General features: G+C 31.4%; 45 protein-coding genes (1 of these 45 running past the window's edge). 19 read left to right on the top strand and 26 right to left on the bottom strand.

Features of this window, described 5'->3' with window-relative positions; translation table 11 throughout:
• Nucleotides 1-280: 280 nt before the first annotated feature.
• The 12 genes from EV195_RS07095 to EV195_RS07040 form a co-directional block, all read right to left on the bottom strand.
• Nucleotides 281-844: a DUF4251 domain-containing protein gene (locus EV195_RS07095; RefSeq protein ID WP_132794237.1), complete on the bottom strand. Its 564-nt coding sequence runs from the start codon at nt 842-844 to the stop codon at nt 281-283.
• Nucleotides 845-982: 138 nt separating this feature from the next.
• Nucleotides 983-1,765, bottom strand: coding sequence for a hypothetical protein (locus EV195_RS07090; protein ID WP_132794236.1), 783 nt, complete (start codon nt 1,763-1,765; stop codon nt 983-985).
• 243 nt (nt 1,766-2,008) lie between these two features.
• Nucleotides 2,009-3,439 (bottom strand): alpha-amylase family glycosyl hydrolase, encoded by a 1,431-nt coding sequence (locus EV195_RS07085; RefSeq protein WP_132794235.1) that lies wholly within the window; start codon nt 3,437-3,439, stop codon nt 2,009-2,011.
• 5 nt (nt 3,440-3,444) lie between these two features.
• On the bottom strand, nt 3,445-5,565 hold the full coding sequence (locus EV195_RS07080) for a glycoside hydrolase family 97 protein (RefSeq protein ID WP_132794234.1): 2,121 nt from the start codon (nt 5,563-5,565) through the stop codon (nt 3,445-3,447).
• Between the two features lie 2 nt (nt 5,566-5,567).
• Nucleotides 5,568-7,226: an alpha-amylase family glycosyl hydrolase gene (locus tag EV195_RS07075; RefSeq protein ID WP_132794233.1), complete on the bottom strand. Its 1,659-nt coding sequence runs from the start codon at nt 7,224-7,226 to the stop codon at nt 5,568-5,570.
• Nucleotide 7,227: 1 nt separating this feature from the next.
• Nucleotides 7,228-9,663 (bottom strand): glycoside hydrolase family 31 protein, encoded by a 2,436-nt coding sequence (locus tag EV195_RS07070; protein ID WP_132794232.1) that lies wholly within the window; start codon nt 9,661-9,663, stop codon nt 7,228-7,230.
• Between the two features lie 22 nt (nt 9,664-9,685).
• Entirely contained in the window at nt 9,686-10,663 is a 978-nt protein-coding gene (locus EV195_RS07065) for an alpha/beta hydrolase (protein ID WP_132794231.1), read from the bottom strand.
• Between the two features lie 3 nt (nt 10,664-10,666).
• A complete protein-coding gene (locus tag EV195_RS07060) occupies nt 10,667-12,610 on the bottom strand; it encodes a glycoside hydrolase family 13 protein (RefSeq protein WP_132794230.1) in 1,944 nt (647 codons plus the stop codon).
• 167 nt (nt 12,611-12,777) lie between these two features.
• The gene (locus EV195_RS07055; RefSeq protein ID WP_132794229.1) at nt 12,778-15,084 is read right to left on the bottom strand and encodes a glycoside hydrolase family 65 protein; all 2,307 of its coding nucleotides are present in this window, start codon (nt 15,082-15,084) and stop codon (nt 12,778-12,780) included.
• 29 nt (nt 15,085-15,113) lie between these two features.
• The gene (pgmB, locus tag EV195_RS07050; protein ID WP_132794228.1) at nt 15,114-15,773 is read right to left on the bottom strand and encodes a beta-phosphoglucomutase; all 660 of its coding nucleotides are present in this window, start codon (nt 15,771-15,773) and stop codon (nt 15,114-15,116) included.
• On the bottom strand, nt 15,766-17,142 hold the full coding sequence (locus EV195_RS07045; RefSeq protein WP_132794227.1) for an MFS transporter: 1,377 nt from the start codon (nt 17,140-17,142) through the stop codon (nt 15,766-15,768). Before EV195_RS07045 ends, pgmB begins: the two co-directional genes overlap by 8 nt.
• Before the next feature lie 127 nt (nt 17,143-17,269).
• Nucleotides 17,270-18,289 (bottom strand): LacI family DNA-binding transcriptional regulator, encoded by a 1,020-nt coding sequence (locus EV195_RS07040; RefSeq protein ID WP_132794226.1) that lies wholly within the window; start codon nt 18,287-18,289, stop codon nt 17,270-17,272.
• Between the two features lie 350 nt (nt 18,290-18,639).
• Between EV195_RS07040 and EV195_RS07035 the strand changes: the two genes are divergently transcribed.
• The 6 genes from EV195_RS07035 to EV195_RS07010 all read left to right on the top strand — a co-directional run bounded on the left by EV195_RS07035 (nt 18,640) and on the right by EV195_RS07010 (nt 30,009).
• Nucleotides 18,640-21,570, top strand: coding sequence for a SusC/RagA family TonB-linked outer membrane protein (locus tag EV195_RS07035; protein WP_132794225.1), 2,931 nt, complete (start codon nt 18,640-18,642; stop codon nt 21,568-21,570).
• An 11-nt stretch (nt 21,571-21,581) separates the two neighbouring features.
• On the top strand, nt 21,582-23,195 hold the full coding sequence (locus EV195_RS07030) for a RagB/SusD family nutrient uptake outer membrane protein (protein ID WP_132794224.1): 1,614 nt from the start codon (nt 21,582-21,584) through the stop codon (nt 23,193-23,195).
• Nucleotides 23,196-23,210: 15 nt separating this feature from the next.
• Nucleotides 23,211-24,308, top strand: a complete 1,098-nt coding sequence (locus tag EV195_RS07025; protein ID WP_132794223.1) for a SusE domain-containing protein — start codon at nt 23,211-23,213, stop codon at nt 24,306-24,308.
• A gap of 16 nt (nt 24,309-24,324) precedes the next feature.
• A complete protein-coding gene (locus EV195_RS07020) occupies nt 24,325-26,004 on the top strand; it encodes a SusE domain-containing protein (RefSeq protein WP_132794222.1) in 1,680 nt (559 codons plus the stop codon).
• A gap of 84 nt (nt 26,005-26,088) precedes the next feature.
• Complete coding sequence (locus EV195_RS07015; RefSeq protein ID WP_132794221.1) at nt 26,089-28,863, top strand: alpha-amylase family glycosyl hydrolase; 2,775 nt, start codon at nt 26,089-26,091, stop codon at nt 28,861-28,863.
• A gap of 270 nt (nt 28,864-29,133) precedes the next feature.
• The gene (locus EV195_RS07010) at nt 29,134-30,009 is read left to right on the top strand and encodes a neutral zinc metallopeptidase (RefSeq protein ID WP_132794220.1); all 876 of its coding nucleotides are present in this window, start codon (nt 29,134-29,136) and stop codon (nt 30,007-30,009) included.
• A 138-nt stretch (nt 30,010-30,147) separates the two neighbouring features.
• Here the strand turns inward: EV195_RS07010 and EV195_RS07005 are convergent, their stop codons facing one another.
• The 4 genes from EV195_RS07005 to glmM form a co-directional block, all read right to left on the bottom strand.
• Entirely contained in the window at nt 30,148-30,627 is a 480-nt protein-coding gene (locus tag EV195_RS07005; RefSeq protein WP_132794219.1) for an Lrp/AsnC family transcriptional regulator, read from the bottom strand.
• Nucleotides 30,628-30,721: 94 nt separating this feature from the next.
• Nucleotides 30,722-31,771: a M14 family zinc carboxypeptidase gene (locus EV195_RS07000; RefSeq protein ID WP_132794218.1), complete on the bottom strand. Its 1,050-nt coding sequence runs from the start codon at nt 31,769-31,771 to the stop codon at nt 30,722-30,724.
• Between the two features lie 21 nt (nt 31,772-31,792).
• Nucleotides 31,793-33,259 carry an aminotransferase class V-fold PLP-dependent enzyme gene (locus tag EV195_RS06995; RefSeq protein ID WP_132794217.1) on the bottom strand — a complete coding sequence of 489 codons (1,467 nt, stop codon included), beginning with the start codon at nt 33,257-33,259 and terminating at the stop codon, nt 31,793-31,795.
• A 127-nt stretch (nt 33,260-33,386) separates the two neighbouring features.
• A complete protein-coding gene (gene glmM, locus EV195_RS06990) occupies nt 33,387-34,775 on the bottom strand; it encodes a phosphoglucosamine mutase (protein WP_132794216.1) in 1,389 nt (462 codons plus the stop codon).
• Nucleotides 34,776-34,898: 123 nt separating this feature from the next.
• On the opposite strand from glmM, the gene EV195_RS06985 reads away from it, so the two are divergent.
• Both EV195_RS06985 and EV195_RS06980 read left to right on the top strand, forming a co-directional pair.
• Entirely contained in the window at nt 34,899-35,414 is a 516-nt protein-coding gene (locus EV195_RS06985) for a zinc ribbon domain-containing protein (RefSeq protein WP_132794215.1), read from the top strand.
• A 5-nt stretch (nt 35,415-35,419) separates the two neighbouring features.
• The gene (locus EV195_RS06980) at nt 35,420-36,175 is read left to right on the top strand and encodes a CPBP family intramembrane glutamic endopeptidase (protein WP_132794214.1); all 756 of its coding nucleotides are present in this window, start codon (nt 35,420-35,422) and stop codon (nt 36,173-36,175) included.
• A gap of 85 nt (nt 36,176-36,260) precedes the next feature.
• Here EV195_RS06980 and rpsA read toward each other — a convergent pair whose 3' ends face one another.
• The 8 genes from rpsA to EV195_RS06940 all read right to left on the bottom strand — a co-directional run bounded on the left by rpsA (nt 36,261) and on the right by EV195_RS06940 (nt 42,945).
• Nucleotides 36,261-38,033, bottom strand: coding sequence for a 30S ribosomal protein S1 (rpsA, locus tag EV195_RS06975; RefSeq protein ID WP_132794213.1), 1,773 nt, complete (start codon nt 38,031-38,033; stop codon nt 36,261-36,263).
• Nucleotides 38,034-38,353: 320 nt separating this feature from the next.
• The gene (locus tag EV195_RS06970) at nt 38,354-38,740 is read right to left on the bottom strand and encodes a hypothetical protein (RefSeq protein ID WP_132794212.1); all 387 of its coding nucleotides are present in this window, start codon (nt 38,738-38,740) and stop codon (nt 38,354-38,356) included.
• Nucleotides 38,741-38,900: 160 nt separating this feature from the next.
• On the bottom strand, nt 38,901-39,191 hold the full coding sequence (locus EV195_RS06965) for a hypothetical protein (RefSeq protein WP_132794211.1): 291 nt from the start codon (nt 39,189-39,191) through the stop codon (nt 38,901-38,903).
• A gap of 165 nt (nt 39,192-39,356) precedes the next feature.
• On the bottom strand, nt 39,357-39,965 hold the full coding sequence (locus EV195_RS06960; protein ID WP_132794210.1) for an IMPACT family protein: 609 nt from the start codon (nt 39,963-39,965) through the stop codon (nt 39,357-39,359).
• Nucleotides 39,966-39,968: 3 nt separating this feature from the next.
• The gene (locus tag EV195_RS06955) at nt 39,969-40,835 is read right to left on the bottom strand and encodes an EamA family transporter (RefSeq protein WP_132794209.1); all 867 of its coding nucleotides are present in this window, start codon (nt 40,833-40,835) and stop codon (nt 39,969-39,971) included.
• The gene (locus tag EV195_RS06950; protein WP_132794208.1) at nt 40,832-41,443 is read right to left on the bottom strand and encodes an HAD family hydrolase; all 612 of its coding nucleotides are present in this window, start codon (nt 41,441-41,443) and stop codon (nt 40,832-40,834) included. Before EV195_RS06950 ends, EV195_RS06955 begins: the two co-directional genes overlap by 4 nt.
• Nucleotides 41,440-42,477: a bifunctional diaminohydroxyphosphoribosylaminopyrimidine deaminase/5-amino-6-(5-phosphoribosylamino)uracil reductase RibD gene (gene ribD / locus EV195_RS06945; RefSeq protein WP_132794207.1), complete on the bottom strand. Its 1,038-nt coding sequence runs from the start codon at nt 42,475-42,477 to the stop codon at nt 41,440-41,442. Before ribD ends, EV195_RS06950 begins: the two co-directional genes overlap by 4 nt.
• Nucleotides 42,478-42,480: 3 nt before the next feature.
• A complete protein-coding gene (locus EV195_RS06940; protein WP_132794206.1) occupies nt 42,481-42,945 on the bottom strand; it encodes an LEA type 2 family protein in 465 nt (154 codons plus the stop codon).
• Between the two features lie 51 nt (nt 42,946-42,996).
• On the opposite strand from EV195_RS06940, the gene prmC reads away from it, so the two are divergent.
• Both prmC and EV195_RS06930 read left to right on the top strand, forming a co-directional pair.
• Nucleotides 42,997-43,845 (top strand): peptide chain release factor N(5)-glutamine methyltransferase, encoded by an 849-nt coding sequence (gene prmC, locus EV195_RS06935; RefSeq protein WP_132794205.1) that lies wholly within the window; start codon nt 42,997-42,999, stop codon nt 43,843-43,845.
• Nucleotides 43,846-43,859: 14 nt separating this feature from the next.
• Complete coding sequence (locus tag EV195_RS06930; RefSeq protein WP_132794204.1) at nt 43,860-44,795, top strand: pentapeptide repeat-containing protein; 936 nt, start codon at nt 43,860-43,862, stop codon at nt 44,793-44,795.
• 48 nt (nt 44,796-44,843) lie between these two features.
• Here the strand turns inward: EV195_RS06930 and EV195_RS06925 are convergent, their stop codons facing one another.
• Nucleotides 44,844-45,719 (bottom strand): outer membrane beta-barrel protein, encoded by an 876-nt coding sequence (locus tag EV195_RS06925; RefSeq protein ID WP_132794203.1) that lies wholly within the window; start codon nt 45,717-45,719, stop codon nt 44,844-44,846.
• 86 nt (nt 45,720-45,805) lie between these two features.
• Here EV195_RS06925 and EV195_RS06920 point away from each other — a divergent pair, with 86 nt between their 5' ends.
• From EV195_RS06920 to EV195_RS06890, 7 genes are all read left to right on the top strand, one after another.
• Complete coding sequence (locus EV195_RS06920) at nt 45,806-46,990, top strand: THUMP-like domain-containing protein (RefSeq protein WP_132794202.1); 1,185 nt, start codon at nt 45,806-45,808, stop codon at nt 46,988-46,990.
• 195 nt (nt 46,991-47,185) lie between these two features.
• Complete coding sequence (locus EV195_RS06915; protein ID WP_132794201.1) at nt 47,186-47,812, top strand: SPOR domain-containing protein; 627 nt, start codon at nt 47,186-47,188, stop codon at nt 47,810-47,812.
• An 18-nt stretch (nt 47,813-47,830) separates the two neighbouring features.
• The gene (locus EV195_RS06910; RefSeq protein WP_132794200.1) at nt 47,831-49,366 is read left to right on the top strand and encodes a hypothetical protein; all 1,536 of its coding nucleotides are present in this window, start codon (nt 47,831-47,833) and stop codon (nt 49,364-49,366) included.
• A gap of 44 nt (nt 49,367-49,410) precedes the next feature.
• Nucleotides 49,411-49,866, top strand: a complete 456-nt coding sequence (gene smpB, locus EV195_RS06905) for an SsrA-binding protein SmpB (protein ID WP_132794199.1) — start codon at nt 49,411-49,413, stop codon at nt 49,864-49,866.
• A gap of 1 nt (nt 49,867) precedes the next feature.
• A complete protein-coding gene (locus EV195_RS06900; RefSeq protein ID WP_132794198.1) occupies nt 49,868-50,449 on the top strand; it encodes a Maf-like protein in 582 nt (193 codons plus the stop codon).
• Nucleotides 50,450-50,499: 50 nt separating this feature from the next.
• The gene (locus EV195_RS06895; protein ID WP_132794197.1) at nt 50,500-51,453 is read left to right on the top strand and encodes a transketolase family protein; all 954 of its coding nucleotides are present in this window, start codon (nt 50,500-50,502) and stop codon (nt 51,451-51,453) included.
• A 45-nt stretch (nt 51,454-51,498) separates the two neighbouring features.
• The gene (locus EV195_RS06890; RefSeq protein ID WP_132794196.1) at nt 51,499-52,110 is read left to right on the top strand and encodes a porin family protein; all 612 of its coding nucleotides are present in this window, start codon (nt 51,499-51,501) and stop codon (nt 52,108-52,110) included.
• A 193-nt stretch (nt 52,111-52,303) separates the two neighbouring features.
• Here the strand turns inward: EV195_RS06890 and EV195_RS06885 are convergent, their stop codons facing one another.
• Nucleotides 52,304-53,200, bottom strand: a complete 897-nt coding sequence (locus EV195_RS06885; RefSeq protein ID WP_132794195.1) for an FKBP-type peptidyl-prolyl cis-trans isomerase — start codon at nt 53,198-53,200, stop codon at nt 52,304-52,306.
• 76 nt (nt 53,201-53,276) lie between these two features.
• Between EV195_RS06885 and EV195_RS06880 the strand changes: the two genes are divergently transcribed.
• Together EV195_RS06880 and EV195_RS06875 are read left to right on the top strand one after the other, a co-directional pair.
• The gene (locus EV195_RS06880; protein ID WP_132794194.1) at nt 53,277-53,657 is read left to right on the top strand and encodes an RNA-binding S4 domain-containing protein; all 381 of its coding nucleotides are present in this window, start codon (nt 53,277-53,279) and stop codon (nt 53,655-53,657) included.
• Between the two features lie 9 nt (nt 53,658-53,666).
• Nucleotides 53,667-54,075: the 5' portion of a phosphoribosyltransferase family protein gene (locus EV195_RS06875; RefSeq protein ID WP_132794193.1), read on the top strand. 95 nt of this gene lie beyond the right edge of the window; the window shows 409 of its 504 coding nt (coding positions 1-409); the start codon lies at nt 53,667-53,669; its stop codon lies off the right edge, out of view.

Here is a 54,075-nt window from a genome sequence, read left to right as displayed (position 1 = left end):
TGCGAAAAACGGAATAAGATGATCCCGAGGCTTCGGGAGTGGCAATCTAAAAAAGATTACTTCAGCCGTATTTGGCTTCGTAATGACGTCTAGGTTTTACAGTAGTTTCGCGTCATTGCGAAAAACGGAATAAGATGATCCCGAGGCTTCGGGAGTGGCAATCTAAAAAAGATTACTTCAGCCGTATTTGGCTTCGTAATGACGTCTAGGTTTATAGTAGTTTCGCGTTGTTGCGAAAACGGAATAAAATAATCCCGAGACTTTAGGAGTTGCAATTTAGTTAGATATCTTTTGTAGCTAACTCTTTTAGTTTACCTCTATATTCAATTTTAAAGCGACTAGAGCTAAAAACATTGATCTTTGCAGACATATTATTATAAATTAAAATACTAACGTTATACGTTTCCGTTAAAGCATTTTTGTCCTTTATTTTAAACTTAATTCTGTAATCTCCATTCTTTGTTTTGTTCATAGAATAATCCTCAGGAACACCATTAAATTCAATTCCACCACTATTAGATCTAGAATAAGCTGCTCCCATCTGACGCTCTCCATAATAAGGCAGATTTGCATTTACAGAATCTTTCTTGAAAATAAAATATTGATTGTGGCCAGTAATATCAATCATGCTAGCTGTACTGTTATTTGGAAAAAAACCAGCATTCTGAAGACTAATTAACGAACTAGTAACCATTGGATACGCCCATTGAGAATCAATTTCAAAAGACTTGGTAGTTACTAAATTTTCAACTTTACTTTTTTGCTCAGCAGAAACTACTTTTTCAGATGAAGCACATCCAATAACCAAAAAAATAACCGATATGTATAGAAATGCTGTTCTCATAATTCACTTTTCCTATAAATTTACTGAAAATTTAGCGATTTTACGGTTTAATTTTAGTTAAATCTTTGCTTTTTAGCACATTAAAAAAAAGAGAGATGGTATTCATCTCTCTCTTACTAAGCTTTTTATAGCGGAATATTATGGCATCCAGAACGAAGAAATTTGATCGTTCCATGATTTTCTCCAAAACCACGTTCCTGAAAGTGTATAGTGTCTTAAATTGTTTACTCCAAAAAACTGTGAAGTGTAATATTTATTAAATGTTAATCGCTTTCCAGAGTAACAGCTATGCTCATAAAAACTTACTTGTTGAAATGCTGTAGATCTCATGTAAAAAGAACTAATTCTATCATTATTATGGCCTAAGTATTGAATTCCGTAAGTTCTTTTATTTAATCCTCTTATATCTACTAATTCCCAAACATAGTTGATATCTTCAAAAAATCTGATTTCATCATTTCCAGGTAAATCCACATTGAAACAGTTATTTCTTGAAGCATAATTTTGACTAGCAGCTTCTGTGCTTTTAAGCTCTTTTTCAGTATAAGCATCTATTTCTTCAGCAGTATCAAAGATTTTCATTGTAATTTCTTTATGATTTTCATCTCCTTCTACCGCAGTTACTAAAGTTCCTTCTGGTCCACCTTCTTTACCAAAGACTTCTTTAGCTATCTCTTCATCTCCATAAGCGTCTATTACTTCATCTTTTTCGTTATTATACACATAGGTTACTTGAAATTCTTTACCATAGTAATTGTATTTGTGCGTAATATTAGAAATTTCACTTTGAAACTTTTTAACTTCAACGACTTCAATCGTCTCTTCTACTTCTGTTTCTGTTTCTACTACTTCTGGTTCACTTTGACAACCAATAATTAAAATACTTAATCCTATGATAATGTAATTATAAAATACTTTCATTTTTTTAGTTTTTGTTAATTTTTTAAGTTCGATTTATTGTAATAGCTATTGAAAATCTGGAGGCAAAACTAATAGCAACCTTAAAGAATAGTACTAGGGAAAATCCCCTATTTAAACAAGGAAAAAAAGAAGATGAAATAGTTGAAAAACTAAAGTACGATTGATATAAATATTTTATAAAAAGCATAAAAAAAGAGACCTAAAAAGGTCTCCTTTAAAAAAGTTATGTTGTGTGTTTAGGAATTATTTTGTTAGCAAAACATGATAGCTCCATGGCGATAAAGATACTGTTTCTCCTTTTGTAAATTGAATATTTTTTCCTGAAAAATAGTCGGTGTATTCTCCTTCCAATTCAACTGTAAATGATTGATCTTCTGAAGATAAATTACCAATAAAAATAACTGTATCCTTATCTTTTGAACGATTAAAAGCTAAGACATTCTCATTCGCTATGTCAATAAGTTTGTAACTGGCACTTTCTTTACCACCATGTAAAGCTTTACTACTTTGTTTTAAAGAAGCTAATTGTTGTAACAAGCTCCACTCCTTCCCTTTTGTCTTCGGAATAGAATCCTTCTCAAAGAATTTCAATCGGTGTTTTAAACCATATTCTTGTCCTGAATAAATTAACGGCATACCAGGAGATACATAGCTTAAAGTTGTAAATAAAGCGGCACCATCCCCCATTCGCTCTTCAATGGTACCATTCCAAGAGTTTTCATCGTGGTTGGTAACAAATGTCATTAAAATATCATCTTTCGCATAGCGCGCTGTATCTTTTGCATAGGTTTCGTTCCAATGTGCTACTTTATGAGCTCCTTTTGCAATATGATTCATCGCATGGTGACGATCCCAACCATAGGCCATATCAAACAAGCCATCTTCTAATAATTCAGGTTCCCATGCTTCAGCTAACATAAAAATATCTTTTTTAGCACGTAATTTCGGGATTGCTTGTTGCCAAAAATCAGTTGGTACAGAACCCGCAACATCACAACGGAAACCATCTATGTTTTCTTCTGTAATCCAGTAAGACATGTCGTTAATCATTTCCTTTCTTAAATCAACATTGTCATAATTTAAATCGGCAACATCGGTCCAATCCGTTCCTTCTGGATGAATAATTTCTCCTTTATCGTTTTTTGTATAAAAATCTGGATTTGTAGTTAACCAAGTATGATCCCAACCAGTATGATTTGGAACCCAATCTAAAATTACCGAAATTCCATTATCATGTGCTGTTTTTACTAATTTCCTAAAATCTTCAATTGTTCCGAACTCTGGATTGATTTTCTTAAAATCGGAAACTGCATAATAACTTCCTAAGTATTTAGCTCTCTCTTCTTCTGGAAATTCAGCGGCGAACTTACTATCGGCACCTCCAGTAGCTTTACGTTTTGTTTTAGAAATAGGAAATACAGGCATTAACCAAATGATTTTCATTCCTAATTCCTTTAACTGAGGAATATCTTTCGTAAACGCATCAAAAGTTCCTTCATTAGAATATTGACGAATATTAGCTTCATAAATAATCGCAGTTTCTAACATTTGATTATTTATCAATGAGCTTTGAGATTTTGTAGATTCTTCTGAAGTAGTTGTTACTTCTTTTGGTTCTGTTTTACAAGCTACAAAAATTGTAGCCAATGCAAATACAGCTAAAATAGTTCTCATATAAATTATTGTTTTAATAAACTTATCGCAAACCCACCTCCTTCAGCTAGTTGGATAGTAAGTTTAGATTCTTTTGTAATTGTTTGTTTTTCTATCGTTATGGCAGTTGGATTATCATTCCAATGTGCATCTTTTCCATCTTTATAAATTACAGCACTATAGGTTGTTCCTTCATCTAGGAAATCAAAATCTATGGTAATTTCTCGAGCATTTTCATCAGTAATACTTCCAATAAACCAGTTTCCTGTAGTTCGTTCTTTACGAGCAATGGTTACAAAATCACCAACTTCTCCGTTTAAAACCTTCGTCTTTTCCCAATCAACACCAACATCTTTAATAAACTGCAAAGGCTCAGGATTAGCCTCATAATGTTCTACTAAATCAGCAGCCATTTGCACGGGACTATAAATCACCACATACAAAGCTAACTGTTGTGCTAGCGTAGTATTTACCTGATTTGTCTTTCTATACTCATCAAATTTGATATTAAAAATACCAGGCGTAAAGTCTATCGGTCCAGCTAACATTCTTGTAAACGCAACAATTGGTAAATGTTCTGGAGGATTTCCACCATCTGGTGACCACGCATTGAATTCTTGTCCGCGTAAACCTTCTCTAGAAATTATATTAGGATAGGTTCTGCGTAAACCAGTAGCTTTTATAGGCTCATGGGCATTTACAGCGACTTGATATTTTGCGGCTTTGATTGCAGCATTGTTGTATTGGTTTACCATGTATTGTCCGTGATGATACTCACCTTTCGGGATTATTTTACCAACATAACCCGATTTTACAGTGTGCATTCCATATTTCTTCATGAGCGCATACGCCGTATCTTGCTGTTTCTCGTAGGTTTGTGTTGCTGCTGAAGTTTCATGATGCATAATGATTTCTACGCCTTTTTCTTTGGCGTATTTCGTTACTTCATCTAAATCATAATCAGGATAAGGAGTTACAAAATCGAATACTCCTTCCCTATCTTCAAAACCAATCCATTCTTCCCAACCAGTATTCCAACCTTCTACTAAAACACCTTTAATATTATTTTTAGCAGAAAAATCGATAAAACGTTTTACATTCTCTGTAGTTGCACCGTGCTTTCCATGTGCCTTTCCTGTATCAGTCCATTTACCATCAACTTTTTCCATTCCATAATCCCACGAAGATTTTCCTAAATGCATTTCCCACCAAACACCTGTATATTTCATAGGAGTAAACCAAGAAACATCACCTAGTTTGTTAGGCTCATTCAGGTTAACAATTAAATTAGATTCGATTAATTCAGGAGCACTTTTTGTAATTTGAATTGTTCTCCAGGGCGTATTAAAAGGAACGGTTTGTTTTACTTTATAATCTTGGTTATCAGAACCAACTAAAACACTTTTTAAGGATAAATTTTCAGTATCAACACCTAACGTCATTCCCGAATAATTAAGTAATGCTGCTTCATGAAAACTCAAATGCGTTCCATCTGAACCAACCATGGTTACTGGTGTATTTACCGCTTTATTGGGAATAGACGTTTGTGCTAGTGCACTATTTACCTTATAATTTTCAGTATCAATTTCTGAAAGCTTCGTTGTACTGTATAGGTGTTCGTAAATATCCCAATCACCAGGAATCCAAAATGTTTTATAATCTTCTGTTAAATTGAAATTTGTGTGTTCTTCAGTGATAAAAACCTCTTTTAAATTCTCTTGTTCAGGAAATTCATATCTAAATCCAATTCCATCGTCAAACGCTCTAAAAACTATGTTTAGTTTTCTTTTTAATTCAGAATCCTCCTCTAGCTCAACTTTTAATTCGTTATAATTATTTACTACATCCAATTGTTCTCCCCAGGGCATTTGCCAAGTTTCATTGAAAGACCTAGTAGATGTTTTAACAATAGTAAAATTTTTGTTTAATGCATCTTGACCTTTTAAATCAAAACCAAGCACAGAAGGCTTTACAATTGCTTTCCCGTTGAAAGAAACTTGATATAAGGGTTGTCCACTTTCATTAATATCAAATTGAATAGCAATTGCTGAATTTGGTGAACTAATGCTTTTCTCAACAACTTCTTTCTGACAAGAAATAAAACCTATTGAAAAACAAATAAATAGAATTTTTAAAATAGACTTCATAATTATTTCTTTTCTAATAAAACAATTGAATATGTAGTCGATAGATTTACTTTTCCATCTTTAACTTCTGCTTCCTTGTTTGAATACGTATCGAGAAGTACATCACCATTTTTAAATACAGAAGAAACATCGATGGTTTTGTCTCCTGTTGGTAATTCTAAACCAATAACAACTTGGTCAGAATAATCACCTTTTTCAAAAGACCTTGAAAAAACATGAGGAGTTTTTGAAATCATTTTATGGCTTCCAGCACCAACTGATGGATGATTCTTTCTGAATCGTCCTAACTTCATCCAATGCACAAAAACTTTCTGCTTTTCTTGCTCGTCTCTTAATTCTCCCCAGTTCATGTTAGAACGTAAGGTTGCATCACCAACAGTTCCCTCAACAACAAGACTTCTTGCCGTTTCATCTCCATAATATACCTGTGAAGCTCCAGGAGTTAATAACAAAATTGTTCCCGTTTTATATGGTGTTTCACGCTTCGGATCAAACGGTTGTCCATCATCATGAGAAGACAAATAATTTAAAACACTGTAGCCTTTTAGATCATTATACAGAAGACTGTCATAACGCTGAAAAACATCTTCTAAATCCATTTGTTTGGCATTCCACTTGATTTCAAAGTTGATTAAGCTGTTAAAGCTATTATCGAAATAATTTACTTTTTTATCTCCAAAATCAAATGCTTTACCTGAGCTAATTCCGTAGTTATACACTTCTCCAACTAAATAGAAGTCGTTAGTATCTAATACTTTATCAGTATTATTTTTTTTCCAAGTTTCAAACGCATAATCACACTCTTTTCTAAATTCTTGCCAAACAGATTCTTCTGTATGTTTAACAGTATCAACACGATAACCATCAATTCCAAACTCAGTGATATAATCTGTAAGCCATTTCATAATGTAAAAACGAGGAGCTCTTGGATGACCAGTTCTTTTAAAAAATGCATCCAACTCAGCAACTTCTTGCTCATATCTTCCCTCAGCTTTCCATTTTTCAACTAATTGTGGTGGTAATTGAACTTCTTTATTACTCTCCGTTTTAATGTCTGGTAAATTCTTTACCAATGTACAAGTAACCGTATTTTCGTAGTTGTCGTATTTACATTGAGGTTCCGTTCGAACCCATTCAGACGGCCAAACTGGGTCTTTTTCAGTAACAGGACCTGTGTGATTTATAACCGCATCTAATAAAATTCTAATTCCTTTGCTATGAGCTGTTTCTACTAAATTTTTCAAATCTTCTTTTGTACCATAATTCGGATCAATTGCTGTCCAATCTTTCGTCCAATATCCATGAAAACCATATGTAACACCAGTTCCTTCGTCAGTTCCTCCATGAATTTGCTCCACAATTGGCGTCATCCAAATGGCATTGATACCTAAATCGGTAAAATACCCTTGATTTATTTTTTCTGTAATTCCTTTTAAATCACCACCTTCAAAGCCACGTAATTTTCCAGTTTCTTTGGTTCTGTCAAAGTTTATATCATTAGATGTATCACCATTATTAAATCTGTCTGTAAGTAAGAAATATACATTTGCTGCTTCCCAATAAAAAGGTGCCTCTTTTTTGACAGTTACAACTTCTTGTTTTTGACCTTTACAACTTTGTAAAAGCAAAGCTGTTAATGCTAGTAATATGATTCTATTCATACTATAGTTTTATAGTTAATTTAGTTTGTTTGTTTTGTTTCCATACAAACGGAATTCTAAGTTCTTTAGAAGTTGAGTTCCACTTGAAATCAATTGATTTACCTTGAAGTTTAACCTTCTTAGGCTTGTTTGTTACGTTATGAATTATGAATTCGATTTCCTTTGATGAAACCTTGTAATTTTCGCCAACTTTAGAAGTAAACGTGAAATTTAATTTAGTTTTTGAAACCTTTGACTCAAATTCCATTATCACATAACTTCCTTTTTCTATTGAATTATTCGTAGATCCATCATCATTAAATAGTTTCCTTTCACTCTTATCAATTGATTCGTGATGATAGTAATGCAATTCGAAATTGTTTAATGAGTATTCATCGGTATTATGAATTACATCAATCATCGGTATAAAACTTCCTGCTCTTACAAATGTTGGAATCGAGTTTTCTACAGTTTTTTCCGTTTGAGAAGTCTTATTAGTAACAATCTCATCCGTATAAAAATTGAACCAAGTTGTATTTTTTGGAAAATAAACATCTACTTCTTTTGCTCCAGAATTTAATATTGGAGTAATTAAAAAATCATTTCCCCATAAATAACTAGCGGAATTTTCAAACAATTCTTTGCTAGTATCTTCAAAAAACAAAGGACGCATTAACGGTTTTCCTTCGGTATGATTTTCGTAAGCTAAATGATAATTGTAGGGTAATAATTGATAACGTAATTCAATTGATTTTTTAGCTAATTCTCTTACTTTATCTGTTCTGAAAACTGGCTCGCTAGGAACTTCCTCTTGTGCATGTGGACGGAAAATTGGTTGAAAAACGCCATATTGTAACCAACGAGTGTACAATTCATCGTCTAAATTACTTCCAGCAAAACCACCTAAATCTGAATGCATATAGCCTAATCCTTGCATTCCCATTTGTAAACTAATTTTAGGTTGACTTTGCAATCCGCCCCAAGAACGATTTACATCTCCAGACCACGGAATTAATCCGAAACGTTGAGAACCAGAATAACCTGCACGCATTAAAATAAACGGACGCTCATTTGGAAACTCTTTAGCATACCCTTCATAAACTAAACGAGCCCAATCATGTCCATAAATATTATGTACTTCATTTGCCGTTCCTGTTTTATGTAATAACTGATGTGGATGCACTTCAGGCTCTCCTAAATCGCCCCATAATCCTTTTACTCCTAGATCTAAAATATCTTTATAAATATTCCAAAACCAATCTTTTCCTTTTGGATTGTAAATATCTATTAACCCAGTATTTCCAAAGTAGAAATCGAATTTATAAGGATTCCCAAGACTATCTTTTGCTAAAACATCTTTCTCAACAGCTTCATTCCATTTCTTGGACGTAGTTAGTACGAATGGTTCAGTGATTAAAACCGTTTTTACGCCTTCTTTTTGGAAATTTGATACCATTTGTTTCATATTTGGAAAAGAGTCTTTATAGACTTCTAAATTCCCCATAGTTCCTTTGATATCTTTTCCAAACCAATATAAGTCAAGTATTACAGCATCTACAGGAACTTTATAATCTTTAAACTTTTGAATGGTATTTTTCGTTTCCTTTTCAGAATGATAACCAAATCTACTTGAAAAATTACCCAATACCCAACGAGGCGGCATTGGTTGTTTACCAGTTAATTTTGTGTAGTTATGTACTAAATCCAGCCAAGTATCTCCTACTATAATTTGATAGGTTTTTCTTCCTGAAATGGTTTCATACGTAAGTGTATTATTCTGTTTACTATCTAAATCCAAATACCCAACAGGAGCATTATCAAAATGAATCATGTATTTCTTTGAAGAAATTACAATCGGCATTGTATAATTCATCAATTTAGAATCCGTTTCATAACCATAATGCGCACGATTAAATAATGGCAAACGATTCCCTCTACGATTCATTCCTAAAGCTCTTGCTCCTCCACCATACAAAACTTCATCTGGCGTAATTGCGAATTCTATTTTTTCTGTTTCCTTGGCAACAATATTTTCTTTCACCATTTCCATGGGTTCGTGCTTACTTTTAAAATAACCAAGTTTTTCAGAAATAATTGGTGATCCTTTGTAGGTATAAGAGATTTTGAATGGGGATTTTTGGATAATTACATTAATTCCACATGAGTTAAAGTGATATTTATTGTTTATTTCCTTAAAACTAATTTTTTCGCAATTTTCAAAATTTTCAAATCCAATTAGAGCGTGTGATTTAGGATTATAATCTTGACCATTTGGAACGAACTTAGTCTCTACAATTTCTGGAGAATAAAAACGAATAGCATAAAATCCTTCATTAGTTTTTACTTCTACAAATTCACCATCCTGAAATTGTGCGCTTTCAAAGATTCTCCTATTATTCTGACTATTCAGAAATAACGAAAAAAATAAAGATACAATGTAGAGAAAAATACGTTTCATAGTGTAGTTATAAATGTTTTGCTTATTTGCCTAGCAAAAAGACTAAAGGTTGATCTAATCTTGTGTTCCAAGAATTTTCAGAATGATCAGCTCCTTCAAAAAATAAATTTTTAGAATTGGTTTCATTGTAACCTTTAGACACTAAAATTTCATCAACTTTTGGTGCAAAAGGCGGATAATTTGAATCCAAGGTTTTATCACCATAATCAAAATATACTTTTTGATTATTTGCAGCTGGAAAATTGACGTTCATATATTCAAAAATTGCATTTGGATATGGATTGTTAGGAATAGGCATTCCTCCAACCCAGTGTGTTGAGATACACGCTGCTCCACCAAAAACAGTCGGATATTCACTAATAGCATACATCGACATTAAACCTCCCATGCTTGACCCCATGACAAACGTGTGCTCTTTATCGGTGTGAACTGAAAACTTACTGTCAATAATTGGTTTTAATTCATTCACCATGAACTTCAAATAATTATCACCATTTAGTTTAAAATCTACAGCAGCAGGAATGCTTTTTAACTCAACTTGTTTTTGCGCATCAATAAAATCAAACGCTTTTTGTGGGAATAAATCCAACCAACGGATATCACTGATATTGTGAATTGCTACTACAATAAAATCCTTAACTTTTCCTTCTTTCTGTAGTTGAGAAGCCCATTCATCAACTTTCCATTCTTGTTTATTCCAAGTTGTAGTTGCATCAAACAACATTTGTCCGTCATGCATATACAACACATCATATTTTTTTTCTTCCGAATAGTTTTCAGGTAACCAAACATCAACAGGTCGTTGTTTTATATATGTTGAAGGAAAACTTTCAGCTCTATATAATTTTCCAGATGCTAGTTGTACAGAAGCAACAGGAACAAAGTCTACCGTAGCTTTTTTAACCACTACAGCTTCATTATCTCTGTTGTCTTTCTCATTTTTATTTTTACAAGAGATTAGTAATAAGCTTAAACAAATACCAATAGTTAATAGTTTCATAGATTATAGTTTAGTTGTAAATAAATAACTTCCTTTATGATTTAAAGTTAGTGTATTTGACCAAGTAATCATTTCGCCTGTAAAAACATTTTTCAAGGTTTTTCCTTCTAAACCAAGCTCTTCGAACCTATCTAGTTTTAAATCAATAGGTTTATCATTTTTATTTAAAACATGAACTACAGTTTCATTTTCTGAAAATCTAGCCAATAAATAGGTATTGTTTTCTGGAACAAAATGCATTGTTTTGCCAGTATGAATAGCTTTAGAATTCTTTCTAAAATTTAGTAAGGTTGAAACAAAATTTTGCATGTCTATCTTTTCTGGAGCTAAGTTTTCACCTGTAAAAGCATTTACTGCATCTCCATCCCATCCACCAGGAAAATCAGTTCTAATCAAACCGTGATCTCCAGGTTTTTCGAAATCGTTCATTAAGATTTCAGTTCCATAATACATTTGAAAGATTCGTGGTAGAACAGCTAAATAACTCAAAGCCATTTTAGTATTGGTGATATCTCCATTTAACTGAGTGAAAATTCGACTCATATCATGATTATCTGGGAAAACCATAATATCTAATGGTCTTGTATAATGAAAATCATTTGCTAGCGCATCATAAACTTCTATCAAACCACTTCCCCAGTTTTCATCATTTCTTAACCCTGATACTATTTTTTCTTGCATAGCAAAATCCATTGTGGAACGAAGATTCGAGTCGTATCCATCTGAATTTTCTTTACCATCCTGCCAGTAACCAATCAATAACGGATTTGAAGACCACTCCTCTCCTACTATATTGAAATTTGGATATTCTTTCATAATAGCTCCAGCCCAATCACTCATAAATTGTTTGTCTGGATAAGGATAGGTGTCTTGACGAATTCCTCCTAACTCAAGAAATTCAATCCACCAAATACTATTTTGAATAAGGTACTTAGCCATAAAAGGATTACGCTGATTTAAATCGGGCATTCCTTTTACAAACCAACCATCAGACATTTCTTTTTTATCCTTTTTTGAAGCATATAAATCTTGATTGGTTGTTCTTCTGTGCGATGATCGTTTTACAATATCACTATTCCAAGTTTCTCTATTTTTTTCATAATGCTCTTGGTAATTTACCCAATCTTTAAAAGGCAAATCTCTCATCCACCAATGTTCTAAACCACAGTGATTAGCAACTTGATCCATAATCAACTTCATTTTTGTTGCCTGAAATCCAAGAGCTAATTGTTTATATTCTTGTAAGGTTCCAAATCTTGGGTCAACTTGATAATAATCCGTAATTGCATATCCGTGATAAGAACCACTATGCATATCATTAGTTAATAACGGAGAAGACCAAACCGCTGTAAAACCTAAATCCATAATATATTTAATTCCTCGAGCAATTCCTTCAATATCTCCACCATGACGCGCATAATTATCTTTTCTATTGATTCCTTTTTCATTTAAATTCTCAAAAGAATCATTTTTAGGATTGGCATTTTTAAATCTATCAGGAGTTATTAAATAGATAGCGTCAGAACTATTAAAACCAATAAAATCCTCTGGTTTTTTAGAGCGAGCTTTTAATTCATAAGTTTGAGTTAGTTGTGAACCATCCTCTTTTTTGAAAATAATATTAAATTTTCCTTCTTGAGCTGATTCTTTGATGAGTAAATCTAAAAACAGATAATTTGGACTATCAGCTTTATGAACCTTAACTAGTTCAATATTAGGATTTAAAATTTCGACTGAATAGTCAGCAATAGCTGTATGCTTAACCAATAGTTGAAGTGAAGGGTTTTTAAAACCTTTCCACCAAAAAGGTGGTTCAATTTTATCGATTTCGTGTGCTTCAACTATCGGTTTAGCTGTTGTATTACTTAAAGGAGTGAATTGCTTTTCTTTACAAGAAGACATTAAAAGTGTAGTTAATACTGTAATTATTAATAAATACTTTTTCATGATTTGATTTAATAAATTATTGAATTGATTCATAATTACATATCTACGTCATTCCGTCCCGAAGCTTCGGGATATTTAGGAATCTCATCACAATCTATAACCTTTGTAATGCGAACCTGAAACAAGTTCAGGTTGACGTCGTTTTAATGTTCTTGTAATTTTATTATTTAAACTGTCACCAAATTATTAGGCGAAATCGTAATTTTTTCACCATTAACTTTGATGTGTAATTCTTTATCTCCGTCAACTTCAAAGTGTGTTTTTCCTTGATTAACAATTACTTTTAACACTTGATTTCTGAAGTTTACTTTAAATGAATAACCTTTCCATTGTTTTGGAATTTGTGGCGTAAAACTTAAGCTTCCGTCTTCAATTCGCATACCTCCAAAACCTTCAACAATACTCATCCAAGTACCAGCCATGGAAGTAATATGTAATCCTTCTTCTACTTCTTTATTATAATCATCTAAATCTAATCGAGATGTTCTTAAATAGAACGTATAAGCTTGATCCATTCTTCCAAGTTTTGCGGCTTGAATACTATGAACACAAGGAGACAATGAACTTTCATGAACTGTAAAAGGTTCGTAGAAATCGAAATGTCTTTCTAATTCTTCCGTAGAAAAATGATCTTCAAAGAAATAGAAACCTTGTAATACATCTGCTTGTTTTATGTATGGAGAACGAAGAATTCGATCCCAACTCCATTTTTGATTAATTGGACGTTGTGATTTATCTAAATTTTCAACCGTAATTAATTCCTTATCTAAGAAACCGTCTTGCTGTAAGAAAACTTGATGTTTTTCTGAATATGGGAAATACATATTATCCGCAACTTTTTTCCAGCTAGATAACTCAGCTTCTGAGATATTGACTTTTTCTACGATGCGTTTAAAATCAGAAGTATATTCATCTTTAACCTTTTCAATACTTTCTAAAGCATAATCAATACACCATTTTGCGATGTAGTTTGTATACCAATTATTATTGATGTTGTTCTCATACTCGTTTGGTCCAGTAACTCCTAACATTACATATTTTTGCTTGTCCTCAGAGAAATTAACTCTTTGGTGCCAAAAACGAGCAATACCAATTAATACTTCTAAACCTTTTTCAGGAATATAACTATAATCATTTGTATATCTGTAATAATTGAAAATTGCAAAAGCAATAGCACCATTTCTATGGATTTCTTCAAAAGTAATTTCCCATTCGTTATGGCACTCTTCACCATTCATAGTCACCATTGGATATAAAGCCGCTCCATTTTTAAAACCTAAACTAGCAGCATTTTCAATGGCTTTATCTAGCTGATTGTATCGATACGTTAACAGACTTTTAGCTACTTCTTGGTTTTTCGTAGCCATGTAAAATGGTAAACAGTAAGCTTCTGTATCCCAATAAGTACTTCCTCCATATTTTTCACCTGTAAATCCTTTCGGACCAATATTTAATCGTGCATCTTTACCTAAATAGGTGTGATTTAATTGCATGATATTAAATCGAATACCTTGCTGTGCTTTTACATCACCATCAATAGTAATATCAGCCATTTCCCAAATATTAGCCCACGCTTCTTTTTGTTGCTCTAACAATCTATCAAAACCTAAGTCTAATGCAAGCTTTAAAGTATTTTTTGCGGCAGTTACTAATTGATTAGCAGCATGATTTCTATCTACCACATAACCACCAAATTTATGAATTGTAAAGGTTTGGTTAGCTTTTACATGCGCTGGGTAATAAAAAGAAACGTTAGTATCAGAAGATTCTACTTTTGGACTGATATTTTGAATTTCGTTATTTAGTAACAAGGTCGATTCCATAAAAGTGCACGTATGAAAATTAGTTTTCATAGTATGCGCCTCTATAAATGCTTGATTACCATTTGAAGAAACATTTGTTGTATTCCAGAACTGATCATCCCAATTACTATCTTCATTATGAATACCACTATCTAAATAAGGTTGAAACGTAATTTCAGCATTACTTGTAATAGGAGTTACTGAATATTCAATAGCACCAACTTCATCTAAATCAATACTTAAAAAACGTTTTGTTTCAACTCTTACTGTAATATCATTTAATAATGTAGCCTCAAAACTTCTAGACAACCAGCCTTCTTTCATATTTAACTCTCGTCTAAAGTTTACTACTTTTTTACAGGTATGTAAATCTAATTGAACATCATTAATGAAGATGTTGATTCCAATCCAGTTTGGCGCATTTAAAACCTTTGCAAAATATTCAGGATAGCCATTTTTCCACCATCCTACTCTCGTTTTATCTGGATAGTAAACTCCAGCAATATAACTTCCTTGAAAAGTTTCACCAGAATACTTTTCTTCAAAATTTGCACGTTGCCCCATGGCACCATTACCGATACTAAATAAACTCTCAGAAGATTTTATTCTGCTATCATTAAACCCTTCTTCGATAATCGACCATTCATTTGGTATTATATAATCTTGGTTCATCTCTCTCTAGTTTGTTTGTTGTGTGGGGATTATTGTTTGTTTATTAATTGTGTTAAAAATTCAATAGAAATTTCAGAGAAGTCTTTAAAAACAAAATCTGCTTCACCTAAAACATCTTGTTCTCCTATTCCTATTGAAATCATATCAGCCTTGTTAGCTGCTTGTACTCCTGCTATAGAATCTTCAAAAACAACACACTGGTTCGGTGCTATATGTAATTCTTTTGCAGCTATTAAAAATACTTCAGGATCTGGCTTCGCTTTTGAAACATTTGTTCCATCTACAATAGCATCAAACGACTCATATAAAGCTACTTTCTTTAATATCTTTCTAGCGTTTTTACTTGCTGATCCTAAAGCTATTGGTTGTTGTTTGTTTTTTAAAAATGTAAGTACTTTTGGGACATCTACTAAAATTTCATCTTCTTTCATCGTTTCAATGTGCGATAAGTAATCTGAATTTTTCTTATCCATTAAATTTTGAAACTCTAGTTCAGAAATCGAAATTCCGCCCCAGTCTAATATTTTTTCTAAAGATTGTACTCTGCTAACTCCTTTAAGTTGTTCGTTTTGATGTTCGGTAAAATCAATTCCTAAATCGTTAGCTAATTTTTTCCATGCTAAAAAATGGTACTTCGCAGTGTCTACAATAACACCATCTAAATCAAATATGAATCCTCTTTTATTCATTCTCTACTTCGTATGTGATTGCTTTTCTATTTGTGATTAAAAAGTTAGATACTCCAGCTAATACAAGACAAACTCCAGCTACAGTCATTGCATTAATAGCTTCTTTTCCTAATAAGTTTGAAATAAATACAACACCTCCCAAGGCAGCAACTATTTGAGGAATTACAATGAACATATTGAAAATTCCCATGATAACTCCCATCTTTTTGGGATCTACTGAACTAGACAGCATTGCGTAAGGCATCGATAAAATACTTCCCCAAGCAAATCCAATTAATGTAAATGATAAGTACAAGTATTCTTCTGAAGGAATGTATTTCATCATTAAAAAACCTATTCCACCTAATATTAAAGAAGTCATATGAACATACTTTCTATTAATACGCCTTTTAGAGGTATATACTACAAGTAAAAGTGCAAAAAACATTGAAGATAATCCATAAGTTCCCATATAAGAACCTACAGCATTAGATGCCTTTTGGAATTTAGTATTTGCTAAGTCATATGCTTCTTTTTGTTGTGCATCAGACATATTATATTCTGATTCGACGGGAGCAGGTGAATTAAATACATGTTCTGTTAAAGCTGGATTTGCCATACTCCACATGGTAAAAAAGGCAAACCAACTAAAAAACTGTATAACTCCTAGCCTTTTCATTGTTAAAGGCATACTTCCAATGTTGTTCAGTATATCTGGGATAAACTGATTTTTTTTAGCTTTCTCTCGCTCAAATTCTTCCATATCTTCCGGGGGATATTCTGAAGTGGTAAAAACTGTATATAAAATACTAACTAAAAAAACGAATGCTCCAGTAGCAAAAGCAACTTTCACAGACATAGGAACTACTCCTTGAGCTGCAGAATCACTAACTCCAAGAGCAGAAACAAAACTTGGTAAATTACTAGCCACCCAGGTTCCAATACCAATAATTAATGTTTGAACAACAAAACCATAAGATCTTTGGGATTCCGGTAGTTTATCAGCCACCAACGCTCTAAATGGTTCCATAGAAATGTTAATAGAAGCATCTAAAATCCATAGAAAACCAGCAGCTACCCATAGTGCAGGTGAATGTGGTACGAAGAATAATGCAATAGAGCTTAAAACAGCTCCAATTAAAAAATACGGTCTTCTTCTTCCCCATCTCGGACTCCAAGTTCTATCGCTTAAATAACCTATTATGGGCTGTACAATTAATCCTGTTAAAGGTGCAGCAATCCACAATAAGGGTATGTCATCTTTGGCAGCTCCTAAGGTTTGAAAAATTCTAGACATAAATCCACCTTGTAAGGCGAATCCAAATTGTATTCCTAAAAATCCGAAACTCATGTTCCAAATTTCTAAGAAACTTAATTTACGCTTGTTCATATCGTATATATTAGTTGATAGTACGATAAGCGCTAAGACTTATCTTTATTGTGCAGAAAAAGATTATTGATAAGTCTTTATGGTTTCAAATATATATAAAAATTCTTTACGTTGTGTATAATTTCTACTACAACGATTTACTAGACTCTCTTATTTTAATGTTACTAGAGATTACTTTTGTTTGTGGAGCTCTTTGATTTTCAGCGTTTTCTATTTGGTCAATTAACAATTCTGCAGCCTGCTCTCCCATTGTTAAACCATGTTGAACTACTGTTGTAATTGAAGGTGACGAATACTCTGAAATTAAACCATCAGTAAAACCAATTATAGAAACATCATCTGGAATTTTCTTGCCTTTTTCTTTCGCTATTCTAATAGCAATAGCTGCATATATTTCATTTACAGCAAAAATTGCATCTATATCTTGATTGAAAAGCACTTTGATTTGTGTATAAATGTCTTGCTCTTCATCAACATTAATTACTAAGCTCTTATCTACTTTAATTCCAGCTTCTTTTAATGCTCGCTCATATCCTTGATATCTATCTAAACCAACAGTTACGTGCTCAGGTGTAGTAATTATACCTATTTTTTTGCATTGCGTATTCAGCAAATGTTTTGTAGCCTTATACCCTGCTCCAATATCATCTACAATAACTTTATCACATCGTATTGATTCGTGTACCCTATCAAACAGTACAAGCGGAACTTCATTACTAATTAATTGATAAAAATGACTCAGCTCTTTATTTCTTAGTGTTTCCGTGGCTATAGAAACTATAAGACCGTCTACACTCCCATTTGTTAGTACATTGATAGTTTCAATTTCTTTTTGTTGGTCTTCGTTAGAGAAACATACCATAATGTTGTAGCCTCTTTCATTTGCTACTTTTTCAACGCCACTAATAACTGTAGAAAAGAAATGATGAACAATTTTTGGAAGAACGATACCAATTACCTTAGTTTTCTGACTTCTTAGTTGTAGCGCTAAATTATTAGGTCTGTAATTATAATAATTTGCATAGGCTTTAATTCGTTCTTTAGTTTCATGACTTATCTCATGACTATCTCTTAATGCTTTTGATACTGTAGATGTAGATACTCCCAGTTCTTTTGCTATTATTTTTATGGTAATTTTTGGTTTCATAAATAAATTAAAAAGAGGTTGATTTACTTGGAAAAATAGCAATTATCACTATCTTAAAATTCTTAAGGATTTTATACAGAAAAAACAAAAACACTATAGATATTTTAAGAATATCTTTTTTGATTGATTTAACTTTAATTTTCTCCTTAGTATTTTACAAAACTCATAAAAAATTTAGATAATATTATTAATACGTTAAGTTAAAGTTAAAAAGTTATCAACACGAAATCGTTTTCGTAGCGTTTTCAAAGGTTATAGCTTCATTTTAATGGCTATATTCACATCGCAGAACAAAGGTTATTGATATAACAAACAATTCAAATTTCACTTATTTATTTAAGAATTTACACATGAATAAAACTAATCATTTACTCAGTTTAACACTGTTCTTTTTATGTTTGTTTGGCTATGCACAACAAACTATAAAAGGAAAGGTTACTGAGAAGTCTACTGGAGAACCTTTACCTGGTGTTTCTATCATCATTAAAGGTCAAGTAAAAGGTACAGAAACTAATTTCGATGGAATTTATGAAATCAAAGATGTAAAGTCTACTGATGTTCTTGTATTTTCTTTTATCGGATTAAAAACTAAAGAAGTTACTGTAGGAAATGCTACTACTATCAATGTAGAATTAGAAGATTCAGCACAAGTTTTAGATGAAGTTATCGTTGTAGGTTATGGTACTACTACTGTAAAAGACGCTACTGGATCTGTAGAAGCAATTACTGAAAAAGAATTTACAAAAGGAAACATTGTTACTCCTGAAAATCTATTAAGTGGTCGTGTTTCTGGGGTTGAAATTAGAACGAGTGGTGCACCTGGATCTGGTTCTCAAATTACCATTCGTGGAGGATCTTCTATTAGTGCCTCTAACAGCCCGTTAATTGTAATTGATGGTTTACCTATTGAAGAAAACAGTGTTGCTGGTTCTAGAGGGGTACTTGCTAATATTAACCCAAATGATATTGAGTCTTTCTCTGTATTAAAAGATGCTTCTGCTACTGCTATTTATGGTTCACGAGCTTCAAACGGGGTTATTATTATTACTACTAAAAAAGGTAAATCAGATTACACTTTAGATGTAGATTATCAATATACATTTGGAGAAGTTTTAGATAGAGTGAATGTTTTCTCTGCGGATGCTTTTAGAAGCATTATTCAACAAGAGCGACCAGCAGATGTTGGTTTACTTGGTAATGCAAATACTAATTGGCAAGATGAAATTTTTAGAACTACTGGTTCTTCTTTAATTAATGCTACAGTAAAAGGAGGAATTCTTGGTTTTATCCCAACTCGATTATCTGTAGGATTTACAAGTCAAGAAGGTTCTTTATTAACTTCTCAATTTGATAGAAAGAACGTTTCGTTATCTATGAATCCATCTTTCTTTAACGACCATTTAAAGATAAACTTAAACTATAATAGAAACTTTGAGGATAGCAGATTTGCTGACTCTGGACAAATTGGAGCAGCATTACGTTTCGATCCTACGCAACCTGTAAGAGATTCTAGTTCTCCATTTGGTGGTTTTTATGAGCACAGAAATGGAACAGAATTATTAAACACTACAAAAAATCCAGTTGCAGCTTTATTATTAGCAAATAGTCGAGGTAAAGTATTTAGACATTTCGGAAATTTAAATTTTGATTATAAATTTCATTTCTTACCTGAATTAAGAGCTGTATTAAATCTTGGTTTTGATAAAGCCGAAGGAGAAAATAGTTTCATAAGTAGGTTTAATTATGGTAGAGCAGCAGACCAAGGCTTATTATTTAGAGGAGTAAATTCTAATGGATACTCTGAAAAAAGTAACCGTTTATTAGACGGGTATTTGAATTACAAAAAAGTTTTTGATAAAGTTACTTTAGATGCAACTGCAGGATATTCTTATCAAAAATTTGAAGAATTTGGAGGAAGCTCTGGAAATGTTTTAGATCCAGATTCATTTGTTGATACATATGTAGCAACTGATGTTGTAAATATTGGTTTTTTTGGAAGATTAAATGTTGATTTCTTAAACAAATACTTATTAACCTTAAACTACAGAAGAGACGGAACTTCACGTTTTAATCCAGAAAATCGTTGGGGTGATTTTGGAGGAGCAGCTTTTGCTTGGAAAATTAGCAATGAAGACTTCCTAGCAAATTCTAATGTTATTTCTGATTTAAAATTAAGAGTTAGTTATGGTTTAACTGGTCAACAAAACTTAGATAATATTCCAGGTGCCAATGATATATATTTAAGAAGATATCGTTTTGGAAATCAAAATTCACTTTTCCAATTTGCAAATAATCCAATTAGAGCGATTATTCCTTTAGAAGTTAACCCTGATTTAAAGTGGGAAGAAACTACAACGTTAGAATTAGGTTTAGACTATGGATTATTTAACAATAAGTTTCAAGGATCTATCAACTGGTTCAATAAAAAATCTAATGATTTATTATTTGAAGCTGGTGTCTCTGACGGAGTTAATTTTTCAAACGTAATTTTACAAAACATTGGAGAGTTAGAAATTAATGGTATTGAATTCTCATTGAACGGAGATATTTTGAAAACTGAAGATATAAACTGGAACTTTAACTTTAACGCAACTTATTTAGATAGAGAAATAACAAGCTTAGCTAATGGTCAAGACATTAGAACTGGAGGAACTGCTGGTGGTACAGGTAACACAATTCAATTATTGAGAGAAGGATTTGCACCTTATTCTTTTAATGTTTTCAAGCAATTATACGATAGTGCAGGAAATCCTATCGAAGGTGCGTATGCAGATTTAAATGATGATGGTGTTATTAATGACGATGATCGTTATTTAAAAGAAGATCCAGGAGCTGATGTAAGTCTTGGGTTTCAATCTAACTTCAATTATAAAAACTTTGATTTATCATTTAACTTGAGAGCTAACATAGGAAACTATGTTTACAACAATGTAAACTCTGCCAGAGCTCAATATGCATTTTTACAAGATAATGAGGTTTTAGGAAATATTCCTACATCTGTTCTAAATACAAACTTCATTAACACTTCAGATGTAATAAACTCTGATATTTACTTAGAAAATGCATCTTTCTTAAGAATGGATAACATTACCTTAGGATATACATTTGATAGACCAATCAAGAAATTCAACAAGAATTCTGTAAGAATTTGGGCTGGTGTACAAAATGTATTTGTGATTACAAATTATAGTGGTTTAGATCCTGAAGTTTTTGGCGGAATAGATAATACTATCTATCCAAGATCTAGAAACTTCATGGTAGGTGCTAATGTTAAATTTTAATTTACAAGAAAATGAAAACATATTATAACAAAATTTTTACGGTAGTAATTACCTTTATAGGATTAACATTTATTTCTTCTTGTACTGACGATTTAAATATTACTCCTGAAGATGATCAAACAATTCTTAGTGAAGAATTATTTGAAGATGAAAACGCTTATAAAGAAGTTTTAGCGGGTGTTTATGCAAACTTATCACTAACTGGTGTTGATGGTGCTGGTAGTTCTAATATTCAAGGGTTAGATGCTGGTACTAGTCAATATGGACGTACTTTAGTGTATCTTCAAACCTTATCAGCAGACCAAATGATTTGGTCGTACGAAAACGATCCAGGAGTTAGAGAAATTCAACGAAATATATGGACTTCAGGAAATCCATTATTCTATGGTATGTTCGGTAGAGCAAGTGCATCAGTTGCATTTGCTAATGATTTCCTTAGAGAAACTACCGATGAAAAATTAGATGCGCGTGATGTTTCGGCTGCTGTTAGAGCTGATATTGTTACTTACAGAGCGGAAGCAAGATTATTAAGAGCCTTAGCTTACTATCATTTAATGGACTTATTCGGAAAAGCTGGTTTTGTCACAGAAAATGACCCAGTAGTAACTAACTTTTATTCTCCTGAGGCTAATAGAGCTCAATTATTCGAATTTATAGAAACAGAATTAAAGGCTATTGAAGGGGATTTGATGGATCCTATGACTAACGAATATGGTAGAGCTGATAAAGGTGTTGCTTGGATGATTCTAGCTAAATTATACTTAAATGCTGAAGTGTATTTAGGTACAGATAGATATTCTGACTGTATTAATTATTGTAATAAAATTATTGGTGGAGGATATTCATTGGCTCCTAACTACTTAGATTTATTTAAGGCTGATAACAATGTTAGCACTGCTACTAATGAAATCATTTTTCCTTTAATATCAGATGGATTAACCACGCAAAACTATGGTCCTACTACTGTTATGATTAACGGTGCAGTTGGTAGTATAGAAAAGAACGGAGTTTCTTTAGGTGTTGGTGAAGGTGGATGGGGAGGTGCCCTTAGAGTAAGAAAGCAATTTGCTGATTTATTTACAGGTGGTGCATTCTTAACTGATACCAGAAACACATTAATCACTCAAGATAGAAGCGATATTATCACTGATATTTCTGATAGAGATGAAGGATATATCATCGCAAAATATTCTAACGTTGGTTCTACAGGAACTCCAGGAGTTGATCAAACTTTTGTTGATACAGATTTTCCTTTATTCAGACTAGCAGATGTATATTTAATGTATGCTGAAGCTGTAGTAAGAGGAGGAACTGGTGGTACTATTGGTCAGGCTGTTACCTATGTTAACATGTTAAGAACAAGAGCTAACAATCCACAAGCTATTACAGTTACAGACCTAACTGAAGATTTTATCTTAGATGAAAGAGCTAGAGAATTACACTGGGAAGCACATAGAAGACAAGATTTAATTCGTTTTAACAAGTTTACTGGTGGAAATTACAATTGGGCTTGGAAAGGAAATGCAAGCAACGGAATTGCGATTCCTGCACATTTTAACGTGTATCCAATCCCATCGAATAGTTTAGCAACGAATCCTAATTTAACACCTAACCCTGGGTATTAATCATAAAGAATTAAAATGAAAAATATATTTAAATTAACATATATCACATTACTTACTTTATTAGTAGGTATTGTAGGATGTGATGATACTAGCGATACTTTTACTGTTTCTGACACTCCTACTGCTCCTGTATTACAAGGATTAAGCATCACAGATATTGAACTTGATCCAGTTAATAAAGCCACTCCTGCCCTAACATTAAGTTGGCAAAGTGCAGATTACGGTCAGCAAGCATCTGTAGTTTACAGTATTGAGTTTGCTAATGATGAAAACTTTACAAACCCTGTTGTTGCTTCTTCTGTTACTGGAGAAAATGCTGTTACTTTTTCTATGGCTGAATTAAATTCAGCAGCTGGTAATGCAGGATTAAATCCATTTGAATGGTCAACTTTATACGCAAGAGTTACATCTTCTTTAGGAACACAAAATGGAATTCCTGCAACTTCTAATACTATTAATATGAGTGTTTATCCATATTTTAATTATGTATTTGATGATTATTATTTAGTTGGAGACGGTACTTCTCCTGGATGGGATAACAACAACAATAATCCAGCTTTGTTTAGAGATGCAAACGACGAAAATTTATTTAGATATACTGGATATTTCAGTAATGGAATGTTTAAAGTTTTAGAAACAAAAGGATTATGGCAACCACAATGGGGAACTAACGATGGTTCAACTATTGAAGTAAACCCAGGTGGAGGAACTGACCCTGAGAGATTTCCAACCGCTGGAGATACCAATATTACTCCTGGTTTCTATACGTTTACTATTAATTTTGCTACAAAAAAATATTCTTTTGAGCCATATGACGCATCAACAGCAACAAATTTTACAACTGTATCAGTTCAAGGATCTTCTTTAGATGCTGCTACTTCATTGTCAGCATTAACTTTTGACGGACATATTTGGTATGCAAGTGCTGTGCGTTTAAAGCCTGGAGATCTACAATTTGCTACCAACACTGGAGCTCTTTGGGGAAGTGATACTTCTTTCTCTGGTGTAGCTACTAATGGAGGAGCTAGTATTCCTGTAATTGTGGAAGATGATTATGATATCTGGTTTAATGATTTAACTGGACAGTATATTCTTATTCCATTAAATCTATAACTTAAATCAAAGGAAGATGAAAAAAATTATAAATAAAATAGGTTTAGCACTAATTGCTACCGTTTTCTTATTGGTTTCTTGTGAAACTGAAGAAAGTTTAAATTTAACACAATCTGATCCAGCCTTTGAGTTGGAAATGCCTGGAATTTCAAGTGTATTTTTAAATTATTCTTTACCTGATAACCCAGCATTTACTATTACTTGGAAAGATGAAGTAACTGGAAGTACGTCTTACGAGATTGAAATGGCTACTGATGATGCGTTTACAACTCCGTTAAGTTTAGGAACTTCAACAGAAAAATCATTTTCAATGAGCGTTACTGAATTTAATAATGCCATTAACCAAGCAGGTATTACTAACTTTTCGGATGTTCCAGTATTTTTAAGAGTAAAAGCTGGTGAAAATGTTACTAATCAAGTTTTATTATTAGTTACAACGTATCCTGTAAACCCTGCAACTGTTGAGAGTGGTTTAGCAGATGGTGACTCATTTACTTTGACTTTAGATCAAAATGATGAAAATGCACTTTCAATTGTAATAAACGATCCAATATTAGATTCTAATTTAGGCGTAACTGTTGAATATTATCTTGAAGCCGATACTGCATCAGGTACTTTTGACAACCCAGTTGAAGTTGCAACAGCTACTAATAGCAATTCTATTAATGTAACACATGCTAAATTAAATTCTGTTGCACAAGGTTTAGGAATTGCTCCTGATACTACTGGTGATATTCAGTTACGTTTACGTTCAGTTATCACTAATTCTACAAATGATACTTTAGAAAGAATTGGTGAGCCAATGACAGTATCAGTAACTACTTACTTAACTGTTTTAGATTTATCTACAACTTGGGGTATAGTTGGTTCTGCTGCAAATAACTGGGGAGCAACTCCTGATTTACCATTCTTTAAAACAGATGTTGATGGTGTATTAGCTGCTTATGTTACGTTAATTGATGGTGAAATTAAATTTAGAGAAAATAACGATTGGGCAAATAATTTCGGTGATAATGGCGCTGACGGAACCATAGAAGCTGGTGGTGACAATATTACTGTAACAGCGGGTTCTTATAAAATAACATTAAACTTTAATGATAATACGTATACCATTGAAGCTTTCTCTTTAGGAATTGTAGGTTCTGCTTATAACAACTGGGGAGCAACTCCTGATTTTATGTTAGAGTATGATCAGTATTCTGATGTGTTTAGAGGAATCGTAACACTTCTAGATGGTGAAATGAAGTTTAGAATGAATAACGATTGGGCTGTAAATTATGGTGATACAGGTGCAGACGGATCTATAGAAGTTAATGGCGATAATATTTCAGTAAATGCTGGTATTTATATTGTTACTGTTAATTTAAATGACAACAGCTATTCTTTAGAGCAAATTGAAAATGTATGGGGGCTTGTTGGTTCTGCATATAACAACTGGGGAGCAACTCCTGATGCACAATTTACTAGAGATTGGTCTCGTCCTTTTGATGATGTTTGGATTTTAAGAGATGTTGCTTTAGTTGATGGTGAATATAAGTTTAGATCAAATAATGATTGGACTTTAAACTATGGTGATACCGGAGGAGATGGTATATTAGAAATAAATGGAGATAATTTAACTGCCACTGCGGGAACTTATACAATTACTTTAGATTTTTCTGACGCTGCAAATCCAACATATACCGTACAACCATAAAATAGTATAATATATATGTAATAAAACTATCCATTTACTAAAATACTAGTGATGGGTAGTTTTGTTTTTTAATTAAAATCGAAAATGAAAAAATTCTTTCTATTCTTAACATTTTTAAGCAATCTGACTCTTTTTGCTCAGCAACAAAATGTTACATTTTCAGTAAATCCTAGTACTTTTAATGAAGATGAAGAAATTACAGTTACCGTTTCAAATGTTAATCCGGCCGCTTGGGGTGTAACAGACATTTACCTTTGGGCTTGGTCTTTTGATACTAATGATGCGAATATTATGGATTCTCCTACCAATGGAAGCTGGACAAATTCAAATGAAGCTCAAAAATTAACTAATAACGGAGATGGAACCTATTCTTTTACCTTCACTCCTACCACTTTTTATAATAGAACAGGAATTGGTAGAATAGGAATGTTAGTTAAGGCTAAAGACGGAACAGGTGATAAAAAATCACAAGATCAATTATTTGAAGTTGGGAAATTTCAATTAAATCTTACTTCTCCATCATCAAATGTTACCATCATAAATTCTGGAGATAATGTTTCCATTACAGCTACTGCTACTCTAGCTGCTGACTTTAATTTAAAAGCGAATACTACTTCTATAAATACTCAAAATGGAATTACAAGTTATTCCTTTAATACCAATGTAACAGAAAATACCATCTTCGAGTTAGAAGCAACAGATGGTTCTGAAATACAAACAGAAACTTTTGAAATTGTAGTTAGACCGACAGTTGTTGAAGAAGCCTTACCAAACGGATTATTAGACGGATTAAATTTAAATGATGCTGATCCTACCAAAGCTACTTTAGTGTTTTACGCGCCTGGTAAAGAGTTTGTTCATGTAATTGGTGATTTTAACGATTGGAAACTAGACAACAACTATCTAATGAAAAAGGATAGTTCAAAAGATCGCTTTTGGATTGAATTATCGGGTTTAACAGCGCAAACAGATCATATGTATCAATATTTTATAGAAGCTGATTTGAAAGTTGCTGATCCATATTCAACAATTGTACTTACAGAAAGTAATGATCAATATATTGATGCTATTACGTACCCTAATTTACCAGCATATCCAACAGGAAAAACCAATCATGCGGTTACTTTATTAAGAACAGGTGATGCTCCTTTTTCTTGGGAAATTACAAACTTTAATAAACCTGCAAAAACTGATTTAGTAATCTATGAATTACTAATTAGAGATTTTGATGCTTTGCATAGTTTTGATGCTGTTAAAGCTAGATTAGATTACTTACAAGAATTAGGTGTAAATGCTATCGAGTTTATGCCTGTTAGTGAATTTGATGGAAATGAATCTTGGGGTTATAACCCTTCTTTCCATATGGCATTAGATAAATATTACGGAACTAAAACTGCATTTAAACAGTTAATTGACGAGTGTCATAAAAGAGGAATTGCGGTTATTCTTGATGTTGTTTATAACCACGCTACGGGACAAAATCCATACTATCGAATGTGGAATACAGACAACGGGAATTATGGCGGGCAAGCATCTGTCGATAGTCCATTTTTCAATGAAACAGCAAAACACTCTTATAGTGTGTTTAACGACTTTAATCATAGTCAACAAGCTACCAAAGATTATGTAAAAAGAACTACTCAATACTGGATTGAAGAATACAAAATTGATGGATTTCGTTGGGATTTAACCAAAGGATTTACACAAAATTGTACTGCTTCTGATGAAGGTTGTACAAATACTATTCAAGCAGATAGAGTGGCTGTGTTAAAAGAATATGCTGATTACCAATGGGAAGTTGATCCAGATTTTTATGTAATTTTTGAGCATTTAGGAACGAATCAAGAAGAAACAGAATGGGTGAATTATAGATTAGGAGAAGGTAAAGGAATTATGATGTGGAGTAATTTAAATCCTAATTATAGTGAGACTTCAATGGGCTATCATGATAGTAATAAATCTAATTTCTCTTGGATCTCTTATAAAAATAGAGGGTGGACTACCCCTGCTAACATTTCATACATGGAAAGTCATGATGAGGAAAGAACCATGTATAGAAATTTAAATTTTGGTAATTCAAATGCTTCTTACGACACACAAGACTTAGCAACTGCTTTAGAAAGACAAAAAGGTTCCGGAGCTTTTTATTTCACCGTTCCAGGACCAAAAATGATTTGGCAGTTTGGAGAACTAGGCTATGAAGTAAGTATCGATTTTAATGGAAGAACAGGAAATAAACCAATTCGCTGGGAATATGTTAATGATTCTGATAGAAAGGCATTATATGACACTTGGGCTAAAATAATAGCGCTAAAAAAGCAGGAAGATATTTTTAGAACTTCTAATTTTACATTGGATGTTGCTGCTTCAACAGGTATTAAAAAAATTCATTTAACAAATGATAATGCTACAGACGATCTTCAATACATTACTATAATAGGTAATTTCGGTATAACTGAACAAGCTGCTATTCCTGGATTTCAACAAACAGGAACTTGGTACGATTTATTAAACGATGCTAATACAATTACTGTTACGAATGTGAATCAAAGTGTTTTATTACAGCCAGGTGAGTTTAAAATATACGGAAGTTCGGCAGTAACACTTTCAAATGAAGATATTATTTTAAACAATACTGATATTAGCTTCTACCCTAACCCTAGTAATGGTTTTATAAGAATAAATAAGACTGTTGAAGATGTGAAAATATTTGATATTACAGGAAAGAAAGTATTAGACTATAAAGGTAGGTTTGATGAAAACCACACTTTTAAAACTCAATCTCTTATACAAGGGTTGTACATAGTAAGAGGTAAAACAGAAAATAATTTGTTTTCTTTTAAATTGCTAGTAAGATAAATTTCATTAAACTTTAAAAGGCTCTTTTTAATAAAAGAGCCTTTTTTTTGAATTAAAAGTCAATAAATATATTGTTATATATAAAATCTTATCTAAAGTTAAAGTTTTATTAAAAAATATTTTTTTAATAAACTTAAAATATTACATTCGTAACGTTTTATTAAAATCTATAGATTATTAATAGCAATCCCTTACTTACCTATACAAATAATCATTTTTTTTAATTATTATGTAACATTTTAATTGATTTATCAATAATAATAACTAAAAATGAATAACTTAAAAACCCTAGCAATTACAGCTGCTATCTCCCTTTTATTTGCAAGCTGTGAAAAAAACGAATCTACTAACTTAACAGACGATTCTGCAGCAAAAATTTCTTTATCAGGTGTACAAACGCATGAAGATTGTGGCTTTATAGACAACAACTGGCCATCAAGTGCAGTATTAAGTACTACAAACATTGTTAACTCTTCTGAGACTAACTTTATCTTTGGTCAAAATGCAGATATTGCAAGTTTATTCCAAATCAACACAGTTCCATTAGGATTTGCTATTGGTAGCGGTACTTTCAATGCGATTTCTTATGGCGCTGGATATATAATTTTTGGTGAAACTTTATATAACTACGCTTTAAACAATGGTGGAAGAATTGCTGTAGCTTATGTTCAAGCACACGAAGTAGCACATCAAATTCAATTTAGAAATGGAATTCCTTCTAGAAATGAAAATACAGCAAGAGCAGGAGAATTAGAAGCTGATGCTTTTGGAGGATTCTACATAGGTCATGCAAATGGTTACGCTGCTGATTGGACTGCTGCTTCAAATGCTTATAATTTTGCTGCTGGATTGGGTGATAATAATGTTAACAGTCCGAATCACCACGGAACAGCAGCACAACGTCGCTCTGCTTTCCGTTTAGGATGGTTATTAAGAAATAATCAATATCCTGGAGCAAGGAGTTTTGACAGCGCTTTCTTTAGATATTACGATCAATATGTATTAGCTGGAGCTTTACGTGGAGAATTCATCAGACCTGAAGGAATTAGCCAAGAAACTCATGAATACATCATGTCTAAGATGGAAGAATTACATAAAATTAGTACTGGAGAAATTTCTGAAGAAGAATTTGTAAACTTACAGTAACAACTTTTCTATCCCTAAATTAAATTACTAAAACAAATGTTTAACAACGGATAGATTAATTAAAATGTTAACACAAAAAAAAAGGAGTAATAGTTTATATTACTCCTTTCTTTATACATATTTATAAAACTTTATAAATTAAAAGTCTTGAAATATTGCATGCATCATACGTTTTTTATCATTGATGCTCTCTTCCAATGAAATCATAGTTTCAGTTCTACTTACTCCATGAATTTCATCAATCTTGTAAATAACCTCTTTTGCATCATTCGTGTCTTTTGCACGAACTTTACAGAAGATATTATACTTTCCAGCCGTTACATACGCAACCGTAACGTTAGGAATAAGACGTAAATTATCAATCACATGCTGAGTCATTGAAGTCTTTTCTAAAAAGACACCAACGTGTGCAATAAAAGAATACCCCATTTTTTCGTAATCTAACGTTAAGGTAGATCCTTGAATAATTCCTTCATCTTCCATCTTTTTAACACGTACGTGAATTGTACCTGCAGACACTAATAGTTTTTTAGCGATATCTGTAAATGGAGTTCGAGCATTTTCAATTAGGATATCTAAAATTTGATGATCGATTTCATCTAATACAAATTTCTTCATTTTTAAATTTTATTCATAGTATTCGGCAAAAATATGAATTATTTTTAACAAACAACAATTGTGAATGGTATAAAATTTAATATTTAATAAAAAATTAATGTTCGAAAACGATTTCGTGATGAGCATAATACAATTTTAAGTCACCCTCCTTTTCCTTTTTTAATCTAGAAGTAAGTATGTTATCATTAATTTCATCTACATATAAAAAGCCTACATCTTCTTTATTAGGATAACGGTGAATAACATCTAAAAAAGACTTTACATTATTAGGAATATCAAAATAGGGTTTATAGGTACTAAAATCGTTATTTATTGCGATATGAAATATACCTTGTAGTAAAGCGAAGAAATTAAATTTTCTTGTTTCTTCCCTATTATAATCATTTGGAAAATGTCCAGCTTCAATCAAAATAGTATTGTGTCCTAACTTTTGGAAATTATCTCCAGTAGCAGTTGGATAAAACTCGTCTGTATATCTTCCTATATAATTTGGAATTAGTTGTTGTAACAAATGATTCATTGCTACGATAACATTCATGGTCTCTATTCTACCCTTAGTTATTTTGCGAGTTTCCTCTTCTGAAGGAGCTAAAAAAGAAATAGTAGCAGGATTTTTTGTTCCTTCTACACCAAAAATGGTACGTTGGTCATGTAAATTGAAACAAAAATGTGGATTGAAATTATCCAATACTGATCGTAAAATTTTGCTCTCACATGCTTTTTGATCAACAGCATCTCTATTTAAATCAATATTCTTTGAATTTACTCTCGTGTATGCTAAAGCCCCATCTGGATTTAGCATAGGAATTATTTCGATGGTACAACTCTCAACTATAGATTGAATAATTTCATGGTTATAATAGCTTTCGAAAAAGTTTAAGAAATCAAAAACGGCTTTGGTTCCTGTACTTTCATTACCATGCATTTGAGTCCATATTAAAACTCTTTTGGGTCCATTTCCGAGTTTTAAGCTGTAAATATCTCTACCTTCTTCAGACTGTCCAAGTAATTCCTTAGAAATTGATTTATGTAGTTTTTCAAACAAAGGAAGAATATCCTTTAGAGTAACCCATTTTCCAAAAAGATGATTCTCCTTGCATGTTGAATAGGAATCCTCTAAAAATTGTACATCAATTAAATTCATTGTTTTATTTGATTGTAAATTTTAATATGAAAACCATTCTTTTACTAACCTTTTTTCTATCGATTCTACCGACTTATGAACATAATCGTTTTTAACAGAATCATATTCATAATCTGTAGCCCATTCTTCTATGTTTTGATGCAATTCTCTTAAAGCATCACAAATAAAATCAAGCTCTTGATTAGTGATAGTTGGATGAATAGATAAACGAACCCATCCTGGTTTTTCAATATTACAACCTTCCAAAATTCTGCTTTCAATCGATTTTGAAGTTTCTCTATCTACATTCAATAAGAAATGTCCGTAAGTACCAGCACAAGAACATCCTCCTCTAGTTTGAATACCAAAACGGTCATTCAATAATTTTACTACTAGATTAAAATGATACTTTTCAAAATAAAAAGAGAAAATACTTAATCGATCTCTGTGATTTGGAGCTAAAATATGAACACCATTTAAAGAATCTAAGCATTCAAACATTACTTCATTAATCTCATCTTCTCGATCTTTCATGCTTTTAGTTCCCATTTGATCTTTTAATTGCATTGACAATGCTATACGAATGGTTTGAAGAAAAGCAGGTGTTCCTCCATCTTCTCTGGTTTCAACATCATCAATATAATCATGTTCTCCCCAAGGATTGGTATATGTTACAGTTCCCCCACCTGGGTTATCCGGAATCATATTTTTATACAATTTTTTATTGAAAATTAACACTCCAGAGCTACCAGGCCCTCCTAAAAACTTATGTGGAGAAAAGAAAATAGCATCTAAATATTCGTCTTCATTCTCAGGATGCATATCAATATCAACATACGGAGCAGAACAAGCAAAATCAACAAAACATAAACCATTGTACTTATGAATTAATGCTGCAACTTTATGATAATCAGTTTTAATTCCCGTAACATTAGAACCTCCAATAATTGAAGCTATTTTTATAGGTCTGCTTTCGTATTTCTGAATCACTTTTTCAAACATTTCTAAACAAACTAAGCCTTCTTCATTACAAGGAACAACTTCTACATCTGCAATAGTTTCTAACCAAGACGTCTGATTAGAATGATGCTCCATATGACTTACAAAAACAATTGGTTTTTTTTCATCAGGAACATTAGTAAAATCCTTTAAGTTTTCAGAAACTTTCAATCCTAGAATACGCTGAAATTTATTAACTACTCCAGTCATACCAGAACCTTCTGTAATTAATATATCATCTTTTGACGCATTTACATGACGTTTAATAATGTTTCTTGCTTCATGATACGCTAAAGTCATTGCAGCACCAGAAGTAGACGTTTCTGTATGAGTATTGGCCACAAAAGGTCCGAACTCATTCATTAACTTCTCCTCTATTGGTCGGTATAAACGGCCACTTGCAGTCCAATCTGTATAAATCAATTTTTTAACTCCATAAGGGGTCATAAATTCCTGATCAATTCCAATAATATGTTTTCTAAATTGTTGGAAATATTCCTCTAAACTCATGTTTGTAATATTCTAGTTATACGAATTTCTGTAAAATAATTTAATTAGTTATTACCTTGTTTTAAATTTAACAACCCTAGTAAATTTGTATGGTAATAAAAAATCCCGCATGGTTGCGGGACTTCATTTAAATGATTTCTTTAATCTCTTTTATAAAACGTTCTGCTAAATCATCTGCTTTTTGTTGAGATTTAGCTTCTGTATATATTCTAATAATTGGCTCGGTATTCGATTTACGTAAATGAATCCATTCTTCTGCAAAATCTATTTTTACACCATCAATAGTATTCACATCTTCATCTTTATATTTATTAGCCATTGTATGTAGTATGTTATCTACATCTATTTGTGGAGTTAACTCAATTTTGTTTTTACTCATAAAATAGCTAGGATACGAATCTCTCAATTGTTTACAAGAAACTTTTTTCTTTGCTAAGTGAGATAAAAATAAGGCTACTCCTACTAAAGAATCTCTTCCATAATGTGAATCTGGATAAATAATTCCTCCATTACCTTCTCCTCCAATAACCGTATTAGTATCTTTCATCATTTGAACCACGTTCACCTCTCCTACCGCACTGGCTGTATAGTTTCCTCCATGTGCTTCCGTAACATCTCTTAAGGCTCTAGAAGAAGATAAATTTGAAACTGTATTTCCTCCTTTTAGTTCACCTAATACATAATCCGCACAAGCAACCAAGGTATATTCTTCACCAAACATAGAACCATCTTCACAAATCAATGCTAAACGATCCACATCAGGATCTACAACAATACCTAAATCAGCTTTCTTTTTAACAACTAATTCAGAAATATCTGTTAAGTGCTCTTTTAACGGCTCTGGGTTATGCGGGAACTGTCCATTTGGCTCACAATATAATTCATAACACTTCACCCCTAATTCTCTTAATAAAGCCGGAATAGCAATACCTCCTGTAGAGTTTACACCATCAACTACAACTTTAAATTTTGCCTTTTTAATTGCTTTTTTATCAACAAGTTTTAATTTTAAAACTTCTTTGATATGTTTCTTGATGTAATTCTTCTTTTTGGTTACAGTTCCTAAATCATCAACTTCAGCAAAATCAAAGTCATCATTATCTGCTATAGTTAAAATTTGCTCACCATCTTTACCATTTAAAAACTCTCCTTTTTCATTTAACAATTTTAAAGCATTCCATTGCTTTGGATTATGAGAAGCAGTTAATATGATTCCTCCATCAGCCTTTTCCATAGGAACAGCAACTTCAACAGTAGGTGTAGTTGAAAGACCTAAATCAATAACATCAATTCCTAATCCAATTAAAGTATCAGAAACCAAACCACTAATCATTTTACCAGAAATACGAGCATCTCTACCAATAACTATAGTTATTTTTTCTTTTCCTACGTTTTTATTTTTGATAAATGTACCATAGGCAGCAGCAAATTTAACAGTATCAATAGGCGTTAAATTATCTCCAGTATTTCCTCCAATTGTACCTCTAATTCCTGATATAGATTTTATTAATGTCATATTCGTTGTTTGCTTTAGGCAAATATAAAATTTCTACTTCATTTGTACATACAATACTTTAAAAGCTCTTTGGAAAATCGTAATAAATGAAAAAAACTATATTTGTTAAAAAAAATAAATTTTATGGAAAACGAATTACTATCTAATGCTAATAATTGCTCATTTTGTAAAAATTCAATTGACAAAGATGTTGTTTTTTGCCCTGAATGTGGTCATCCTGAAAATGGTACAGACAAACAAAGAGCGCAGTTCTTCGCTAAGCGAGCAATGAAAAAAAATAAAAAGATTGATGATGAAAACAAAATTAGCTCAGCTAGGAATATACTTTTTATATTATCAGGAATAATGGCTGTTTTAGGTTTTATTATTTACTCTAATACGGATAATATAATTGATCTAGCCATAAACTTTTTTGTAGCTTTTATCTATTTAACTTTAGCTTTTTGGTCTGAACAAAAACCTTTTATAGCTTTATTAATTGGGTTGATATTGTATATAACAATTATTATCGTTGGTTTCTTAATAGATCCTCTTTCGATTGTTAAAGGAATTTTGTGGAAGATCGTAATTATATCTCTACTAGCTAAAGGAATGCACTCCGCATTAGAATTAAAGAATAAAGAAAATAATAGATTCTAAATTAAATGAGTTTTTGCATTCGTTGTAACAAAAGTTTTAATACTGAAGTTAATTTTTGTACTAATTGTGGTTCGAAAATTGAGAAAGAAAAAAACAATAATAGAAATATAGTAGATGCAATTTTAGGTTTTTATATTATGATTGTGTGTTATATAGCATTCTCTCATTTTATTTACAAAGCTTACCAAAATAGTTTATTTACTGAAATTCTTTTAGAAGTAATTTTTATAGGTATTATTTTAACTTTTTGCTTTTTTAATCTTAAAGAAATACTACACTTATATAAATTACCATCTATAAAAATTAATTTGTACCTTAAGTATTTATTGATTACTGTTTTTTCATGCTTACTAATATATTTTAGTGTAGGAAAGCTAAATGAGTTAATTTTTCCTGATAAAGATTTAAATATTTTTAGCAGCTACTTGTATCTAGAAAACCCTCTTTTATGGTCTTTGTTTTTTGTTGCAATTCTGCCTCCAATATTTGAAGAGTTAGCCTTTCGTGGATATTTATTTAATTTATTATTAAAGTTAACTTCACCTAAATCAACAATTGTAGCAACAGCTTTTTTATTTGCTTTAATTCATTTCTCTTTCCTATCTATTATATGGATTTTCCCTTTTGGTTTATTTCTTGGGTATTTGAGAAAGAAACATGATACACTATGGATACCAATGCTAGTGCATTTTACACATAACTTTTTGGTTGTAATGTTAGATTTTTACTTTCATAATAAAGAGCTTACTGAATTATTATAAATAATGAATTATTTTAATCTAGTAATGGCATAAAAAAAACCACTACAAATTTGTAGTGGTTTTCTATTTAGTATGGTTTTAGGAATTATTTTCCTTCTTCCATTTTCTTCTTTAATTCAGCTAATCCACCGATATCACCTAAAGTAGTTTTTTCAGTTTCTTGAGCTTTTTTAGCTGCTGCTTTTACATTTCTTTGCTCTTCTTCTCTGAAGATTGAAGTATGAGAAACAACAATTTTACGGTATTCTTTGCTAAATTCAGTTACCATAAATTCTACAGTATCTCCTTTAGCTAATTTAGTACCATCTTCTTTTTCTAAGAAACGGATTGGAGCGAAAGCCTCAATTCCATCTTCAAAAGTAACCGTAGCTCCTTTATCATTCTTAGCAGTAATAGTACCTTCAAATTTAGAACCGATTGCATACTTAGCTTCGTGAGCATCCCAAGGGTTACTTTGAGTTTGCTTGTGACCTAAGTTTAACTTACGGTTTTCAACATCTAATTCTAATACTTGAACAGCTAACTTATCTCCAACAGTAACAAACTCTGATGGGTGCTTAACTTTCTTAGTCCAAGATAAATCAGAGATGTAAACTAATCCATCGATACCTTCTTCTAACTCAACAAATACACCAAAGTTTGTATAGTTACGAACAGTTCCTTCGTGAGTAGAACCTACTGGATACTTGCTAGTAATGTCAGTCCAAGGATCTGGGTGTAATTGCTTCATACCTAAAGACATCTTACGCTCATCTCTATCTAAAGTTAAGATTTGAGCTTCAACTTCGTCACCTACTTGTACGAAATCTTGTGCAGAACGTAAGTGAGTAGACCAAGACATTTCAGATACGTGGATTAATCCTTCAACACCATCTTCTACTTCTACAAATGCACCATAGTCAGCTAATACAACTACTTTACCTTTTACCTTATCTCCAACTTTTAAACCTCCATCTAAAGCTTCCCAAGGATGAGCAGATAATTGCTTTAATCCTAATTGGATTCTAGATTTGTTGTCATCAAAGTCTAAGATTACAACGTTTAATTTTTGATCTAATTCAACAACTTCACTTGGGTGATTAATACGAGACCAAGATAAGTCAGTAATGTGGATTAACCCATCAACACCACCTAAGTCAACAAATACACCATAAGAAGTTACATTTTTAACAACTCCTTCTAATACTTGTCCTTTTTCTAATTGACCAATGATTTCACGTTTTTGATCTTCTAAGTCAGCTTCAATTAATGCTTTATGAGATACTACTACGTTCTTAAATTCGTGGTTGATCTTAACAACTTTGAATTCCATAGTTTTCTCTACATACTGATCGTAATCACGGATAGGCTTAACATCAATTTGAGATCCTGGTAAGAATGCTTCGATTCCGAAAACATCTACAATCATACCACCTCTTGTTCTACACTTAACAAAACCGTTAACGATTTCTCCAGTTTCGTGTGCATTGTTAACTCTATCCCAAGCTTTAATTACACGTGCTTTTTTGTGAGATAATACTAATTGACCAGAAGAATCTTCTCTTTTATCAACTAATACTTCTACTTTATCACCCACTGCTAAGTTAGGGTTGTAACGGAATTCGTTTAAAGAGATAACTCCTTCAGATTTAGAGTTAATATCAATAATCGCATCGCGATCAGTGATACGTACTACTTCACCTTCAATTACATCACGCTCATTAACGAAACCTACAGTTCCTTCTAAAGCCTTTTCAAACTCTTTTAATTTAGACTCATCTACTTCATCGATACCTTCTTCGTATCTGTGCCAATTAAAATTTGCTAAAAATTGTTCTGGGTTTACTGCTTCTGCAGTTTTTTTTGTTTCTTCAGACATGTCTGAGAATAATTTTTGTATCTTTTTGTTAATCAGATTTTTAACGATACTAACTCAAAGAGAAATTAAACTTAATAAATATAATTTTTGCCCTTTTTTAAATCTGTTCTCGTAAAAAGGAGTGCAAATTTACAAAATAATATTTATTTAACCTAAAATCATTTGGTTTATAGTTAATTAAATACAAAATAAAGTGTACTAAATGAAGCTTTTAGAACAAATAGTTAATAAAATAAGCATCTTAAAATAAAAAACATCAATTTAATGAGAATTTAAATTGATGCTTTTGTAGTTACTTTATATGAAATTAGACTTAAAATTTAATCCTCATCATCTTCATACTCATCTTCATCTTCTTGATAATCTGGATCAGCTTTTAATAAAAATTCAAAAACAGTTTTATCATCTAGCTTCATAAAGTCTTTGAACAGTATATCAATAACTTGTTCTCTAGATTTATTTTCCTTTAATAAATCGTAAGCTTTTTTGGGAGCATCTTTTATTACATCTTTAACTAACTCTTCTTTGCAAAATTCTAATATTTCAGATTTAGGCATACCTGCCTCAATCATTGGTTTTACATTTGCCACAACACTAATTGCCGCGCCTTTACAAATATTCTCTTTAGTTAATTCCATCTTGGCTTGAGAGAAAACTTGAAATGAAATAAAAATTTGTGCTAAAATTAAGAGGTTCTTGATTTTCATTTTTAGATTTTTTTTGGTTGATTATAATTAAGTAATTTAAGTTATTAAACTCATATAAACGAGAAATATTTCTTTTGAATAAAAAAAATCAGGAGCACTTATAAATGCTCCTGATTTTTATTTTTAATACTAACGTTGTTTTTACAACAATTGATTATTTTTAGTTGTTACAAGAAACTATAACTCCTGTATCAACCTCACACTCAAAAGTATCAATTACAATTCCTTCAGAATTTTTTACTGTAATTAATGTTTTTCCATCTTTTAGCTCAGTTTCTCCAGATAAATTCGTTTCATCATAACTTTTGGTTCCACAAGTGGTAGTAACAGTACAACCTTTTTTAACATCGTTTGTTGGATTCTCCTCGTTTTGAACTATCTCACTATCTTCACAAGAAAAAAAAGCTGTTACTAATAAAATTAATAGGGATTGTTTAAATGATTTTTTCATTAAAAATTAAATTTTTGTATTCTAAAAAGTGTGTATTAAACAGCTATCTCCGATTTACACCTACTTCGAAAAGCAAAAAAATAAAATTAAAAAATGAAAAACTCTCAAAAAACAATGGATAAACAACTTGTTTAAAGAGACTTAACTAGATTTTTAGTTAAAAAATTAAATTTGATTGATAGTTACTTTAAATATGGATTCGAACATTTTTTGAACAGTATCGGCTTCTTTTTTACGAACTGAAACAATATACTCGCAATCCAATTCTAACTTTTGGTCAATAATTTCGAGTTGATTCTTTTTGATTACCTGTTGTACCTTGTTCATCATATCGTAACCAAAAGTTACCTTATATTGAAAATTGATTGTTTTTTCTATAATTTCAGATGCCTCAAGAGCGAGTTTGGCAGATGTTCTATAAGCATTGATTAAACCACCCACGCCTAATTTTGTTCCTCCAAAATACCTAACCGATACAATTAACACGTTTGTAATATCAAAGGCTTGAATTTGACCATAAATTGGTTGTCCAGCAGAATTACTAGGCTCTCCATCATCATTTGCTCTAAAACGGATATCATCAGTACCTAATTGCCATGCATAACAATGATGACCTGCACTAGGATGCAGTTTCCTTAAATCTTCTAAACATTCTTTAATAGCTTCTTCAGAATTAACAGGAAAAGCGTATCCAAAAAACTTACTGTTTCTATCTTTAAACAATGTTTCTTCAGAAGGCTTTACGAGAGTCTTATACGTGTCTTTTTCCTCCATAAACTATACTACAGTAATTAAAATAATACTTACAATAGCAATTATAACACCTAGCCAGTTTTTATTTTCTAATTTTTCTTTAAATAAAAACAAACCAAAAAGAGTAGTTAATAAAACGATACTGACGTTATTAATCGTAAAAAGCACCGAACTTTCAATTCCTTTAATCTTCAAAGCTCGAATTAAAAATTCAATAGAAAAATAATTAGGAATCCCTAAGGCAATACCACCTACAAAACTTTTCATTTCTAGCTTAATGTTCTTTCTAACAACTTCTATCAAAAGAAATAATAATCCAAAAATAAATGCTATACCAAATATAGATGCTGAAAAAATGGATACATTTTCAGCCGAAACAAAATTTAACTCAGTGTATTTTAATAAGGTATCTATAGCACCTGAACCTAAAAATAAAATAATTGGGAGTACTAAAGAACTTGCTTCAAATTTTTTGGTTTTATTACTTTTTACCGAAGTTAAATACACCGCTAGTAATGCTAAAACAATTCCAATAACCTTTACAACACTTACCGATTCATTATATACAACTATCCCAAAAACAATAGGAATAACCACCGCCATTCTTCCAGAAACTGAAGCAACCGAAAGTCCGTTTCGCTGTGAAGTAGTGGCCATAACATTAAAAATTGTGATAAATAAGAAACCTAAAACCAAAGCTCCATAAAACCAATTTTGTTGAGGAATTACCGATAATGGCATTTTTACATCAGAATACCCATAACCAATAACAAAAGCCACAATGTAGTTCATTACAATAGCTTGAAAAGTATTGACTTTAAAAACATCAAATAATTTAAAAATGACATATAAACTACTTGAAATTAAAACACTTAAAATTAAATAAATCATACTAAAAACTCCTCTCTATTAAGCAAATCAACAACATTATCCTCTACTCTATTAATTGTCCAAGTTTTAATTCCTAATTTTTCTGCGGCATCTGTATTTTCTAGAGTATCGTCAATAAAAATTGTTTCTGAAGGAATTAAATTGTTTTTCTTTAAAACAAATTCATAAATATCAGTATTTGGCTTTCTCATTTGAATTTCATGAGACAAATAAAATTGCTCAAAACAATTTTTGAATTCGTTATACAAATCCATTCCCCAATCCTTCTGAATCCAAGAAATATGCAAGTCGTTTGTATTACTTAAAAGAAATAATCTATACTTATTAGAAGCAACTAATTCCTTTAAAAAATCTAATCTTTCCAAAGGAAAATCTAATAAAATTGCGTTCCAGGCCTTTACTAAATCTTCTTTTTCAATGGCAAATTCATTATGAAAATAATCTACAAAATCATTAGTAGAAATGAGCCCTTTTTCATAATCGTAATACACCTGAATCATTTTTTCAGAAATCTCTTCTACTCCTAGTCTATATAATTCTCTGTAAGTAGCTTCTTTATCTAAGTTAATGAATACATCACCAAAATCGAAAATGATATTTTTAATCATTTTATATATGTTCTTAATACGTTGTTTATTATTATTTCTTCTTTCTCAAGTCGAGCATTTAAAATAGGAGCTTTTACTCCTTCTACAAACTCATTGTTACCAATAAAAACTCTAGCTTCATCCCAAAGATTATCTTTAATGAAGGATTGTAAAGTTACTGCTCCACCTTCTACAATTACCGATTGAATCTTGTGTTTTGATAATACCTCTAAAATTTGCTTTGGCAACTCTTTTTTAAAATTTACTTTTTCAAAAATCAAATTTTCATGAATACTTTCTTTATCCAAACTTGTAATTACGATTGTTTTCACAGATTCATCAAAAACGGCTAGGTTAGCAGCTAATTTTAATGAACGATCGATAACTACACGAACTGGATTATTTCCTGTCCAACTTCTTACATTCAACTTTGGATTATCAGCTAAAACCGTATTTGTTCCTACTAAAATAGCATGCTCTTCAGCTCTCCACTTATGCACTAATTGCTTAGCATATTCATTTGAAATCCAAACTGGAGCTTGATTTTCTTTTTCTTTAGGAGCAATAAATCCATCAGCTGTTTCCGCCCATTTTAAGATAACATAAGGTCTATTTTTATTTTGAACAGTAAAAAAACGTTTATGATGTAATTTACATTCCTCTTCTAAAACCCCTACAACAACATTACATCCATTCTTTTTTAATTTCTCTATTCCTTTACCGGCTACTACACTGTGTGTGTCTATTGTTCCAATAACAACATTTGGAATTTGTTTTTCAATAATTAAATCGGAACATGGTGGTGTTTTTCCAAAATGAGAACAAGGTTCTAACGTTACGTAAATTGTAGCTTCTTTTAAAAGTTCTTGATCTTTCACCGAGTGAATGGCATTTACTTCAGCATGTGAACCTCCGTAAGCACTTGTAAATCCTTCTCCAATAATTTTATCATTGTGAACAATCACAGCTCCCACAGAAGGATTTGGACGTGTAGTACCAATTCCTTTTTTTGCCAATTCTAAACATCGGCGCATGTATTTCTCGTTAACGTACAATAATTAGAGTTTAATTTTTACTTCTTGAGTTTTATCAATATCATAAGTATTAGAAAAACCTAAAACCTTATACTTTATAACTCCTTTAAATTGAACATCAACTTTTTTATTAAGTAAAGAGCTTAAAATACCTCCTAAAATTCCTCCTTTATTATTTTCAAAAACCTTATTAGCAGGAATAACTACATTTAAAGGAATTGAAAACTCTTTATTTGCTGGAACTTTAAATTCATCTGAAGAAACCTGAGCTACTTCTGCTCCGTTAATAATTACCTTGATTTCGTCTGTAGATAACTTACCTCCTATGTCATTTTCATTTTTAAAAAAGGCATTTGCTTGTAGTCGAATAGTATCACTTCTTAACGATAAAAACTGAATTTCATCAACCTTAATGAAGATTGGCTTTTTCTTTACTGAACAATTCAACAAAAAAACAGAGATAACAAGTAGATATAGTATGTTCTTCATTTGTTTTCTATACTTTTGAAAAGCCAAAAATACCATTTTTACATTGATTATATGAAGCTAATAGACTTCAGAGCTTTTTTTAACAAAGAACTCACTGATTTATACCCGAAAACTGAGATTGACGCTTTTTTCTTTAGAACTATAGAATCTGTACTAAATTTAAAAGTTATGGACATGTTTACAAAAGCTGATTTTGTAATTAATGAAGAAAAGCTGGCTATTTTGCAACCAATAATTAATCGTTTACAAAAAGAAGAACCTATACAATACATACTAGGAGAAACGGAGTTTTATGGGTATCCTTTTAAAGTTAATTCAAATGTGTTAATTCCTAGACCTGAAACCGAAGAATTAGTAAGTTGGGTAAAAGAAGTTTTTCAATCTGAGAATAAAAAACTTTCTGTTTTAGATATAGGAGCTGGTTCTGGATGTATTGCTATTACTCTAAAAAAAGAACTTGAAGCTTCCAGTGTTACAGCTTTTGATATTTCTGAAAAAGCATTAGTAACTGCTAAAGAAAATGCTCGATTAAACAATGCTGAAGTTAACTTTGTGCTTCATGATATTTTATCAGACAAACCAATTGAAGAAACATTTGATTTAATAGTTTCTAACCCTCCTTATGTGCGTGAGCTGGAAAAAGTTGAAATAAAAAATAATGTTTTAAATAATGAACCACATTTAGCGTTATTTGTTGAAGATGATAATCCGTTACTGTTTTACAAACACATTGCCGACTTTGCAAAAACGAATTTAAATCGAGATGGTATTCTTTTTTTGGAAATCAATCAATATTTAGGAGAAGAAACAAAGCAAATGTTATTGCAAAAAGGATTTAAAGATGTAGTTTTAAGGAGCGATTTATTTGGAAATCACAGAATGATAAAAGCTAATTTTTAAAAATATACGTATTTATGGAAGGTAATTTTCAGGAAGAATTAGAAAAATTAAAAAAAGAAAATGAAGCTTTACGCAACGAAATGAACAAAGCTTCAGACAAGAAAAAACGTAAGCAAGAACGCACTAAAAAGACATTAACTTGGACCTGGAGTATGTTTGCTGGCGCTTCTTTAAAAAATAGTTTTAATCAATGGTTTACAGAATTTCATACACAAGAAAGGGTTTCTCCAAATACTTCAGCAAGTTTACTGACTTCATTGGTAAAACGATTTGTTAGAGTACGATTATTAAGCGTTATTCTATTACTGTTTTCAATTTTTCCTTCACTAGTTTCATTATATATTTTAATTAAGCAAAACGAATTAATTAAAACACAAAACTTATTAGTAGAAGGTTCAAGAAGATCTTCTTATAGCTATCAGTTGGCTAACCTTTTTAATTTAATCGATAACAAAGGTTTTAAAGGATCTAAAGAGAGAATTGTAAGTCTGTGCAGCGTCTTAAAGCCTTACAGCTACTTAGATTCAAATGGACAGACTACAGTTTTTTACAGCCCTGAAAGAACTCAATTGTTATTATATTTATTAGAATCAAATATGAAAAATGAGGAATTAGAGGGAATTTTTGATAATGCTGACTTTTCTTATTGCGATTTGAGGAATGTAGATTTTTCCGATAAGCATTTGGTAGGAATTAATCTATCTCATTCAAATTTAGAAAATTGTGAGTTTAATTTAGCTAGACTTAATTATGCTGATTTGTCATACACAAATTTAAAAAACATTCAATTTTCAAATGGTTTTGCCAACAATACCTCTTTCAATAATGCAAATTTGGAAAATGCTAGAATTACAAAAACTAAGTTATCTGGTGCCGATTTTACTGATGCTGATACTGATGGTACAAACTTCAGCCTTTCTGATATAAGTAAAACAAAAGGTTTACAATAAAAAAAGCGACTGATTTCAGTCGCTTTTTTGTTCAATTTAGCTATTCAATTAGAAGCTGTACATAAAACCAATATTAATTCCAAATGACGAATAAGGAGCATCTGGCTTTACAGTTCCTTCAGTTCCCCAAGTAAATTCATCTCGAATTAAATACGATAAAGACGTTAAACTTGATTTTGTTGTTTCTGGTAAGGCTGAAGCTGGAGATGTTAATACAATTATTGTATTTGCTAATTCATCTCGTGTTACAACTCTTCCATCAGCTCTTACAGCAGAAAAATTACCTAAATCAGAAGTTTCTCTGGTAACATCTATGTTCATATATTCTACTTCTGTAAATAATGTTATGTTTTCAGTAATAGGAAATTTGTACCCAATAGCTCCAACAAATCCGATTGGAAGTTCTCCTCTAAAATTTGTAGTAAAATCTATACTTGTTGACGCAGGAGCAGCGATTACATTTCCAGATAGATTATATAAAGGAAGCGTCGTATTTACAGTTCCAACAGCTTCCGTTTTCCCTCCTATTTTAGTTAACAATCCAGCTCTTACATAAATATTATCTGTAAAATTATAAATCCCAACCAACGAAGCACCATAAGCTCTTCCTCTACCGATTACATGAGATTCTGGAAGTGTAGGTATTCCTGATGTTTTAGCAATATCTTGGTCAAAACCGTATACATAACCTAAACCAACTTCTACTCCTATTTTCTTATTGAAAAAATATCCTCCACGAATTTGAGTGTGTAATCCTTCTCCATAACTACCTTCTAATTCTGAAATTCCATTAATAGAAGCTTCTGAACCTAATACTTTTTCATTAACACCTACTGCATATCCTCCTGTAGCAGAAACATAAAATTGTGCTTGTAGTGTTATACTAGCAAATAATGTAATTACTGCTAAAAATGTTTTTTTCATATCTAATGTTTGTTTGTAATGAGCGCGCGAAAATCCTAAAAATTATGAGTACTTTTGAGGTTAAAACATAATTATTTTTCCTTTTTTTGAATTCAAAAATTTTAAATACTGAGGTACAGAATTTTATAAATGCTAACTTACATGAAGAGATATCTAAAATCATCTTTAGAGGAAGTCCTTTTGACGGAATAACCGTTCAAGAACTAGCAAATCAAATTCTAGCAAAGAAAAAAAGTGAGAAAAAACTTCCTACTTGGTTTCAAACCAAAAACATCTATTATCCTGAGAAAATTTCAATTGAACAGACTTCTTCTGAAGTAACTGCAAATTATAAATCTAAACTAGTAAATGGTAATTCAATAGTTGATTTGAGTGGTGGATTTGGTATTGATTCTTTTTACTTTTCTAAAAAGTTTAATGAGGTGGTTCATTGTGAAATAAATAATCAGTTATCAGAAATTGTAACACATAATTATAAACAACTCGGCATCAATACTATTCAGACATTAGCCGTTGATGGCATTTCTCATATTAAAAATAATGAGACTTTTTATGATTGGATATATGTAGATCCATCTAGAAGAGATGATATAAAAGGAAAGGTTTTTTTATTACAAGATTGTGCGCCAAACGTGCCGGAGGAATTGGATGGGTTATTTTCAAAGTCTGAGAATATACTTATTAAAGTTTCACCTATTTTAGACATCACTTCTACCCTACGTGAATTAAAAAATACAAAAGAGGTTCATATTGTAGCCTTAAATAATGAAGTTAAAGAACTTTTATTTGTTTTACAAAAAGGGTTTAATCAACCAATAATGATTAAAACGGTTAATCTTTTAAAAGAAAATAGCCAACATTTTGAGTTTACTCTTGAAGACAACACCTATTCTGAAAGTATTTTTTCTTTACCCGAAAAATATTTGTACGAACCTAATTCAGCTATTTTAAAATCAGGAGGTTTTACTATAATTACAGAACAATTCAATGTAAAAAAACTACATCAACATTCACATTTATACACATCAAATGAATTGATTGATTTTCCTGGAAGAAAATTCTTAATAAATTCGATTGTACCCTACAATAAGAAAGAAATCAAAAAAATAATTCCAAATAAGAAAGCTAATATTACTGTTAGAAATTTTCCGAAAACCGTAGAACAAATAAGGAAAGAAACAAAAATTACTGACGGTGGAGATATTTACTTATTCTTTACTACATTAAAAAACAACAGTAAAGTTATGATAGTCAGTAATAAAATTAATTAGATTTTGTTATAATTTATTATATTTGACTCGGTTACAATTTTTATAAAGGGTAACTACTATAAGTGTTTTAAGGGGGAAACACGAGGAAGCCTTGAAATTTATCAAGGCTTCTGTCCCCTTTTAATTTCAATTAAGTCCCTATTCCGAAAAGATTTGTATTTTAGCTTTACTGAATTTTTAAACTAGCCTATATATATGCCTTTTTTAAACGATCAAGAATACGAAGATTTACAAGAACAATTAAAAAATCTCAATTCAAAAAACGAAGAGTTAGAAACCGAATTATCTGAAAAAGAGGAAGAATTAGGTGACGTAAAGAGTACTGCAAGAAACAGAAATATTTTACTAAGTTTTTTATCTGGAGTATCTATTGCTGCAGCAGTCTATTTCTTTCAAAATCAATCTGGTTCAACTGTAAATATAGATGAAATTAAACAAGCGGAAGCTACTAGGGTCTTAGACAGTATTAGTAATTTAACTGCTAATACCGATGATGATTTAGATGATTCTGATGATGACAACGATAATACTGGTAGTACTGGTTTAGAAAGTGGAATCAATAAGATTAAAAATAACATTAAAAATGAAGTAGTATACTCTGTTCAGGTTGGAGCATTTACTAACAAAAAATATCCTTTATTATCTAAAACCATAGCTGGGACGCTTTCTAACGAAGAATATTTAAGATATTCAATTGGTTTATTTTCAACACTTAAAGAAGCTCAAGATTTTAGACGTCAATTATTAAAAATTGGCTTTGATGATGCTTTTGTTGCTTCTTATGTTAATGGTAAAAGAAAAGAAATTCACAAACCTAATTAATACTTAATTTATAGTATAATGGTAAACTACATATCTAGAACGCTATTGTTAGCTTTAACACTTAGCGTTCATTTTTTTTATGCTCAAAACGAGCTTCCAAAAAAAAGTACTCAAATTGGATTTGCACAATTAGACTTTTTGTCAATTAAAATGCCTGATATCAATGAAGCTAACATGGATTTTACGGGTATTCATTACAATGTCATGTTAAACGACTGGAGTTATGCCGGACTTGGTTTTTATGGTGCTGTTGGTGGTGAGCGAGGTGGTTTTTTCACTCTTGGTTTAAATCTAGGAGTAAAAAGAGAAATTTACAAGAAACTTTTTATAGATGCAGGATTACATTTTGGAGGAGGTGGTGGTGCCGCAGCTCCTGATGGCGGAGGAGCTTTTATTCTTCCTCATGCTATCTTAGGATATGATTTTAATTATTTTTCGCTTTCAACAGGATGGAGTTATATCAACTTTTTTGATGGAGGTACTATTAATAGTAATCAATTCTATGCATCACTACAAATCCCTCTTTCATTTGATTACACTGATTTCAAAAAAAGAGAGAACGAACTTTCTGTTGATGACTTAAAAAGTTGTGATTGGAATAAGAAAAGTCATCGAGTTAGTGCTATGGTTCATCTTAATAATTTATCTGTAAAAGGAGATTCTCAATTTACAGATGGAACTTCAATTAATGGGAGAACCATTCGTTTAGCTGGTTTTGAGTTTTCTTCTTTTGTAAATGATGATTGGTTTTATTTTATTAAAGCTGATGGTGCTTACAGAGGTATTCCTGCTGGATATATGGATATATTCGTCGGAGGTGGTTACCACTTATCTATGAATAAAAACAGAACTAATATCCAAGCTAAATTTGGTATTGGTGCTGGAGGTGGCGGCGGAGTTGATACTAAGGGAGGCTTTTTAATATATCCTGATTTATCTATCGAACAGAAAATTGTTGACAATATGTATTTATCTATCAACAAAGGTTATTTAATGAGTCCAGACAGCCATTTCTTATCTTCTACATTAGGATTTGGTTTGAAGTATTATGTTGAAAAAGATGGAATTAATCCAGAAAAATTTGAAGCTGATACATCAATTTTAAAAGGAATCCAAACCATTTTAAAGCAAGATTGGTATGTAAATGCAAGTAGAAATGGTGGTTTTGAGCAAGACATGCATCAAATATCATTACAGATTAATGTTTTCTTGAGTAAATATATTTACGGTGCTGGACAAACATCCTTTGCTAATTTTGGAGATGCAGGTGCATATGCAGAAGGGATTGTTGGATTGGGTCTTCAATCCAATTCTTTCTTAAATGATAAAGTAAGTGTTTTTGCACAACTATTAGGAGGAGCCGCTGGTGGTGGTGGAATAGCAACAGGAGAAGGTTTAATTGTAAAACCAAGTTGCGGACTTAATATTAAACTTACGAACACATTAGACTTGAGAGGTGGAATTGGATATGTTAAGGCAAGAGGTGGTGCTCTGAGTAGTGTATTTGGTAATTTTGGTTTAACTTATAACCTTTCTTTCTTAACTGTAAAATAGTTACTAATTAAATTATATTTGTAGCCTATTGTTGACTTTGATTTATGCAGAAAAATATAAACATACAAAATAAAAAAGCGCGCTTTGAATATGAGATTTTAGATAAATATGTAGCTGGAATTCAACTTACAGGTACAGAAATAAAATCTATTAGACAAAGTAAAGCTAGAATTACCGAGAGTTTTTGTGAATTTAATGAAAGAGGCGAACTTTTTGTTATCAATATGTATATAGAAGAATATGCTTTTGGTAATCATTATAATCACAATCCTAAAAGCGAAAGAAGACTATTACTTAACAAACAAGAGTTAAAAAAACTAGCTCGTGAAGTTGAAGTAAAAGGAAATACCATAGTTCCTCTTCGTTTATTTATCAATGAAAATGGTTGGGCTAAGTTAGAAGTTGCCTTGGCTAAAGGAAAGAAGACACATGACAAGCGTCAAACCATGAAGGAAAGAGATACAAAAAGAGATTTAGCTCGTATCAAAAAAAGTTTCTAAAATGCTAAAAGAAAAATTAGCAAATTATACCATAATTCTTGCATCAGGTTCTCCAAGACGTCAACAGTTTTTTAAAGATCTTGGTTTAGATTTTGAAATACGGTTAAAAAGCATAGATGAAGTTTATCCTAATCATTTAAAAGGAGTTGAAATAACCGATTATTTAGCCAATTTAAAATCAATTCCTTTTGATGACGAGCTTAGTGCAAATGATTTATTAATAACTTCGGATACAATTGTTTGGCTAAACAATAAAGCCTTGGGAAAACCAAAAAATTATGAAGAGGCTTTTTCAATTTTAAGAAATTTGTCAGGAAAAACTCATGAAGTAATTACTTCTGTTAGCATTAAGAATCCTAATTTTCAGAAAATAATCAACGATACAACAACCGTTTATTTTAGGGATTTAACTGATGAAGAGATTGATTATTACATAACTACGTATAAGCCTTATGATAAAGCGGGAGCTTATGGTATTCAAGAATGGATTGGTAAAATTGGTATCGATAAAATAGAAGGAAGTTACTTTAATGTTATGGGATTACCTGTTCATAAATTATATAAAGAATTGATGAATTTATAATCTTCTTGTTCATTAAAAGTTTATTTTTGACCAGAATTTACAACACAACAATGAAAAAATACACATACACAGAAAAAAAAGATACGCGATCTGGTTTTGGAGATGGTTTAACTGAATTAGGAAAAAAGAATCCTAATGTTGTTGCATTATGCGCTGATTTAACAGGTTCATTAAAAATGAATGAATTTGAAAAAAATCACCCAGAACGTTTTTTTCAAGTAGGAATTGCTGAAGCGAACATGATGGGAATTGCTGCTGGTTTAACTATTGGAGGTAAAATTCCTTTTACTGGAACTTTTGCAAACTTTTCTACAGGACGTGTTTATGATCAGATTCGTCAATCTATCGCATATTCTCATAAAAATGTAAAAATTTGTGCTTCTCACGCTGGTTTAACTTTAGGAGAAGACGGTGCTACTCACCAAATTTTAGAAGATATTGGTTTGATGAAAATGTTACCAGGAATGACTGTAATCAATACATGTGACTATAATCAAACTAAAGCGGCTACCATTGCTATTGCAGAACATAATGGTCCTGTTTACTTACGTTTTGGTAGACCTTCTGTTCCTGTATTTATGCCAGAAGATCAAAAATTTGAAATTGGTAAGGCTATAAAATTAACAGAAGGTACAGATGTTACTATTGTAGCAACAGGTCATTTAGTATGGGAATCGTTACTTGCTGCTGAAAAGTTAGAAGCTGAAGGAATTTCTGCAGAGGTAATAAATATTCATACAATTAAGCCATTAGATGAAGAAGCTATTTTAGCTTCTGTTGCAAAAACAAAATGTATTGTTACAGCTGAAGAGCATAACAAATTTGGTGGTCTTGGAGAAAGTGTAGCACGTTGTTTAACTCAAAACGCTCCTACTCCACAAGAATTTGTAGCTGTAAATGATACTTTTGGAGAGTCTGCTACTCCGGCTGAATTAATGAAAAAGTATAAAATAAACGACGAAGCTGTAGTTGAAGCTGTAAAGAAAGTTTTGAAAAGGAAATAATAATTCTTTAAAAACGTTTAATACAAACACTCAAATTATAAGATTATGAAAAAACTAATTTTAGTATTATGCTTATTTGTTGCTTCTTCTCAATTTGCTGATGCACAAATTCATTTTGGTATCAAAGGAGGAATTAACTACAATTCTGACTCGTTTATTGATTCAGCTAATAACATTATTGAAGGAAATGCTGAAGGAAAAGCTGGTTATCATGCCGGTATTTGGTTACGTTTTAAATTACCCATGGTTGGTTGGTATATTAGACCAGAGTTAGTATATACTTCATTAAAGAGTGAAGTAAATTACATAACAAACGGTACTACTCAAAAAGTCGGTTATGATTTTCAAAAATTAGATATTCCTGTATTATTAGGAAAGAAATTTTTAAAAATTGCTTATGTTCATATTGGACCTTCTTTTCAATATTTACTTGATGGTGATTTAGATTTTGATGCTGTTACTGAACTTAAAGCTGATGGTTTTACAGTTGGTTTACAATTAGGAGGTGGAATTGAACTTGGTAAGTTTGGTATAGATGCTCGCTGGGAAAGAGCTTTCTCTGATGTAGAGTCTAATTTTATATCTAGCGCAACTGGAGCACAAAGATTCGACACTAGAGTAAATCAAATTATATTTGGTTTATCATATAGATTTTAAAATACAATTTATTTATAAAAATAGAGCGTGTGTTTGAATAAACACACGCTCTATTTTTATAAGGCATAATTAAAAGAACATAATTAATATTATATAATATTCTTGAATTATTGATTAGTTAACTTCACAATAAGTCATAAAAAAAGCAACAAATTATAAATTTGTTGCTTTAATATTTTATCTAAACTAAATCTTATTCGTTTGAAACTCTAATATTAATATTTAAATAATCTGGTAATGTAGGATTTTCTGGGTCACTAAAATCATTCCTTGGATCACCATCCTTGTTTGCATCTTCGTTAATGGTTAAAACACCATCACCATCATCGTCACGATCTAAAAAATTAACAATACCATTTTCATCAGTATCATCATTCCAAGGTATACCGTCTCCGTCTAAATCCTCTAATATTCCAGGAATACCATCACCATCTATATCAGTGTCTACAACAATATCTAAAAGTTCAATAGTAAACATTAAGTTCTCATTAGCTTGTATACTACCACTACCTATATTTCTATAAGCCAAACCTGAAGGAATAAATAATAAAACTTTTCCTGTTCCACTAAAAGTAAGAGGTTCATTAGGTAACGTTACGTTTTCACCTCCTTTAACATTTGGAACCCCGTATGACCAACCTCTAATTACACCTGATCCTAATACAAACCAAAGGTTATTATTACTATCAAAATCATTTTCGCTTAGGTTTTCTCCATTAAGAATTCTCTTACCAGAATAGTTAACTAAAACAGAATCTACTACAGTTGGAAAACCTTTCGTAGAAGTTCCTTGTTGAGTAACATATGAGTACAATGTATAGTTGATATCATCACCATTAATTGTCTCGGTTACACTTTGAGAGTTTAGTTTTGGATCATCAAAAAGAGCTGTTTCACCATCAACTAAAGGTTTTACAATACTTTCAGTTACATCATAATAGTGGTTTTTAAAAAACTTCACTAAGGTGTCATTGTCTTTCACAGCTTGAGCAGTGTGATCAAAATTGTCTACTGCTACTCCATCACTTCCACATGCGTAGGTTATAAGTGAAATTATTCCTACTAAAAAAAGATGTTTAAATTTTATCATTAATCGTAATTTTGACGCGCAATTTACCATTTTTATACCTTTGTAAAAAGCAAACGCAAAAAAATTAACTTTTTGTATGAGAATAGATAAATATTTATGGTGCATTCGTCTTTTTAAGACTCGAAATATAGCTACAACCGCTTGTAAAAAAGGGCAAGTAAAGATTGAAGATAACAACCTTAAACCTTCAAGAGAAGTCTTTGGAGGAGAGATAATTACAATACGTAAAAACCAAATAAATTACAAAATAAAAGTACTAGACATACCAGAAAATCGTGTTGGTGCGAAGTTGGTAGATTTATACAGAAAAGATTTAACTCCTAAAGAAGAGTTTGAAAAAACTGATTTATTAAAATTTGCTAAAGACTATTATCGTAAAAAAGGAACCGGACGACCAACAAAAAAAGACCGAAGAGATATAGAAGATTATTATGAAACTAATGAAGAAGATGATTAAATTTGTCGTATGATAGAAACTAACAACATTATATTAAATAATACCGAAATCTCTCAAAAGATTAGAAGAATTGCTTATCAAATTTATGAGGTAAATTATAAAGAGCCAGAAATTGTTATAGCAGGTATCGCTGATAACGGTTATTTTCTTGCAGAAAAAATTGTTTCTGTACTAAAAGAAATTTCAGATCTCAAAGTTATACTATGCAAAGTTACTATCAACAAGAAAAAACCTTTAACTCCTATTACTACAGATATAGAAAAAGAAATTTACAAAAATAAGTCTGTAATATTAGTAGATGATGTACTACATTCTGGAACTACTTTGATATATGCTATTAAACATTTTTTAGACGTTCCTTTGAAAAAATTTAAAACAGCTGTTTTAGTTAATCGAAATCACAAAAAATACCCTGTTA

This window comes from Tenacibaculum skagerrakense (assembly GCF_004345825.1).
GTDB lineage: Bacteria > Bacteroidota > Bacteroidia > Flavobacteriales > Flavobacteriaceae > Polaribacter > Polaribacter skagerrakensis.
Note: the sequence above shows the minus strand (reverse complement) of the source record. Positions and strands in the feature narration are given on the sequence as shown.

Bases quoted from the DNA above. Each gene is read 5' to 3' on its own strand.
- EV195_RS07015 (WP_132794221.1), top strand. From the start codon at position 26,089: ATGAAAAAATTCTTTCTATTCTTAACATTTTTAAGCAATCTGACTCTT.
- EV195_RS07035 (WP_132794225.1), top strand. From the start codon at position 18,640: ATGAATAAAACTAATCATTTACTCAGTTTAACACTGTTCTTTTTATGT.
- EV195_RS06960 (WP_132794210.1), bottom strand. From the start codon at position 39,965: ATGGAGGAAAAAGACACGTATAAGACTCTCGTAAAGCCTTCTGAAGAA.
- EV195_RS06985 (WP_132794215.1), top strand. From the start codon at position 34,899: ATGGAAAACGAATTACTATCTAATGCTAATAATTGCTCATTTTGTAAA.
- glmM (WP_132794216.1), bottom strand. From the start codon at position 34,775: ATGACATTAATAAAATCTATATCAGGAATTAGAGGTACAATTGGAGGA.
- EV195_RS07060 (WP_132794230.1), bottom strand. From the start codon at position 12,610: ATGAAAAAGTATTTATTAATAATTACAGTATTAACTACACTTTTAATG.
- EV195_RS06910 (WP_132794200.1), top strand. From the start codon at position 47,831: ATGGTAAACTACATATCTAGAACGCTATTGTTAGCTTTAACACTTAGC.
- EV195_RS07045 (WP_132794227.1), bottom strand. From the start codon at position 17,142: ATGAACAAGCGTAAATTAAGTTTCTTAGAAATTTGGAACATGAGTTTC.
- EV195_RS06925 (WP_132794203.1), bottom strand. From the start codon at position 45,719: ATGAAAAAAACATTTTTAGCAGTAATTACATTATTTGCTAGTATAACA.
- EV195_RS06980 (WP_132794214.1), top strand. From the start codon at position 35,420: ATGAGTTTTTGCATTCGTTGTAACAAAAGTTTTAATACTGAAGTTAAT.
- EV195_RS07030 (WP_132794224.1), top strand. From the start codon at position 21,582: ATGAAAACATATTATAACAAAATTTTTACGGTAGTAATTACCTTTATA.
- EV195_RS06900 (WP_132794198.1), top strand. From the start codon at position 49,868: ATGCTAAAAGAAAAATTAGCAAATTATACCATAATTCTTGCATCAGGT.
- EV195_RS07090 (WP_132794236.1), bottom strand. From the start codon at position 1,765: ATGAAAGTATTTTATAATTACATTATCATAGGATTAAGTATTTTAATT.
- EV195_RS06950 (WP_132794208.1), bottom strand. From the start codon at position 41,443: ATGATTAAAAATATCATTTTCGATTTTGGTGATGTATTCATTAACTTA.
- EV195_RS07040 (WP_132794226.1), bottom strand. From the start codon at position 18,289: ATGAAACCAAAAATTACCATAAAAATAATAGCAAAAGAACTGGGAGTA.
- EV195_RS07055 (WP_132794229.1), bottom strand. From the start codon at position 15,084: ATGAACCAAGATTATATAATACCAAATGAATGGTCGATTATCGAAGAA.
- rpsA (WP_132794213.1), bottom strand. From the start codon at position 38,033: ATGTCTGAAGAAACAAAAAAAACTGCAGAAGCAGTAAACCCAGAACAA.
- EV195_RS06895 (WP_132794197.1), top strand. From the start codon at position 50,500: ATGAAAAAATACACATACACAGAAAAAAAAGATACGCGATCTGGTTTT.
- EV195_RS06955 (WP_132794209.1), bottom strand. From the start codon at position 40,835: ATGATTTATTTAATTTTAAGTGTTTTAATTTCAAGTAGTTTATATGTC.
- EV195_RS07070 (WP_132794232.1), bottom strand. From the start codon at position 9,663: ATGAAACGTATTTTTCTCTACATTGTATCTTTATTTTTTTCGTTATTT.
- EV195_RS07080 (WP_132794234.1), bottom strand. From the start codon at position 5,565: ATGAAGTCTATTTTAAAAATTCTATTTATTTGTTTTTCAATAGGTTTT.
- EV195_RS07085 (WP_132794235.1), bottom strand. From the start codon at position 3,439: ATGAGAACTATTTTAGCTGTATTTGCATTGGCTACAATTTTTGTAGCT.
- EV195_RS06965 (WP_132794211.1), bottom strand. From the start codon at position 39,191: ATGAAAAAATCATTTAAACAATCCCTATTAATTTTATTAGTAACAGCT.
- EV195_RS06940 (WP_132794206.1), bottom strand. From the start codon at position 42,945: ATGAAGAACATACTATATCTACTTGTTATCTCTGTTTTTTTGTTGAAT.
- EV195_RS07000 (WP_132794218.1), bottom strand. From the start codon at position 31,771: ATGAATTTAATTGATGTACAATTTTTAGAGGATTCCTATTCAACATGC.
- EV195_RS07010 (WP_132794220.1), top strand. From the start codon at position 29,134: ATGAATAACTTAAAAACCCTAGCAATTACAGCTGCTATCTCCCTTTTA.
- EV195_RS06995 (WP_132794217.1), bottom strand. From the start codon at position 33,259: ATGAGTTTAGAGGAATATTTCCAACAATTTAGAAAACATATTATTGGA.
- prmC (WP_132794205.1), top strand. From the start codon at position 42,997: ATGAAGCTAATAGACTTCAGAGCTTTTTTTAACAAAGAACTCACTGAT.
- EV195_RS07065 (WP_132794231.1), bottom strand. From the start codon at position 10,663: ATGAAACTATTAACTATTGGTATTTGTTTAAGCTTATTACTAATCTCT.
- EV195_RS06915 (WP_132794201.1), top strand. From the start codon at position 47,186: ATGCCTTTTTTAAACGATCAAGAATACGAAGATTTACAAGAACAATTA.
- pgmB (WP_132794228.1), bottom strand. From the start codon at position 15,773: ATGAATAAAAGAGGATTCATATTTGATTTAGATGGTGTTATTGTAGAC.
- EV195_RS06970 (WP_132794212.1), bottom strand. From the start codon at position 38,740: ATGAAAATCAAGAACCTCTTAATTTTAGCACAAATTTTTATTTCATTT.
- EV195_RS06880 (WP_132794194.1), top strand. From the start codon at position 53,277: ATGAGAATAGATAAATATTTATGGTGCATTCGTCTTTTTAAGACTCGA.
- EV195_RS07075 (WP_132794233.1), bottom strand. From the start codon at position 7,226: ATGAATAGAATCATATTACTAGCATTAACAGCTTTGCTTTTACAAAGT.
- smpB (WP_132794199.1), top strand. From the start codon at position 49,411: ATGCAGAAAAATATAAACATACAAAATAAAAAAGCGCGCTTTGAATAT.
- EV195_RS06890 (WP_132794196.1), top strand. From the start codon at position 51,499: ATGAAAAAACTAATTTTAGTATTATGCTTATTTGTTGCTTCTTCTCAA.
- EV195_RS06885 (WP_132794195.1), bottom strand. From the start codon at position 53,200: ATGATAAAATTTAAACATCTTTTTTTAGTAGGAATAATTTCACTTATA.
- EV195_RS07005 (WP_132794219.1), bottom strand. From the start codon at position 30,627: ATGAAGAAATTTGTATTAGATGAAATCGATCATCAAATTTTAGATATC.
- EV195_RS07095 (WP_132794237.1), bottom strand. From the start codon at position 844: ATGAGAACAGCATTTCTATACATATCGGTTATTTTTTTGGTTATTGGA.
- EV195_RS07020 (WP_132794222.1), top strand. From the start codon at position 24,325: ATGAAAAAAATTATAAATAAAATAGGTTTAGCACTAATTGCTACCGTT.
- EV195_RS07025 (WP_132794223.1), top strand. From the start codon at position 23,211: ATGAAAAATATATTTAAATTAACATATATCACATTACTTACTTTATTA.
- EV195_RS06930 (WP_132794204.1), top strand. From the start codon at position 43,860: ATGGAAGGTAATTTTCAGGAAGAATTAGAAAAATTAAAAAAAGAAAAT.